The organism is Exiguobacterium sp. 9-2 (assembly GCF_036287235.1).
In the GTDB taxonomy this organism is placed as follows: Bacteria; Bacillota; Bacilli; order Exiguobacteriales; family Exiguobacteriaceae; genus Exiguobacterium_A.
On sequence record NZ_CP142850.1, the window covers coordinates 1,185,436 to 1,243,106 of the forward strand.

Genomic DNA, 57,671 nt, shown 5'->3' on the forward strand with positions numbered 1-57,671 from the left:
ACATATGTGAGCCCGTTCGGTGAAAAAGCGCTCGTCATCGCGGACGATGTCGTCTGGAAAATCGTAAAGGAACGTGTCGAGCAGTCGCTGTCCGGAGAAAACGTCAGCATCGAGAAGGCAGACTTTAGTGGTGAAGCCTCACGGCATGAAGTAAAACGAATCGCTGAGCAAGCAAAAGCAGCGGATGTTCGTTTCGTCATGGGAGTTGGGGGTGGAAAGACGCTCGACACAGCAAAAGCCGTCTCGGATGAGCTGAACGTGTCCGTCGTCATCGTACCGACCCTTGCTTCGACCGATGCACCGACGAGTGCTCTGTCCGTCATCTATTCCGACGAAGGGATTTTCGAAAGCTATCGTTTCTATAAGAAGAATCCCGATCTTGTTCTCGTCGATACGAAACTGATTGCCCAAGCGCCAGCACGTTTCTTCGCGTCCGGAATTGCCGATGCACTCGCGACGTGGGTCGAAGTTCGAAGTGTCGTCGCCTTTGGTGGACAGACGATGGCGGGAGGACGACCGACAATTGCGGCACAAGCGATTGCCAAACGTTGTGAGGAAGTCTTGTTCGAGCACGGGCGTCTGGCGTACGAATCCGTTCAGGCACAAGTCGTAACACCAGCACTCGAAGCCGTCGTCGAAGCGAATACCCTCTTAAGTGGGCTCGGCTTTGAAAGTGGGGGACTAGCAGCGGCGCATGCGATTCATAATGGCTTTACGGCACTTGACGGTGAGATTCACCACCTGACGCATGGAGAAAAGGTCGCCTTTGGTACACTCGTCCAGTTGGCGCTCGAAGAACATCCACAAGAAGAAATCGAGCGCTATATCGCGCTTTACACGGATCTTGGTTTACCGGTGACACTCGAGGACGTCAAGCTAAAGGATGCGTCACGTGAAGATATCGTCAAAGTCGGAGAGGCAGCAACTGCTGAAGGTGAGACGATCCACAGCGGATTCAACGTTACGGCGGACGAAGTCGCGGATGCGATCATCGCAGCCGATCGCTATTCAAAAGCGTATCAAGCAAAACGAAAACAATAAGAAAAAATAACCCTTGCCGAGACGGCGAGGGTTATTGTCATTTTACAGATAATCGAGTGGATTGACACTGCTACCAGCAGAAGTTGCGCTGTAGACGTACGATCCTTTATGGAGTTCAAAATGTAAATGTGTTCCGAAAGCGTTACCTGTCTCGCCAACTGTTCCGATCTTTTGACCTTGCGTGACGGTTTGACCGACCGAGACCGAGCGGCTATTCATATGTGCATACAGACTGATGAACGGCGATCCGTTGATCGTATGTGAAACCATGACATAGTTGCCGTACGCGCCTTTGAGCTGAGACGTAATGACTTTACCACTTGCTGTCGCATAGACTGGTGTACCTTTTGCTGCACCATAATCGATCCCGTTATGGAATGTGTAACCATAAGCACCACTAGAAGGTCCATAACCTTGCGTGATCGGACCGCTCGTTGGCGTCGCGAAGTTCTTTGATGTCGACGTTGACGCTTTTGATGCGCCACTGCTATTCGTCAGTGTCAAAACAGCGTATTTCGAGACATAGTCCGCATGGACGAATCGTTTATCTCCACCGTATAAGAACTTGATCCAATCGCCTGTACGACCGAGGTAGCGGAACGTTTCGCCCTTATCGACACTTCCGACGACTGTACTGCTCGTTGAACTGCTGCTACGAACACGAAGGTTGTCGACATTGACTTTAATCTTATAGATACGTGTTACAGAATATTTTTTAACATATGTAGAAGAAACATAGACTTTTTTTGAACCGTACAGAATTTTCGTCCAGTTGCCTGTCCGTCCGAGATACTTATATGTATCACCTTTTTCAAAGCTCGTGACCGTACCGTATGATGTCGAAGGACCCGTTCGAGCACGCAAACCGTCCTCCATGACTTTCACCTTATAGAACGTCGTTGCTGCATCCGCACGTGGTATGGCAAACGAAGCAAAACTTGCCACAGCGATGGCTGTCGCTGAAACACCTTTCCAAAAACCATGCATGATTCATTCCTCCTGAATATGTAATCTGTGTGACTAAACCGTTATGTAAATTTCATAGATGAGTATAACATTTACGAAAATGTTTAAATGTTACATTCACATTTCGATATTATTTCAATAAATTATATTTAAAGACATTAATTTTGTTTGTTTTCCATTTATCCATAAATTCCTTTGACAAGATTGGATGGAATTGGATATGATGAAATGCCCATTAAAAATAAGAAAGGTACCCCGGTTGAGGTACCTTAAATGCTTATAAAAAGGCGAGTGGATTGACGCTGTTTGCTGCAGAAGTACCGCTATAGACATAGTTACCGCGATGGATTTCGAAGTGAAGATGAGCACCTGTCGAGTTTCCTGTACTGCCGACTGCACCGATCGTTGCGCCTTTCGGGATCGTTTGACCGACGAAGACAGAGCGTTTGCTTAAGTGAGCGTATACCGTTGTGTACGAAATACCGTGCACTTTATGTTTGACCATGACATGGTTTCCATATGCTCCTTGGTAAGACGATGTGACAACTTTACCTGCCGCTGCTGCATGAACGGGCGTTCCGATTGGTGCACCAAAGTCGACGCCGTTATGGAACGTGTAGCCGAAGATGCCGCTAGTTTTTCCATAACCTTGTGTTACTGGACCGCTTGTCGGACGCGAGAAGCCATTTGATGAAGTCGAGAATGAGGCTTTCTTCGCTGTATGACCAGAAACGCGATATTTTTTCACATAACCTGAGTAGACGTAACGCTTATGTCCTTTATGAAGAATTTTTGTCCAGTTTCCGCGATGACCCAAGTATTTGAAAGTCTGTCCCGAATTGACGCCGTCGACGATCCGGTATTTAAGAGATGGGCCAGTGCGAACGCGGAGTCCGTCTGCTTTGATTTTTACTTTGTACGTAGATTTCGTAGCTGCGTCAACCTTACCTGTACCCGTAGCTGCAAAACCTGAAACAACGAGCGCGCTCATTGCAAGTGTCGTGATTGTTCTTTTCATGAATGTTCCTCCTTGATGTAAATCGAGATCTTGTCGGAAATGACATGTATATAGAATGTGTGTGGTGTAAAGTGTGGTGAATTGAAGTAGATGATGCTGTCGTCATTTGACTAACGAGAGTATAGCATTGAAAAGTCAGACGTTTGTATTTCAATTCGATTGCTTAGATATATTTTAATAACAATTCTTGTAATGTTGAATATATATTCAATCTCAGAATCCCTTAAAATCAAGATGAATCCGTGTTACAACGAGATGAATTTGATGACAAAACGCAATCGTGGGAAATGATGAGAAAGTATGGGAATCTAATAAAAAGAGAGTAGGTAATGAGATGGATTTGACGTTTGCAGTAAATCAAAAAAAGCTTAACATTCGCGCAGTGGCGCTGTTGATTCAAGATGAACATCTCTTGATTCATCGGCAAGGAGAAGATGATTTTTGGTCATTACCGGGAGGACGGGTACAATTTGGTGAAAGTGGTGCCAAAGCGATTGAACGTGAATTATTAGAAGAATTAGGACAGTCAATCGAGCCACCGGTCTTCCGTTTCCTGCATGAAAATTTCTTTAATTACGCAGACCATCAGTTTCATGAACTGGGGATGTTTTATGAAGTGACATGTCGAGAACCACTACCACTTTCAACGGAAGACTTTTACGGTCCCGAAGGTGAAGAATTGACGTACCGGTTCGTTCCATTCGATAAACTGGATCAATATACATTGTATCCAAGCGGATTATCAAAAATGCTTCAAACCAATGTTTTTCCAACGCTATTGACGAATGACATCTGACTTTTCCGGAAAAACGTTTATAGATGTATCGCAAGGGAATGGTTAATCATGTAGTTCATTCCACAATGATAAGGGAGCTGATCGTTCATGAGAGAAGAGCAGTTCGAAGCGATGCATCAAGAAGCACGAGGGCAGACGCAGGAACAACAACCCGGTGTCGAGTACGCCATGAAACCGGAACCGATCTACGATGATCCGGATTATGTCGGTTCAGGAAAACTGACGGGGAAGGTTGCACTGATCACAGGTGGAGACAGTGGAATCGGTCGAGCCGTTGCTGTCGCTTATGCGAAAGAAGGGGCAAATGTCGCAATCGTATACTTAAATGAGGGAAAAGACGCAGAAAAGACGAAATCGTTGATTGAAGGCTACGGGGTCAAAGCCTTAAAAATTGCTAAAGATGTCAGTCAACCGGAAAATGCGCAAGCGATCATCGATACCGTCATTGCAGAATTTGGTCAATTGAACATTCTCGTTAACAATGCCGGAAAACAATTCCCGCAAGATGATTTCCTTGCGATCACACCAGATCAATTGAAGGAAACGTTCGAAACGAATGTTTTTTCGATGTTCTACTTGATTCAGGCTGCGCTTCCACATTTGCATAAAGAAGATGCAATCATCAATACCTCATCGGTGACAGCGTATCGCGGAGCACCGTCGCTGATCGACTACTCGGCGACGAAAGGCGCTATTACGACATTGACACGCTCGCTTGCTTCAAGCTTGATTGAGAAAGGAATCCGCGTTAATGCTGTCGCACCGGGACCGATTTGGACGCCTCTCATTCCAGCGACGTTCTCGAAGGAGAAAGTCGAGTCGCATGGGGAAGACACATTAATGAAGCGTCGGGGACAACCGTCAGAAAATGCACCGGCTTATGTCTATTTGGCTTCTCGTGATTCGAGTTACATCACGGGTCAGACGATTCATATCAACGGCGGCGATTACATCACGTCTTAAGGGGGAAAACATGATGAAGAAAAATCCGAATGAAGTGCCTGAACGTGAACCGGATCATCAACCTGACGAAGTTCCGCAAGCACCACCGAGCGAGGTGCCAGATACACCACAGGAAGATCCTGTCCGTCAACCGGAACCGGATACGTTCCCGGAACCAACTGAGATTCCTGATACACCGCAGGAAGATCCAAATCCCTATTAATAGGTTGACCGTAGTCACCATCCAAGAATCGGATGGTGACTTTTTCGTGATTAAGAAGACAAACCAGCTTGACAGACAAACTGTATGGTGAGTATGATACAGAAGAGAAGTGTATTAATGTTTTAATACATTACACAGAAAAGGGAGGTCTACCGATGCAGTTCGACCAAAGAAGCCCGGTGTACCTGCAGGTCGTCCGTTGGTTCAAACAACGAATCGCGACCGAGGAATTGCAAAGCGGGCAAGAAATCCCGTCCCGCCGCGAAATTGCCGCACAGCTCGGAATCAATCCGAATACCGCACAAAAAGCATATAAAGAGATGGAGGAGCAGCAATTGATTACGACAGAACGGAATGTCCCGAGTAAGATTACACGCGATCCACAAGTCGTCCAAAAAGTACGGACCGAGATGCTTGAAGAAGCAGTCTCTGAATTCATCGATGCCGTCAAGGCGATTCAAATTCCACTTGATGAGGTCGTCTCGAAAGTTGAGACCGTCTATCAGGAAACGGAACGGAGGAAGATCGATGCTTGAAGTTCATGGCTTACAAAAGAAGTACGGAAAAAAACCAGTCCTTCAAGGCGTTTCGTTCTCCGTTCCGATGGATCAATTGACATGTCTGATCGGTTTGAACGGTGAGGGGAAATCGACGATCCTGAAAGCAATCGCAGGACTTGTTCCAGTCAACGCAGGAACGATTCTCGTCGATGGCGAGATCAACCGAAATAAGATCGCCTTCGTTCCAGATATTCAGACGATGCCCGGCTACATGACGGTCGGTGACGCGCTGACGTATATGGCGGATTATTATTCTGATTGGAATCAAGAGACTGCGAATGAATTGATGCGAATTTTCCAGCTACTTTCAACAGATAAGATTACCGACTTATCAAAAGGAAACCAGGCGAAGGTCAGCTTAATTCTCGGATTTGCTCTCGATCGTCCGTACTTATTACTCGACGAACCGTTCGCAGGAATTGATTTGTTTACGAAAGAACAGATTGCAGGATTATTCTCAAGCCACTTCATGGAAGGGCGCGGTATCCTGATGACGACACACGAAATTCAGGAAATCGAGCATTTGATCGACCGGGTCGTCTTCTTACAGGACGGTCGAATCATCGATGAACATGAGACAGAAGAGATGCGAGAACTGTACGGGAAGTCGGTTCAGGACCGGATGCGGGAGGTCTATCAGCGATGAAACAATACATACAATTGACGAATGAAGAGATTAAACGGAGTTTTAAGTTATATGTAATTGCCGTGCTTGTGATGGCGGCGATTGAATTGATATCAGTCATTGCACAAGTGATGCTTCATGAGCAAAAAATCAAGAATTTCATGGAGAATAATCGTGCAAAATTATCAGACGCACTTCAGCAAATCGGAAAGCTAGATTACGCGGATACGACTTCTTTTTTCGTATTTATGACCTTAATAGGAATTGTATTTGTTGTGATTTACGCATTTCAAATTTGGTATCGTGATTGGCTTGGGGAAACAAAATACATCTATCGACTATTAATGCTTCCAGGGAGCAGATATAGCATCTTCTTTTCAAAATTAACTGCTGTATTTCTGGTTATGATTAGCTTTATTGGTTTGCAATGGTGTTTTCTTAAGGTTGGATCTTATTTATTTGATTGGTGGATCCAAGCGGAGTATCAAAAAAGTTCTAATACGAATATATTCAGTAGTTCATTGGAAGAATTTTATACGACGAATTTAACTAATATGATTCTCATCATCCTTATTTCTACAATGGTTATCTGTTTAATCTTTTTGCTCGTTTTGTTGGAACGATCGTATCGAAAAGTAAAAGGAATGATTCGAATCGCGATTGAAATTACAATTTTTATAGCGTATTCGTTCATTTGTATCTATTTTTTAGATCAGACACATTTATTACTAAGTTCTGAAAAAGATGCTTTATTCATAGGGTTTGTTTTTGTCTATATGATTTACGCCTTGTGGAGAAGTTTACGACTTTTGAAATGGAAAATCTCGGTCTAAGGAGGATAATATGCGATCATATAAATATTTTATAAGTTTTATACTAATCAGTGTCGCGTCACTAGCTTTTTATGTGGGATACGTCTTAACTTTAGAAAAACCTGAATTAGTAGTTGAAACCAAGAGCGGTAGCCCGAAGCAAAGCACTCTTCAAAATCTACAAATTAACTTAATCGATGTAGTTCGTCAACCTACAGACTACTCTGTTTCGATTAAAGATGGACAAGTCTCTGAATCAAAATCATCATATCTAAATAATATGTATCTCGATCGTGTTTATTTAAACGATGGAGCGCCACGGTCATTTAAACAGTTCATGCAAGAAGAAACGTATACTCTCATGCAAGATTCTGTGACTTACGGATTAAAAGGTCGAGAAGACGGTAGTTGGGAGTTGCAATATTGGGATCTTAAAACTAAAAAATTGACGACAAAACAATTGAGCACTCCCTCAGAAGTTAATAATAAAAAGTACGCCTACTCACCCTTTCAACGAACAGAAGATCTACTTTATGTGGAGCGCTATTCGATGGATGAGCAAATCCCCAAAAGCTTTATTTATATTATTAACTTAAAAAATAATCGCGTACGCAAACAACTACTACCAATAGAATTAAAGAAAAATGAATACATTGAGTCATTCTATAAAGGACAACTACTTTATTCTCAAACATATTTTCCTAAGAATAACCCCGATACTGAACAGCAGCGTCTGCTGATGACAGACGGAAAAAAGACGAAACGATTAAAACAACTGGAAGGAGAAGATTTTAACACTCGAATTTTAAATGAAGGCAAATTAATCGTGACGATAAATGAAAATGATGAGACACAGTTAAGTTGGAATACGTTCGATATGGAGTCGGAAAAATATACAGTACATCAAGTTCCACTTCCTGATCGTAAAAAATTCACAGATGGAGGTGGATTCCCGGTCTCTATTTTGGAAAATGGACGCATTTATTTTTCTTATCAGCTAAAAAATGATGATTACAGAGTATTGGTTTTCAATCCGACATCAGCAAATATTGAATATGAAGGAAACATTACGAATAAAAATCCAAAGATTAAGTTATCACTAAGTGATATGCGATTGAAGTAAGTTATAGAAATTTCATTCAATCACTTGAAACCTCCCGTTTTCTTCCAACGTATAAAGACTATACAAGGGGGGAACTCACATGCAATTCTTGATTTTTGTCATCTTCGCAGGTGCTATGTACTGGTTTTATTACAATTTCTTACTCGGATACCGTAAGAAAAACATCACGCTGACGTTTGACGATCGGTTTTATTCACTCGACGAACATGTCGCAGCCATCGAACAAAAGCTTGCAATGGATGGGCATTCGGCACGTTATCTCGGTGACCGTCGTTTTGAAGTTGATGGCAAACCTTATCTGTTCCTCGAGCGGACAGTCCCAGTCGGCGGGGTTCCGACACAGCAGACGATTCTCGAGCAACAAAAAAAATAACTCTCCCGCGTTTGGGAGAGTTTTTTCGTTAGACCGGAATCCGGTCGAGGGGATGTGGTTGTTGCGACGAACGATACCAGTGTATGATCCAATGATCAATACCGATTTGATACGCAAAGCGTCCTGCAGCAAGTAAGACGATTGAGGCAGCTAAGAACAACGGGTTTAACGCAATCGTTCCAGCAAGTAAGTAATTGAGATTCATGATGCTCCCGACGACCAGTGCAGGAACCGTCAATAGACTGAGAATCAACAAGATCCCGACGACGAGTTCTGCGAACGGAATCAAGACGTTGATCAGCCCGACGTTTGGTAAGGCGAGTTGCTCGATCCACGTCGCGTACCACGAACTGACGAGTGCGTCTTCGCCTATCGCTTTCGTTAGCGCCCCTTCAAGAAACGGTTTTGCATCAAAGCCATTGATGTACTTGCCGATCCCGGCGATGAACCACTGAATTCCGAGCCAGAGCCGGATGATCGTCACTAAACTGATGCCGATGATGTGTAATGCTTTCACTTTCAGACACTCCTCTACTACAACATAGTCCCCATCATACTGAAAAATCATCAGTAAGATAGGGACTATCATCATAACGTCATCGAACCGTCATCGACCTGTTACAAAAAAGGATAAGGTAGCCGTTCATGACCGCTGATCGAGACGATGACTGATTGCAGTTAATAAAGCAGCGACAAGCGCAACAAGCCCACCGACCAGTGCCGTGTTCATCATCGGACCGTTCGCATAAACGATGCCACCGAGTGCCGAACCGAAGGCAATCCCGACATTACTTGCAACCGGCATCAAGGAAGCGGCGAGTCCTTTTGCTTCCGGATTGAACTTTTCGGCGAGGTCAATCAAGTAGATTTGTGTCGAAGTCGTCAATAAAATCGACATCAATGACATCAAGGCGATGTTAAACAGACCAAGTGAAAGGGATACTGTCGTGAAGTATAATGCAGCAAGGACGATTGCTTGCACGACGAAGACGAACCGTAAGCGACCCATCGGATTTTTACTTGCAATCTTGCCGGCAAGGATGTTACTGAAGATCGAGACGACACCGTAAGCGAGCAGGATCGGACTAATCCATGTCTTCGCGATGCCGAGTTCCGTTTGCAGGATCGGCACGAGGTACGTGTAGACGACGTAAGTTGCTCCGAAGCCGAACGACGGAATGAAGAAGGCAATCAGGATCCGTGGATTAGCGAGCAATCCAAGCTGCTCCTTGATTGAACCGGAGCCCGTCGATTGCTGGACGGGAACGATCTTCCACACAGCGAGGAACGCAATCATTCCCATGACTGTCGTCAGCCAGAACGTGGCTGCGAAGCCAGCGTGTTGACCGATGAACGTACCGATCGGAACACCGAGGACGTTCGCGAGTGTAAAACCACCAAAAATGAACGAAACGGCGACACCGCGCTTCGCGACAGGTACGCCATCGCTTGCGACGACCATTGCGAGCGAGATCAAGACACCGGTCAGGATGGCAGTCAGGATGCGGGTTGCGAGCAATACTTCGTAACTTGGAGCAAAACTACTGGCAAGGTTCAGTAAGACCCAAGCGAGTAACAGACGTAGGATCAGGCGACGCCGTTCCAGGTGACCGGTCAGCGACATTACAATCGGTGTACCAATCGCAAAGGAGATGGCAAATGCCGAGACGAGCGTACCGGCTGTTGCGATCGTGATATTAAGAGCTGAGGAGATTTCAGCGAGGATCCCGACGATGACGAATTCGCTTGTTCCGAGAACGAACGTCAGGAGCGACAACGTGGCGATCAACAGCCAATCGCGTCGACTTAAACGAGTAGTAGGTGACATGGATGATTCCTCAATTCTGGCGCTTGCGCGCGAAACTATGAGTAACAGGATAGCATGAAACGATTTCGTCGGGTATCGCAAAGCGAGAATTCGGGAAAAGAACCATTATTCGAAATAGCGTGTGAATTTCCAGGCTTGCTGTTTTTTGCGTATACTACAGAAGAAGACTACTGACAAAGGAGTGGAAACGATGCAAGCGACAGTGACATGGAACAAACAGATGGGGTTTAGTGGACAGACGGAATCAGGGCATCATCTTGCGATGGATGCAGCACCGGAGAACGGTGGCGAAAATCAAGCACCACGACCGACTGAACTGCTGCTACATGCCGTTGCCGGCTGTACTGGAATCGACATCGTCTCGATTTTAGAGAAGATGCGCTTGACGATTACTCATTTCGAAATGGATATCGAAGGGGAACGGGCAGAGGATCATCCGCGGCGCTTTACGTCGATCTCGATTCATTACCGGCTTGAAGGTGATCTCCCGGAAGATAAGGTCCGTCGCGCCATCTCGTTATCAAAAGATAAATATTGTTCGGTCTCGCAATCCTTGAACGCTGAGATTTCCGTCTATTATTCCATCAATGGTGTCCGGAGCGAGGATCCTTTGTGAAGAAAGTAGCACTGATCGGTTGCCTGTTGCTTGCAGGGTGTGCGCAGGAGACGACGGAACCAACGAAACCATCACAACCAGCAAAGAAGCAACCGACGGAGGCGAAGAAATCAAAGCCTGAGCCGACAAAGGAAGAGCAGCAACAAGCACGATTAAAGCAGCAACTTGAAGCGATGTCGACGTCAGAAAAGATCGATCAATTGCTCTATATCGGAGTTGCCGGAACGGAACTTTCAGCAGCTGACCGGAAATTGTTGCAGACGCATGCGATCGGTGGGGTCTTACTGCTTGGTGGGAATATTACGTCAGAAGATCAACTCTTGACGTTCACGCGTGCCATTCAAGAAACGAACCAAAAACCGTATGTTTTCGTCGGGGTTGATGAAGAGGGCGGACGGGTCAGCCGGGTACCGGATCAACGATTACGTCTCCCGACGAGTCAACGGATGGCGCAAGGTGCAGATGCTGCAAAAATGGAAGATGTCGGACGTACGCTCGGTCACCTGTCACGATTTTATGGGTTCAACATGGACTTCGCACCGGTCCTTGACGTCAATAGCAATCCGAACAATCCAATCATCGGCGACCGTGCGTTAAGTGCTGATCCGAAGACCGTCGCGACTCTCGGTACGGCCCTGATGCATGGGATGCAAGAGACGGGAACGATTCCGGTCGTCAAACATTTTCCCGGTCACGGCAATACGAGTGTCGATTCCCATGTCGGTTTGCCGAGAGTGACAGCATCAAAGGAAGAACTGAAGCGAACGGAACTGTTACCGTTCCAAGAAGCGATTCAAGAGGGCGCCGAGATGGTGATGGTCGCCCATATTCTCTATCCCGCGTATGACGATCAAAATCCATCTTCGCTCTCGAAGCCGATCTTGACTGACCTCTTGCGTCAACAACTCGGATTCAAGGGTGTCATCATCACGGATGACCTTGTCATGGGGGCGATCACGAAACGATATGGTCTTGCGGAAGCGGCACGTCAGGCACTTGTCAATGGAGCTGATATGGCGATGTTTTCGGAAGCAGGTGCCTATCCGAAGGTCCACACCGAAGTGATGCAAGCGGTTAAAGAAAAAACGTTGTCGTCAGAGATGCTCGATGCTAAAGTGATGCGGATCTTAAAGCTGAAGCAGATCTATGCCGACAGCCAGAAGCAACAGCGACCGACGAAATCGGAGCTTGTTCAGCAAGTGGAAGCGCTCAACTAGGACTAGCGAAGCAAAGCGACTCATGCTAGACTAATGGGGCAAGCCAATTAAACACGAAAAGACACTAGGGGAGTCTCGCAGCAGACTGAGACGGAAGTATCCGGACCCTTTGAACCTGATCTAGTTCGTACTAGCGGAGGGAAGTGGCTCGAAACCTTAGATATCCTTAGCGCTTCAGCGCATTTTCGGACCACTCCCTTCAACATCGGGAGTGGTCCTTTTTCGTATGGAAAGGAAGAACATGATGCGTCTACATCTGATTTCGACGGGATCCATCAATCCACGCGATGGAGTGGAAACCTTTCAATCGCTTCAACCATATACGGATCAGCTTCATCTTCGAGAACCAAATTTGTCGGCAACAGAATTGTTAGATCTGATTGACGCGCTCCTTGCAAAAGGGTATTCGTCTGATCAATTAACCGTTCACGACCGGGTCGACGTCGCCCATGTCGCTGGCATCGGTGTGCAATTGACGCGACGTTCCTTACGTGTCTGCGATGTTCGGCGACACTTTCCGAATCTCATCATCGGGAAATCCGTCCACTCTCTGGCAGAAGCACTTGCAGCGGAAGCGGAAGGAGCCGACCGACTGCTGTACGGTCATATTTATCCGACAGCGTCGAAACCAAACGTGCCACCGCGAGGGATCGATGCCTTGAAGCAAGTTGTCACTTTCACGACGAAACCAGTCATCGCAATCGGCGGGATCACTCCTGATCGCATTCCTGAGATCGCAGCGACCGGTGCAAGCGGAATCGCCGTCTTATCCGGTATTCTCGGTCAAGCGGACCCGCATGCTGCCATTCAGCGTTATCAGGGGGTACGGGTATGACGGATCACATCATCATCGGTGGTGGAGTCATCGGTTTGACGCTTGCTTACAGTCTCGCTTGTCAGAACGTATCCGTTCTTGTCCTTGATCGCGGAACATGCGGACAAGGGACGAGTCGGGCGGCTGCCGGGATGCTTGCGACGGACATCGAGCTGAGAGAAGAATTGCATACGCTTGCCGCGCGAAGTCGCTGTCTGTATCCGTTACTTGCGCGACGCCTCACGCGCGAGACCGGGATCGATTGTGGCTACCGGGAACAACCATTTTTATTGAAACAAAATGGGCAAGAATACTTATTTCCATCGGTCGGTCAAATCGATCCGCGACGACTAACGACTGCATTGATGCATGTCTTACGAAATCGTGGGGTACCAATCGAAGAACAGGTGGACGTCACGCGAATCGAGGAGAGTAATGATTTCATTAGGGTTGAGTCGAACACGGGAACGTGGACGGGACGAACGGTGACGGTTGCTGCCGGACGCGGGTCCCAAGCCTTGCTCGATACAGCTGGCATTTCGATTGCGACATATGGGGTCAAAGGGGAGTGTCTCGCAGTCCGTCTCGCGGGTCAGCCGTTACGCTCGATCCTGTTTGATGACGCCGTCTACCTCGTACCGAAAGCGGACGGACGGATATTGATCGGTGCGACAGACCTACCGCACGACGAGACGATCGGTGTTAGTGTCGCAGGAGTCACGTCACTGCTTCAAGCAGCAGAGCGTCTCTATCCACCGATCCGTGATGCTGTCATCGAAGAAGTCTGGTCAGGCGTACGACCACAAACAGAGTTCGGCTTGCCATATATCGGAGTCGCCGATTCATCCCGTCGGATCTTTATAGCGACGGGGCATCATCGGCATGGCATATTACTCGCACCGGCGACAGCGGAAGTCTTGGCAAACACATTACGGTTGATCCTAAAGGAGGAAGTTCGATGAACATTACGATTAACGGCAACGACCACACCATTGAACAGATTGGGACGATTGAGGACATGCTCACGCAACTTGGCTTAGGGGAAAAACTCGTCATCGTCGAACAGAACCGACAGATCATCGACCGCGGAGCTTACGATCAAACGGTCGTTCGGAACAATGACATATTCGAAATCGTTCATTTCGTAGGAGGAGGATAAACATGCTACAAATTGGAGAAAAGACATTCGAATCACGATTATTACTCGGAACGGGGAAATATACGGATGCTACGGTACAGCAGGAGGCCATCGATGCGTCCGCTTCACAAATCTTGACGTTCGCTGTCCGGCGGCTCGATCTCTTCGACAAACAACAACCGAATTTCTTGGAGTCGCTTGATTTAACAAAGTATGATTTACTACCGAACACGGCTGGTGCGAAGACAGCGGAAGAAGCGGTTCGGCTAGCGAAACTTGCGCGGGCATCCGGTATGTGTGACATGGTCAAGGTCGAAGTGATTGGGTGCGATAAGACATTACTACCTGACCCAATCGAGACGTTACGGGCTTCTGAAGAGTTACTTAAAGAAGGATTCATCGTCTTACCGTATACATCGGACGACGTCGTCCTTGCACGACGACTCGAGGAACTCGGCTGTCATGCCATCATGCCGGCTGCGTCACCGATCGGTTCCGGGCAAGGCATCCTCAATCCGCTCCACCTAAAGTTCATCATCGAGCAGACGACGGTGCCTGTCATCGTCGACGCTGGAATCGGTTCTCCAACTGACGTTGCCTATGCAATGGAACTGGGAGCGGATGGTGTCTTATTGAACTCCGCTGTAGCCCATGCCCAGGATCCGGTCAAGATGGCGCGCGCGATGCGACTAGCCGTCGAAGCAGGGCGCTTCGGATACGAAGCGGGACGAATCGAGAAGAAACAGTATGCAGTCGCGAGTAGTCCAACGAGTGGATTGATTCGATGACACGTTATTCACGCCAAACTCGATTTCAACCGATCGGAGAAGCAGGACAAGCACGCTTCGCAGCAGCAAAGGTACTGATCATCGGGATGGGGGCACTCGGAACAGCATCGGCAGAACAACTCGTTCGCGCCGGTGTCGGTGTCGTCCGAATCGTCGACCGCGATTATGTCGAGTGGAGTAATCTACAACGGCAACAACTCTATACGGAGGACGATGCACGGCACATCGTACCGAAGGCGATTGCTGCAAAAGCGCGGCTTGAAGCGATTAATTCGACGGTGACGATCGAAGCACATGTATTAGATGTCGACCGGGCAGCGCTGACATGGCTTCTCGATGATATCGATCTCATCATCGATGCGACGGATCATTTCGATATTCGTTTACTGATGAACGATATGGCATTGTTGCGCTCGATTCCGTGGATTTACGGCGGCTGCGTCGGCAGTTACGGGATTACTTTCACTGTTCGTCCGGGAGAGACGCCGTGTCTGCAGTGCCTGCTCGATCAATTACCACGTGATCAGGAGACGTGTGATACGGCGGGAATCATCGGTCCAGCTGTTCAGATGGTCGCCTCTCTACAAGTGACGGAAGCGTTGAAGTGGTTGAGCGGGAAGACGGACGCGCTGCGGACACGTCTGCTTGCCTTTGACGTGTGGTCGAATACATTCCAACAAATCAACGTCCAGTCACTGAAGCAAACAGAGTGCCCCTCGTGCGGCATCGAGCCGTCTTATCCTTATTTATCGAATCAAACGGTGCGTTTCACGGCACTGTGCGGTCGCGATGCCGTTCAAATCCGTGGAGACGGGCAGCGGGATCTCGAACAATTAAAACAACGCCTCCAGCCGGTTGCGTCGATTTCCGCCCATAATCCATACTTGCTGGCGTTTACGACGGATGAGCATCGAATGGTCGCCTTTCGAGATGGTCGTGTCTTGATTCATGGCGAGGCGGATCTCGTTAAAGCAAAACGACTGTATCACGCCTATTTCGGATAAACGTTCATAAAACAGTAAAACTAATTTTAAAAATATATGTTTTAAATGTTTAAAAAACAGGTAAATAAGACTTCAGACATAAATCGGTCTACAGGTTTTGAACGTGAAGAGGAGTGATTCAGATGAAACAAGAATTCGATCCAATGAAGGATCAAGCACAGACGGAAGAAACACAGGCGGTTGTCCAGCAAGCCAACTGGAATCCGGACCGGTACCGGACGAACTTGAACCCATTCTATCTGTCACCTTGTAGTGTCGAACGTAGAGAAGATGTGCATCAGGATGCATCGAAGATTCTCGAAGTCGAGACGTCGTCGCCCCTCCAACAACTTTTTGAACACAATCAAGCAACGCATACATCCGAACCAACGGGCAAAAAATTTAAGACAGGCATCGTCGTCGGTGTCGGTGCGATCATTGGCGGATCAGTTTCTGTGATTCGTTCCGTCCAACGTTTTAGAAAGCAACGGACGAAGTAATACGCTCGTTGTGAAAGCACAAAAAGCAGGAGGCATTCGCCTCCTGCTTTTTTTTTGCAACCTCTTCATTTCACAAAGAAAAGAAGGGATTTTCGTATGTATATTGTTTCTATTTTGATATTTCTAGATTTATCAGTTCGTTATGTTATCAAACGCGGTAGATTTACCGTTTACGTAAACATCGATGATTTCATGTTCAGGATCTAAAGTTAATTTATAGACATGCTGCTTTGTCTTCTTATGAGTTTTAGATTCATTCAATTTAATCTTCAGCGTATCTCCTTGTGCTTCAAGATCAGAAGCGACTGCTTTCTTTGTGCGATAGATAATATAGGCGATATCGTCTTTCGTGTTGATCATTTGCAAAGTAGTGGCAGGATTTATTTTCGATTGGAGAGCGTTAGGTACTATTTTTAGCTCACTAAAACTGAGTTTAGAATCGTTTGCGTTACAGGCTGATAAAGTAGTACATAATATAGTCAACATTAATAATTTCTTCATATTTTTGCTCCTTCGATTCGAGTGGAAATGTATACCTTATATCTTAGCAGTTTTTTGAAGTTCCAAGTCATCAAAAGGTATAAGGTCAACGGAAATTGACTTGATGTTAAAGATAAAGTAGCTTTTTGATCAAAAAAATTCTAATTTTTTTTGTTTAAATGTATGGTAGTGTCGCTGTGTGTTAGGATAACTCCTCCTTTTTGTGTTCCAAACAGATGTTCGTCGCAGAACGAACGCTCGCATGCTACACTTAAGCTACTATATTTAAAAAGTGAGTGTGATGAAGATGAAATGGATACATACTGCCGATTGGCATCTCGGTAAAATCGTTCATGGCGAGTCGATGCTCGGGAACCAACGGGCGGTCCTGAGCGAGTTTTTGACACTCGTCGATCGCGAACAACCGGATGCAATCGTCATTGCGGGTGACTTATACGACCGTGCCGTCCCGCCGACAGAAGCCGTTGAACTACTCGATGAGACGCTCGCTGCTCTGATTCTTGACCGGGACATACCGGTCATTGCGATCAGCGGAAATCATGATTCAGCCGAACGGTTAAGTTTCGGAACGACGTTACTTCAACGGGCGGGTCTACACCTTGTTGGAAAATTGACGCCGGTCATCAAGCCGGTCGCGATCAAGGGAGTATCATTTTACCCGGTGCCGTTCGCTGATCCTGCGACCGTCCGGTATGTGCACAATGATGAAACGATCAAGACACATGATGACGCAATGCGGACGATCCTTGCCGGATGTGTCCCAGACGGACCGAGTGTTCTCGTCGGTCATGCCTTTGTCATCGGTGGACTCGAGACAGATTCGGAGCGGCAATTATCCGTCGGAACGGCAGGGCAAGTTAGTGCGAGCCAGTTTGCACCGTTTACCTATACAGCACTCGGTCATTTGCACAACCCGCTTGCAATTCAATCCGAGACGGTCCGATACAGCGGATCGCTCTTGAAATATTCGTTTTCAGAAGCACATCACGTCAAAGGCGTCGATGTGTTGACGTTGAACGATACTGGTACGTTCGATCGTCGATTCGAACCGCTTGCACCAAAACGTGATTTGCGAGAACTGACTGGTAGTCTCGATGAATTGACGGATCCTGCGTTCGTTGCGACGCAAGTCACGGATGATTATTTAAAAATCAACCTGACGGACGGCGAAGCCTTGATGGATCCGATGGGCAAGCTGAAAAAAATCTATCCGAACATCCTGCACCTCGAGCGAATCGGATTCGTCCGCGAGAGTACGCGGGCGGTCAAAGCATCGCGTGAGCAGGTCAAGGATGCTTCTGTTGCGGATCTGTTCAGTGAATTTTATGAAGCAGTTCGTGAGAAGAAGCCGACGGAAGCGATGCGAGCCGTCTTGAAGGAGGAAGCGACATGCGCCCAGAACGACTGACATTACGCGCCTTTGGTCCGTTTGCTGGTGAAGAGACGATTGATTTCACGGCACTTGCTGGACGGACGATGTTCGTCATTTCCGGGAATACAGGGGCTGGGAAAACGACGATTTTTGATGCATTGACGTTCGCCCTGTATGGTGAGACGTCCGGTGGTGAGCGGGAAATGAGTGAGTTGCGAAGTCATTTTGCCGTACCTGAACAAAAGACGGAAGTCGAACTGGAGTTTACGCTGAAAGGAGAACGGTACCGGATCATCCGGCAACCGAGTCAACCGCATCCGGTCAATAAAACCGGCTATTCGCATGAAGCAGAGTTCGCTCGGTTCGACGGCGTGGCGTGGAAACCACTTGCCATCAAGATTCCGGAAATCAAGCAGCGCGTTCAAGAATTGATCCAGCTCGACCATAAACAGTTTTCACAAATTCTCCTGTTGCCGCAAAATAAGTTCCGGGAACTGTTGATGGCAGAGTCAAAAGATAAATTGCAGATTCTCAAACAACTGTTCAAGACGGAACATTATGGTGAGTTCCAACAACGCTTGCACCGACAAGCGCTCGATCTTGCGGCACGCATCAAGGAAACGAAGACGAAACAATGGGCCAAGCTTGAGGAGTTACCCCTGCAAGCAAACTGGAGTGAATTAACTGAAGCGGACATCCGGTTACGAATGGAAGCGTTGACGACGGAACGGGATGAGTGGTTGACAGCGGCTCATGAAGCGGAGCAACAAACACGTACGATCGTCGAGAGCAAAACGACACGGTTGCAACAGGGCGAACAACTCGAAGCAGCTTTCCAAGAGCAAGAGCAACTTCAACGGACGGAGCAGTTGTTGCTTGAACGATCATCCGACATTAAGCGGATGCAAGAAGAAGCAACGGCTGCCGAACGTGCTCAAATCGTCGCACCATTTTTTGATCAATGGCAACAAGATCAAGAACAGCTAACACGACTTAAACGGCAACAGCAAGAAACCGAACAGCACGTCACGCGCTTGACAGAGCGGCAAGGCACCGTTCAAGACAAAGTAAATCGATTACTGGCGGAAGAACCGCAGATTGAACAACTGAGTCGTCGTCTTGAGAAAATTCAAGAAGAATGCGAACGGTTGGAAGCGGAGACCCTCTTACGGCAACAACAGCAACAACTGACAGAACGCTTAAAGCAACTTGATCCGGAACCGTTCAGGAGACAACTTGAACAAACGCGGACGGAGCGAAAGACCGTTCAGGAACAGCTACGACCATTGCAGAACGTCGGAGCAGAACGCTTACAGGCGCAAGAACGACGCTTCACCCTGCAACAGTTGGCGACGAAGTTCGCAGAGTATGACAAGTTGGAAGCAGAGCGACAACAGTTGATCGTCCGCGGTACAAGCGTCCGGAATCAAAAAGAGGCGGCAGCGCGAGCGTATGAAGTAGCTCGTAAAAGTGAACGGGAACAACTGGCTGCTGAACTTGCCAAGGGATTGACGGACGGGCTGGCTTGTCCTGTCTGTGGCAGTACGTCGCATCCGCAACATGCTGTCGCTGTCGCACAGGAACTATCGGTCGATGTAGCACAACAGCGGTTCTTAGAAGCACAACAAGCGCATCAAGAGTTACAAGCCTCTTACCGGACGGTTGCAGAGCGTCTGCAACAACTGACGATCGAGATTCAAAAAACTAGTGAAAACGAGTCAACTCATGCGGAAGTTTTAGCACAGCTTCGGGAAATCGAACAGACGGAAGTCCGATTAGCGTCAGCACAGACGGAAAAAGAACGTCTTGAAACATGTCTTCAACAACTCGAACAATCGCTAGAGCAACTACAGTTGAAGATTGATAGGGTGGTAAAAGACCAAACTGTCATCGAATCGGAATTGGCACACTTGACTGGTCGCCTGAGTCAATCTGGAGAATTCGTAAAATCGTTATCAGCACTTCGTGAAGAACAACAACAGGCAGAAACACGCATCGAGCAGTTCGAGCAAGATAAACAGCGCCAGTTACGCGAAAAGGAACAGCTCGATCGTGACTTAGCGGAACACCAAGGACGATTGCGTCAATTGATCGAAGCTCTTTCGGAACAGCGCGACCGTCTGACGAAGCGCGAAAACGAATTACAAGCAGTCTTGTCAGAAGAAGCGTTTCCGACGATCGAAGCCTTCCGCGATGCGAGACGGTCACGCGAAGACATTCGTCTACTCCATGAACGGCTGGAACAAGACCGCCTAGAGCGGCAGGAATTGAAGCTGAAACAGGAACAAGCTCGCTTGAAGACGGAAGGTCAAGTGCGTCCGGATCTTGAACTGTTGCGGATGGACTTGAAGACGGCGTCGCTCGAACTGACGGAGCGGACCGATCGACGTGTCGGGCTCGAGAAGGAAAGGGCACATATTGATCAGTTGATAACGGCGTGGGAAAACTTGCAACGCCAGATTGAGGACGAGGATGCGAGATACGGAGTCATCGGCGAACTCGCTCGCGTTGGTGTCGGGGAGAATGCGCAACGGATGACATTCGAGACGTACGTCCAGACGGCATACTTCGATGAAATCTTGTTCGCCGCAAACCGACACCTGCATGAGATGACATCGGGTCGTTTTCAGCTCGAGCGAAAAACGGAGGCAGGAAAAGGACTCAAAAAATACGGACTTGATTTAAATGTCTTTGACGCTTACACGTCGCAAACACGTCACGTCAAGACGTTGTCCGGTGGAGAAAGCTTCAAGGCGTCCCTTGCACTTGCGCTTGGACTATCGGAAGTCGTGCAAGAAGCAAGTGGAGGAGTGTCGCTTGAGACGATGTTTATCGATGAAGGATTTGGAACACTTGATCCGGAATCGCTCGAACAAGCGATCGAGACGTTGCTTTCAATTCAAGCGAGCGGCCGTATGGTCGGGATCATCAGTCATGTGCAGGAGCTGAAGTCACGTGTTGATGCGAAAATCGAAGTCAAGCAAGGAAAAACGGGGTCGACGATAGCATTAGTCGTCGAGTAAGGAGATCAGAACGATGGAAACACGAAACATGGTCACGAAATCACAAATCAAAGAAGCGTTACGCGAATTAGGTGTGACGTCCGGTATGAAGCTGTTCGTCCATACGTCACTCAAACAAATTGGCTGGATTCCTGGTGGGGTACAAGCATTGATTGAGGCACTACAGGAAGTGGTCACAACTGAAGGGTTGATCATGATGCCGGCGCAAAGTACGGATAATTCAGATCCGAAGAACTGGAGCCAACCGGCTGTACCTGAAGAATGGTGGGAAACGATCCGTCGGGAGATGCCGGCATATGACCTGGCAAAAACGGTCACACGTGGTATCGGTCGTGTACCGGAAGTCTTTCGAACGTATCCAGGTGTAGTCCGAAGCGAGCATCCGATGTGGTCGGTGACCGCATGGGGGAAGGATGCGGCGACATTCGTTGCCGATCATAAACTGGAAAACGGTTTCGGTCCTGGCTCACCGATTGAACGCTTCATCGAGGCCGACGGTCAAATCCTGCATATCGGTTCGCCTTGGGATACGACGACCGTCTGGCATTATGCCGAATACGGACTGAATCGCCCGGACGTCGAGGACGGTTGTAAAGTCAGAGAAGGAACGACGGAACGGTTCATCCATTACCGACACCGTCAAGTCGATAGTGATGCATTTGGTCCGATCGGGGAAGCGCTCGAAGGGTCGGACTTCGTGACGTCCGGTTTGATTGGGCAAGCGAAATCACACCGCATCGATGCCAAAGCCTCGATCCCAGTCGTCATGTTGCAATTAAAAGCACTCGATCAATGGTTATTTTGAAACTTTTTCGGGAAGCTTTCGTAATACAAAGCAGAATCATAAAAAGGAGTGAATGCAATGGCTTCACGTTTTAAAGTTAACCCGGCATTGCGTCGTGGCTTCGATACGGCACGTGTTGGAGAACGACCGATGACGAAAAGCGGGACGATGAGTAAGATTTTCTTACTGCTCGCTCTCGTCACGGCAGCAGCAGGTGGAAGTTGGTTCTTCCTCGCAGAAAACCAAGGATTGTTGTTCCCAGCCTTGATTGGTGGACTGGTCATCGGTCTAATTCTTGCCTTGGTCATCACATTCAAACCGGCGACGGCACCGGTTCTTTCACCGGTCTATGCGATCGTTGAAGGGGTGGCAGTCGGAGCGTTATCGCTCATGTTCGAAAGCATGTATCCAGGAATCGTCGGGAAGGCAGTCGTTGCGACATTCGTCGTTGCATTTGCGATGTGGTTCGTCTACTCGACAGGCATGATAAAAGTGACGCAACGTTTCCGTTCTGCGGTAACAGCAGCGATTCTCTCGATCTTCGTCTTGTATGCAGTCAACTTGATTCTCTCGTTATTTGGTGTCGACCTCCCATTCATGACAGGTAGCTCACCGCTTGCGATTGGTATTCAGTTCGTCATCGTCATCGTGGCATCCCTGTCACTCGTGATGGACTTCGATTTTATCTCGCAACAAGTTCGTGCGGGTGCTCCGAAATCGATGGAGTGGGTTGCAGCATTCGGATTGATCGTGACGATCATCTGGCTCTATATCGAATTACTCGATCTCTTGTATCGCCTTGCAGCACGAGATTAACAGCAACAGACGACGGATTCTCCGTCGTCTGTTTTTTGTCGCAAGCAGGGACAAATGTGTGAAATGAGAATTAATAGAATGGTGAAATAAGAAGGAGGATCTCGTATGAAAGAACGTATCGTTATTGGAGCCGGACCGTACTACAACAATCCCGGCTGGTATCATACACAGGAAGATGAGTTGAATCTGCTCAATCGGTCCGATTGGGAACGGTTGTGTTCGAACGACACGTTGCAAGCAATTCTTGCCGAACACGTCTGGGAGCACTTGACGTTTGAAGAAGGGATTGACGCGGCACGTCATTGTTATACATATCTTGCGCCAGGGGGATACGTCCGTTGTGCAGTGCCGGACGGTAATTTTCGAGATGAGGCATACCAAGCAATCGTTCAAGTCGGTGGCCCCGGTCCTGCTGACCATCCGGCGGCGAGTCATAAAATCGTCTATACATATGAAACGTTACAGCAAGTATTTAAAGAAGCTGGATTTCAAGTGTGCCTTCTAGAATATTTCGATCAGAACGGATCGTTTCATCAAGCAGATTGGAACGGAGATGACGGCATCATTTTCCGCTCGAAACGATACGATCCCCGAAATGCAGAACAGATGAAATTTCCTTCGTTGATACTTGATGCACATAAATGAATACATAGTTGGAAAAGACCATCTGAACTTCACTGTCAGATGGTCTTTTTAATCATAATCCGTGCTCGCTTTTTAGTTGATCGACATACTGTTTCGCTTCAAGTAAGGAGAAACCGAGTGATTCCCGAACCCGTTTGACAGCTTCAACCGTCTTTCCTTCATGAAGCAACTGAACCAGTTCGACTTGTAACGCTGCTTCTTCTAGTGACACCTCATTCAGACCGAGGTGCTCTTCGATCCGTTGTAGCTTCTTCAGAATCGTTTGTTGACGGCGTTTCGCTTCGTCTGCTTTTTGAGATAAGGACATCCAGATGAAGAATAAGACGATTAGTGGTGCGAACGTGACGACAGAATCCATGGAGAACACCTTCCTTTGTTTTACCGTACCATAGGATAGTCACCATAACAAATAGTGGAAAATGAGGTGGAAATTGATTATGCTGATATAGTGGAAAATAAAGGTTAATATGGAAGGGAGATTAATCTAGTGGACAATGTGTTAGTGACATTTTTGCCATTCTTGATTCAAGTTGGACTGCTCATGGTGCTGTTCTTCTTCGGAACGTTCGGTTTGTTCTTCTTCGTCAAACGAAGTTCATATCACAATAGCCGGTATTACCGACTGACACGCGAGCCGTTTTTACGGATTGTTCGTGATAAAGGAAAATGGGGCGAGTACTTGACGACACGTCAACTCGATCAAGTGTCCGGATACGGCACGTATGTCTTTAATACATACTTACCACGTGCGCGTGGAGAAGGAACGACGGAAATCGATGTGACGTTCATTCATGAAAGTGGCATCTATGTACTCGAATCGAAAAACTACAGCGGGTGGATTTTCGGACGCGAGCAGGACCGTCAGTGGACGCAGCAGTTCCAGAATCGCTTCAAACAACGGTTTTATAATCCGATCAAACAAAATGAAGGGCATCTCAAAAGCATGCAACGCTTCTTAGAAGGAACGGATCCTGCGCTCTTTCACTCCTTGATCGTTTTCAGCGAACGCTGTGAACTGAAAAAAATCACGGTCGATTCAGCGCATGTCCGTGTCTTGAAACGAAACGTCTTACGTAAGACGATCGAGCAACTCGCGACAGAAAAGCCGTTGACACCGAGTCAAGTCGATACGATTGCAGGAAAACTCGGTGTTCATTCACAAGTCGATCGTGCCACCCAACAAGCGCATATCGATGGGATTCGTCAACGACAGGCAAAATGAGACCGTTGACGAGCTCATTCTCCTTCAGGTATAGTGAATAAATAATAAGTAGTGCAACTATATGGAGATGATGGGATGAAAGAATCGGAATGGTCGCTTGGAATGCAATTATCCCGTAGTTATTATGCGTTCAAACGTGCTGCTGCTAAACGGATGGAAGCGTTCGGTCTGACACCAGAGCAGTTTTCTGTCCTGAGCGAACTCGCTAAACAAGATGGTGTTTCGCAAAAGCAGCTGGCACTCGTGACAGAACGTGATCAAACGACGATCGGTAAGATTCTCGATAAGCTCGGTAAAAAAGAACTAATCGTTCGGACGCCGGACCCCCGGGACCGACGAGCGGTTCTGCTCTTGATGACACGAGAAGGACGCGACATCGTCGATCGCCTCGGGCCAGAGCTCGATCAGCTACAACTCGAAGCGTTCCGTGGACTATCGCGAGAGCAAATCGAGCAATTAAAAGTAACACTTGAGACCATTCACCGGAATGTGACGTGAATGGTTTTCCTTCGGACATATAGTTGCACGTGATATTATAAGTAATGCATGTAAAAGGAGATTGTAATATGAAAGCATGGAAAGATGTCTGGTCAATGACACAAACGAAAGTGGGGCTCGTCTTCGCAATCGTCGTACCGCTCTTGTTCCTCGTTGTCTGGATGACGGGTTACCAAGGAACGACAGAACGTCTTGATCAATTAAATGTTGGGGTCGTCGCAGAAGCGAATGATCCGTTCATCCAGTCGTTGCAACAAGCACCGTTCACGGTTCAGACGGTTGCAACAGAAACAAAAGGGTTGCAAGCACTTGATGCGAATGAAGTCGATCTCGTCTTACAAAAAGATGATGCAACGCATCAACTAACGGCACACGTCAGTCAGACGAATGCGGAATTCGCAAATGCAATCCTTGAGAGAGCAACGGAAACGATCAGCAAACAGTTGAATGGTGAGCCGACGTTCACGACGTCAATCGTTACGGAACATGCCGTCTCGGATTTTGCTTTATCAATGCTTCCGCTCGTTCTCGGTTTTGTCATTTACATCGCGATGATGACGATGGGGATACAATTCAATCTCGTCAGTACGATTTTAAAGAGTCGTCACACAAAATGGGATCTTTTCTGGAGTCGACAACTATTGCACGGCATCGTCTTACTTGTCGTACCATTGCTCCTCGTCTCGATGGCGCATCTACTGACAGACATCGATACACCATTCATCAAACTATGGGCGTTCGAGCTCCTCGTCGTTGCGACCTGTATCGCAGTCACACAGATGAACTTTGCCTTGTTTGGTCCGATTGCTCCACTCGTTAATGTCGCATTGATCCCGTTCCAGTTAATGACCGCAGGGAACATTGTTCCAGCGAAGATGCTGGCACCATTTTATCAATCGCTCGGAACGTTCCTGCCTGTTCCAAATGCCGTCTCTGGTTTCGGTCGATTATTATTCATGGATGGATCAGTCGGGACGCAAGTCCTTCATCTATCCTTACTTTTTGTTGGTAGTTTCTTGGTGACGTGTCTCATTACAGTCTGGAAAAGAGAGGGCGTTAGGCAGCAAGCCATGGCTTGAGAAAAAGTATAGTTTCAAAAAAAGCTCACGTCTCAATTTCCGAGACGTGAGCTTTTGTATTAGAACAACTCGTTGATCGGTGTGTCACCTTCGAGTAGTGTGACGACTTGTTTCGATGCTTTATCATGACCGATCGCAGCTAAAATGACACGGGCGACATCCTCGCGTGGAATTTTTTTAGTCGCTTGCTCGGACGGATCCGTCGTGACGTTTCCTGTGCCGGCTTCATCGGATAGTCCGCCTGGGCGAAGAATGGTGTAGTTGAGTGACGATTCCTTCAGGACACGATCCGCGTAGCGTTTCGCGATGTAATACGGCTTCATGCTGTCAGACCATGTTTCCGGCGAATCGGCGTTCAAGGCACTGACCATGATGAACTGTTTCGCCTTGATTGCTTCTGCTGCTTCAATCGATTTGACGGCACCATCGAAGTCGATCAGCATCGTCTTGTCGGCTCCTGTATGACCACCTGATCCTGCCGTAAAGATGACGACATCTGATCCTTGTAATGCTTCCGTGATTGTTGCGACGTCGGCTTCAAGATCAAGATGGACCGGGGTATGACCGAGTTTCTCAAAATCACTGAATTGGTCCTTGGAACGTAATCCTACTTTGACATCATGCTCCGAATCCTGCAGTAAACGAGCAGCGTGACGACCTACTTTACCATTTGCACCAATGATAAAAATCTGACTCATGTTCCATTCCTCCATTTCACGATTTGATGATTCTGTTTCAGTATGGAAAAGACGAGGGGATTCTGTAAAGAGAGACGACTTATGGAACTGTAACCGTCATCAAAACATCTTTTTAACGCTTTTATGCATAAAATCGTCAAATTATCTTGAAATCACGTGTAAGTGTGGTAGGATAATGACTATTACCCACACCGAAAATCGTTTAGGTTAAATTGTGGAAATATTCGGTGAATGGGCAACGACGAAACAGAAAGGAGAGATACGATGAGAAAGAAACCATGGCTATTAGCTGGACTTGTCCTGACAGGCGTTGCCGCTTGGATGATCTGGAATCAACAGACGAATGTCGAAGCACATGACATCTTCGAAGACCAAAAACTGGTTGTCGGAACGACGGGGGATTATAAACCCTTTACATACTGGAACGAGGAACGGAATCGTTATCAAGGCTTTGATATTGAAGTCATCCAAGCGTTTGCTAAAGCAGCGGATCTTGACGTGACGTTCGTCAAGACAACATGGCCGACGTTATCGGAAGATACGAAGTCAGGTAAGTTTGATATCGCTGTCGGTGGGATTACAAAGAAAGTCGAACGCGAGGTCGTCGGAGACTTTACGTCGTCGTATTTCTCCTTTCAAAAAGCACCGCTCGTAAAGAAGGAAGATGTCAAACGCTTGAATTCGCTTGATGCAATCAATGATCCATCCGTCAAAATCGGTGTCAATCCGGGTGGGACGAATGAGGCGTTCGTGAAGAAGCATTTTCCGAAGGCGAATGTGACCGTCTTTGAGAATAATTTAGACATTCCAAAAGCCGTCCAAAGCGGTCAAGTCGACGTCATGGTAACAGACGACATCGAAGCGTTGCATTACGCGACAGAACTCAATCTTGCGGTGCCGAAACTGACAGAGGCGTGGGAACCAGCCGAGATGGCGTATTTGATGAAATCGGATCAAAAACAGCTTGGAGATGTCTTCCGGGTCTGGATTGAAAGTGCAGAGGGGCAAGAACAAGTTCAAAAATTGAAGAAAAAATGGAACATCGTCTCGACGCGTGAGACGGTCGGAGCGAAAGGAGCGGGAGCACATGAGTAAATGGGGATGGATCGTCGTCGGAGGTGGCGTCCTGTTTGCGAGCTTACTGACGCTATGGCAATCGGAGCAACCACGACGTGTACAAGCAAAGAACGTCTTTGCGACGAAAAAAATCGTCGTCGGAACGACCGGCGATTACAAACCATTCACCTACTTGAACCGGAAGACGAACGAGTACGAAGGATTCGATATCGAAGTGATCCGTTCTTTCGCGAAGACGACCGGTATCGATGTCGAATTCGTCCCGACGACATGGCCCACGCTATCTGCTGATCTTGCTAGCGGGAAATTCGATATGGTCGTCGGGGGCGTGACGAAGAACATCGAGCGCGAGATCATTGGCGACTTCACGTCAAGTTACCTGTCGTTCCAAAAGACACCGCTCGTCCGTAAAGAAGATGCCGGACGCCTTGCTTCGATCGAACAAATCAATCGACCGGACGTGACGATTGGTCTAAATCCAGGGGGGACGAATGAACAGTTCGTCCGTAAGACGTTCACGAAGGCGAATATCGTCATGTATGAACAAAACCTCGACATCCCGCATGCTGTTGCCTCAGGTGAAGTCGATGTCATGATCACTGATACGGTCGAGGCGATTCATTATGAAGCACTCGATCAACGACTCGCGGCACCAAGAATTCAAGAAAAGTGGATTCCGGCGGAGAAAAGCTACCTCGTCCGGGAGTCAGAAGGGGACGTCGTCGATGTCTTTAACCTCTGGATGCAGTCGTACGAAGGACAGGAAGAGATGGAGCAATTAAAAGAGAAATGGCAAGTGGCGTCATAAGTGGATCGTGTTTCCTGATAGCAGGAGGCACGATTTTTTAGTGAAAGGAGTTTGACAGGAAAAGACGAACAAGTATGTAGAAGCAAACCAGGAGGAAACCGATATGTTGAAAAAGAGAACATCGAAACAATGGCTCATCATGACCGCTCTTTTAGCCTGTGTCACTTACACATGGCTCGTCATCGGAGATGTTTGGATTAATCCTACGTTATTGTTCGCAGGAGCGCTTGTATTTACGAGTGGCACGGTACTATCGTTTAGTCTCGCGTTAGCGCGAGCCGTTCGCTTAAAAGGAGTTGAGTTTAAGATGATGCTGGTGTCGGTAGTCGTAACGCTCGCCTTGTCTGCAGGTGCCGTATATGGTGTATACCAGATTGTAGAGTAATCGTTAGAGATTGAATCAAGGCACCGATTCAGGTGTCTTTTTTGATTTTCGAACAGAAAAAATAGGAAAATATTGGACATGACTTTGAATTCATGGAAAGAAGGAATGAAGATGATTCATGTCGTGAACTTGACGAAGACGTACGATGGAAAGGATGTCGTCAAAGGGATTTCGTTTGACGTGCAAGCAGGGGAAATCTTCGCCTTTCTTGGACCGAACGGTGTCGGGAAATCGACGACTGTTCAGATGCTGACGACGCTGATTAAACTGAGAATACCGATTAGGACGAGCAGGAAACGATTGAATCCGTTCATATTTCATCTCTCTTTTCTGTCGTTAAATTGTTTAGACGTTCGGGAAATCACGAATACCATGAATAATATGTGACGTCAAAATAAAAATACAGTGAATGAAAAAAACTCCCCTCATTGTGTCATGAGAGGAGTACAAACCGTTTTATTTTTCGATTTTCGGTACTTTTACGATGTAGTAGATCGTACTTAAAATCAAAAAGGCGATTCCGATTAAGATTGAGACGCGTGTCTCGTCATTGAACAGCATGCCGACGAGTACTGTGATCAGCGCGACGATCGATAGATAGTTCGTCACCGGTGCACCTGGCATCTTGAACGGATGCGAGGCTGTCCGTTCACTTTCGAGTTTTCGGTAACGGATATGACTGATTAATATCGCGAACCACGGCACCATCCCTGGTAGTACCGAAGCGCTGTAGACATAAACGAAGATGTTCGTATCCTTTCCGAGAACGTGCGGGAGAATGATATCGAGAATGACACCAAAGAAAATCCCGATTGAAATGGCTAGAACTGTATAGAGCGGAATCCCACGTTTATTGACCTTTAAGAAGAAAGACGGCATTTGCCCTTTTTCCGCTAATGCATAGATCATCCGACTGGCGCTGAAGATTCCTGAGTTACAACCGGATAAAGCGGCCGTGATGACGACGAAGTTAATGATGCCGGCAGCAATCGTCACACCGACCTTGGCGAATGTCGCAACGAACGGACTTCCAAGATCGGATAATTCGTTCCACGGATACACCGTGACGATGATGAAAATCGCTCCAACGTAGAAAATCAGAATCCGCCAGACGACACCATTGATCGCCTTCGTGATGTTTTTCTCTGGATCTTTTGTTTCCCCAGCCGTGACTCCGATCAACTCGACACCGATGTAAGAGGCGAAAACAATCGAGAGGGCAAAGAAGAACCCGGTGAAACCGTTTGTGAAGAATCCACCGTTTGTCCAAAGATTCGAAAGACCGACTGGATTTCCTCCATTCCCTAGTCCAAAGAAAATAATGCCGAATCCAGCGACGATCATCAGAAGAATCGTCAGTATCTTGATCGAAGCAAACCAAAACTCGAGTTCACCGAACATCTTGACGGAAGCAAGGTTTGCGAGCGTCAAGAGAATGATGACGACGATCCCTGGAATCCATGTTGGTAGTTCAGGCCACCAGAAGCGTAAGTACGTTCCAACGGCGATGACTTCACTCATTCCGACGACGACCCAGTTGAAGATGTTGCTACTTGCTGTTAAAAAACCAGCAGCTGGATGGATATAATCGTTTGCGAACTTTGCGTATGATCCACTGTGCGGATGGGTGTAGACCATCTCGCCGAGTGCCCGCATGATGAAAAAGATAAAAACTCCGGCTAGCATGTACGCAAGTAAGACTGATGGTCCTGTCCAAGCGATCGTACTTGATGCCCCGAGGAAGAGACCAACACCAATCGTTCCTCCGAGCGCAATCATTTGTACCTGTCGTGCTGTTAAATCTCGTTTCAAATTCGAACTCATCGTTTCCCCCAAAAAAATCTGTGACGTCATAATGTTCAGACAACTTGTCGTAAGAACTATAAAGCTGAGTATACTATCCTCGGATAGGGCTCGGCTAGTCTTTTTGAAAATTTGAAATAGAGTTTTCAATAATCAGATATTCATGAAACAAATATGTAACAGCTTTCATTCGCCCATTAGTAGAGTGTCAAGTTGTTGACCTAGTCTACCAAAATACAGATGCTCAGCAGTTGCTAAGACGATCAAATCATCACGCATTGTAAGGTCACCTGACAGAGAATTTCCTTGTTCGGTCATGAAACGAATCGAACGAATGCTCTTAAAACGTGTTCCATTTCGTTCAAGTAAGTGTACGTCATCAGAGTATGAAGCAAGTAGATGATCATCGTACCGAGCGAACTGAGAAAAGGCGATCGTAGGAGCCTCACAAACGAGATCGTCCTCTTGATTAATACGGACGAAACGATAATCAGAGTAGTAGAAGAACCAGACTTCTGTTGATGAACAGACATTCAGAGCATAACAATCATCAATCGGATATTGCCGATTCTTATACTGCACTTCACCTGTATCGTCAAAAGCGACCAGACCGAAAGCACCATTTGAACTCGTGACGGCATCGGCATAGACACCTTCATCAAAATAACTGACCCAAATCCAACCTTGTTCGTCGATTTGCATATTTTGAATCCCGTCGTCTAAACAAAAGCTATTCAGTAACTGACCTTGAGGATCGTAGATAAAGGCGTTCGGCAACCATGTGCCGTCGATATCATCATCACAACGAGAAGCGACGAGTAACAGCCGTCCGTCTGGAAAACGATCAACGAGGGAAAAGTCGATGTCGTTTCTTTCGACGATTGTCGTCTTTCGCCAATCATCCTTCAGTTGATGAATGGAGAGGATCTGTGTTTCACGAAATTCATCAATCGATTCTTCAACGATTAAAATATGTCCGTCGACAGTGATGCCAGTCGCGACCGGGCTTCCAGAACGATAGGATGCGGTCAAACGACGTAGCGGGAAATGGGCGAGCGGGTATGTGAGCATGGCAGGACCTCCTGTGTGTTGTAAAAAGCAGTCCGTCGACAGACAGACTGCTTGATGAGTTAAACCGACCGTTGACGGCGTTTATAGAAGAAATAGACGATAATTAAGGCGACGGCAGCAATCAAAACACCATTCGTATATGGTGCAGCGACTTCCTTGATCGAGCGCCAGTTCGTTCCGAGTGTTTCTCCAAGATAGAGGAACAAGATTGACCATGGAATGATGGCAAGAACCGTGTAGAGTGAAAACTTCGTTTGATCCATTTTCGCAAGACCAGCTGGAATCGAGATGGCATGGCGGACGACAGGAATGAAGCGAGCTCCGAAGATGACACCTTGACCGTACTTCAAGAACCAGCGTTCAGCTAAATCCAGATGATGTTCAGAGATCAGGACATACTTTCCGTACTTCAAGATCAATGGACGACCGCCATAGCGAGCAAACCAATATAAGAACAATTGCGACAACAATCCGCCAATGACGGCGGCGACGACAGCGAGCGGCCAGCTAATCGTTCCTTGAGAAATCATGAATCCGCCGTATGAGAGAACGATCTCGCTCGGTATGATTTCAATCATCAACCCGAGGGCGATACCGAAATATCCGAGATCGGCAAGTGAAAGCAAAATCTGGTTGACGATTTGAGATAACACGTAAGACAACTCCTTTGTAATCAGTACATTCCTTTATTTTAGAGAACCGAAGATCAAATGAAAAGGAAAAAAACGGAGACAATTAAAAAGACGGATCCACCATGATAGCGAATCCGTCTTGTTTTTATAATACGACCGCAGCAATCGTACCGAAAATGAGCAACGGAATATTGTAGTGCAAGAACGTCGGAATGACGGTTTCTCGCATGTGATCGTGCTGACCATCGGCATTCAAACCACTCGTAGGTCCAAGCGTCGAGTCTGACGCGGGGCTACCAGCGTCACCAAGAGCACCAGCTGTCCCGATGATCGCAACCGTCGCTTCTAAGCTGAAGCCGTACTGGATACAAAGTGGAACGAAGATCGCAGCGATGATTGGAACAGTTGAGAAACTTGATCCAATGCCCATCGTGACGAGAAGACCAATCAAGAGCATGACGAACGCGGCAACGAGTTGGGAGTCGCCCATCAATGCTTTTGAGTTCTCAACGAGCGGTTCGATATCACCCGTCTTACGCAAGACATTCGAGAATCCGTTCGCTGAGATCATGACAAAACCGATGAATGACATCATCCGCATACCACGCGTGATGACGTCATCTGCTTCACTGAATCGAACGAGACGAAGCAACAAGAAGAGGATGAGTCCCGTCGTTGCAGCAAGAATCATTGATTCCGTCTGCAGTTGAACGATCAATGTCGCAATGACGACGACACCACTTAAGATCAGTTTCGTTTTCGTGATGACCGGGATTTCATAGTCGTCTGGGGCGATATCACGAATTTCATACGTCCGCTCTTTCCGGTACGTATAAAGACCAATCAAGAGACCGACGACCATTCCGAGTGCTGGAATCGCCATCGCTTCGATGACAGAAACTCCCGTCGTATCAAGACCATTAGCTTTAAGGTTTTTCAGTAAAATCTGATTCAGATAGATGTCTCCGAATCCGATCGGTAAGAACATGTACGGTGTGACGAGACCGAATGTCATGATGATCGCAATTCGACGTCGGTCCATCTTCAACTGAGAAAAGAGACCAAGAAGCGGCGGAATGATGATCGGAATGAAGGCAATGTGGATCGGTAAAGCATTTTGTGAACTGATTGCGAGTAACAGAATCGCAAACAAAACGAATCCTTTTAATTTTTTGACCGATGCGGCACTTGCGTTACCACGTGAACGTGCAATCAATGCGTGAGCGAGAGCATCCGGTAAGCCCGTTTTCGAGAGGGCAACAGCAAACGCACCAAGCATCGCGTAGCTAAGAGCGATTTCTGCCCCATCGCCAAGACCACCAGCAAATGCTTCGGTTGTTTTCGTTAAATCGAGACCGCCGACGAGACCGCCGGCGAACGCACTGATGACCATCGCGAGCACGATGTGGACGCGGAAGATCGCTAAGATGAATAGTAAAAAGACGGCAAACAATACGGCGTTAATCATTCGGTAAAACCACACTTTCTTTTGTTATCACTGCACTATACTAAAGTATCTTACAGCCATGGTGGAACACTGTCAAGGATAAAAGTCTGACCTCGTATTAAATGCCTTCACGATAGACTTTCTAGATTTGCATAAAAAGTCACGTTTTTTAATACCTAAAAGCATGAGGGGAAAGGCGTTTTGATCACTAAAAATGGCTCACACAAAAAAATGTGCCATTCTTCTCCATTACGAGAAAATGGCACATTATCTTTAATTTAAGACGGAGTAGAATATCCCGAGTCTATTTGAGTTTCTTCTATAAGAGAGCAATCAGCAATCGACGACGTCGAGTTTACCGGTCCCTGGATCGATGACGAGTCCGTGGACATTCGTACCAGGTGGCAGTAAGGGGTGGTTCTTCACGAGACTGACGGAGTGGGCGACACTCTCCTGAACTGACGTAAAGCCACGCAACCATTGATTTAAATCAACACCTGATACTTCAAGCGTGTGAAGAATCTGTTGGTCGATACCTCGATCCTTCATTTCGCTGATCATATGTTTAGGATCAATCGTGCTCATGCCGCAGTCGTGGTGACCGATGACGACGACTTCTTCAGCACCCAGTGCATACAATGCGACGAGAATCGAACGCATGACAGAACCGAATGGGTGCGATAGGATAGCACCGGCATTTTTGATGATCTTCGCATCCCCGTTCTTAAGGCCGAGTGCATGTGGAAGAAGTTCCGTTAGGCGGGCATCCATACACGTCAGGATGACGACCTTTTTGTCCGGGAACTTATCCGAGACGAACTGCTCATACTGTTTTTCGGCGACGAATCGCTCGTTGAAAGCTAACATTTCCTGTACAACTGACATTCAAGTGTCCTCCTTTAGTGGTAGCTCTTAATATGTACCCCATAATCAGAATACAAGATGATGAAATGGCTATCAAGTCACGAAAATGCGAGTGTGATAAATCGCACACGTCTTCGTACATAGAGCAAAACGATGAAAAAGGAGAATCCGCAATAGATGTAAACGTTACCAAGGATGTGAGGGAATTCACAGGATGGTCATGCACAAAACAGGAAAAAGGAGTTATGATTGATTTGTGAAGGAAAGCACAAACTATTGAAAAACAGCTTGGCATTCCTGACATAATGGTTGGCAAATCAAACTCAGATTCGTTCCACGACAGGGAGGAAACCACTCATGGCTGTGAAAGAAAAAACAAAATCGACAGTAACGCCGGTCGAACAAGCAATTGGACAAATTGTTGAAAAAGGACAATGTGCATTACAGGAGTTATTGACATTCGATCAAGAAAAAATTGATACGATCGTCCGTGATATGGCACTTGCCGGACTTGAACGGCACGTCGAACTCGCTCGTCTCGCAACAGAAGAGACAGGGCGCGGTGTCTTTGAAGATAAGATGATTAAAAATATATTTGCGACAGAATACATCTACAACAGTCTACGTCATGAAAAAACGGTCGGGATTCTGGAAGAAGATGTCCAAAACGGCATCACATATATCGCTGAACCGGTCGGTGTCGTCTGTGGTGTCACACCAGTCACCAACCCAACGTCAACGACGATGTTCAAAGCATTGATTGCGATCAAGACACGTAACCCGATCATCTTCGCGTTCCACCCGTCGGCACAACGGTGTTCCGTCGAAGCGGCGAAAACACTTCGCGATGCAGCCATCAAAGCTGGGGCGCCGAAAGACTGCATTCAATGGGTCGAAGAACCATCACTTGAAGCAACGAAAGTCTTGATGAACCATGAAAACATCGCCATGGTCCTGGCAACAGGTGGTGCAGGAATGGTCAAATCAGCGTATTCAACAGGTAAACCGGCACTCGGTGTTGGACCAGGGAACGTTCCTTGCTACATTGAACAATCAGCAAAAGTCAAACGGGCAGTCAGCGATCTCGTTCTCTCAAAAACGTTTGATAATGGGATGATTTGTGCGTCTGAGCAAGCCGTCATCGTTGACCAAGAAATATATGCAACGGTCCGTGCAGAAATGGAAGCACTCGGTTGTTACTTCTGTACACCGGAAGAAAAACAACGCCTCGAATCACTCGTCATCAAAACCGATACATGTGCCGTCAACGCGGACATCGTCGGGAAACCTGCGACATGGATTGCAGAAAAAGCTGGGATCGATGTTCCGGAAACGACGGTCATGCTCGTCGCGGAACTCGAGCACGTCGGGGCAGCAGAACCACTGTCTCATGAAAAACTCAGTCCCGTACTCGGTGCGTACCGCGTTGCATCAACCGAAGAAGCTTTTTCGATTGCTGAACAGATGCTTGAAATCGGGGGTCTCGGTCATACCGCCGTCATTCATACGACAAACGATGATTTGATGACAGCGTTCGGACTCCGCATGAAAGCCTGCCGGATTCTCGTCAACAGTCCATCTGCTCATGGCGGAATCGGTGATCTTTATAACGAGTTGACACCATCACTGACACTCGGTTGCGGATCATACGGGAAAAACTCTGTTTCTGAAAACGTGACAGCGAAACATTTACTCAACGTCAAGAAGGTGGCGAGACGACGCGTGAACATGCAATGGTTCAAGGTACCAGAAAAAATCTACTTCGAAAAGAACTCCGTTCAGTACTTGCGGTCGATGACAGACGTCTCACGCGTCATGATTGTCACCGATCCAACGATGGTGCAATTCGGATATGCCGATAAAGTGATTCAAAACTTGCCACAGTCCGTCAGTTACCGAATCTTCGACCAAGTCGAACCAGATCCATCGGTGACGACTGTTCAGACGGGTGCCCAAGCCATGCGTGACTTCAAACCCGACTTGATCATCGCTCTTGGTGGTGGGTCAGCGATGGATGCTGCAAAAGGAATGTGGCTCTTCTATGAACAGCCAAACGAAACGTTTTCGAACTTACGTCAAAAATTTCTCGATATCCGCAAACGGGCGTATCAATTCCCAGCACTCGGTCGTCAAGCGAAGTTCGTCGCGATCCCGACGACATCGGGTACGGGTTCAGAAGTGACACCGTTCACCGTCATCACGGATAAAGAGAAAAACGTCAAATACCCGATTGCTGACTATGCCTTGACACCCGACGTCGCGATCGTTGATCCGGAATTCGTCATGACTGTACCGGCTTCGATTACTGCTGATACCGGAATGGACGTCTTGACTCATGCAACAGAAGCATACGTATCGGTTCTTGCGAACGACTACACGGATGGACTGGCACTCAAAGCAATCAAGATGATCTTTGACTACTTGCCACGAGCGTACGAGAACGGATCTGACGCAGAAGCTCGGGAAAAAGTGCACAATGCGTCAACGATGGCAGGGATGGCTTTCGCGAACGCCTTCCTCGGAATCAACCACTCGATCGCGCACAAAATCGGTGGGGAATTCCACACGCCACACGGACGGACGAACGCGATCCTGATGCCACACGTCATTCGTTATAATGCGTCACGCCCAACGAAACTGGCAGCATTCCCAAAATACGAATCATTCGTCGCCGATGAACGGTATGCCGACATCGCACGTTACCTCGGTCTTCCGGCAGCAACGACAGAACAAGGGGTCGAATCACTTATTCAAGCAGTTGCCGATCTTGGACAACGTCTCAACATCAAGATGTCATTCAAGGCGCAAGGTATTCAAAAAGCAGACTTTGAGGCAAAACTCGATAAGATGGCAGTCGATGCTTTCGAAGATCAATGTACGACAGCGAATCCAAAGATGCCGCTTGTCGCTGAATTACGGACGATCATGGAACAAGCATACGAAGGCATCTAATAGAGAAAAAAATACTATGGCAAAAGATCGTTCAACCGGCTTCTCACTCTGAGAAGTCGGTTTTTGTTTTGGAAATCGATGGAGACAGTCAGAGAAAAGGTGGGATATAATGGCTGTTGAATGAATTTGATGTTTTTGGTTTCGTTGTAGCAGGAATATTCAAACATCAGACATAAAAAGGAGGAAATGGGATGGAGTCAAGGCAAGAAAGGAAACAACGACGGTTTTCCGTCTGGGACGTCCTGTATGGCGTCCTCATCGGTCTCATCTTTTTCGGTGTCATCTACGGTGTGATGGCATTTTTGACTTCACAAATCACCTCATCCTCAGACTATCAGGATCTCGTGAAGCAGATGCAACAGGCGAATATCACATGGAAAGAAACAGACATCACTGTTTCGTTGATGCTTTTGTTCGTCGGTGGGCTGTCGATCACGATGCCGAGCGCAGTCCGAGAAGGGATCATCAATCAGGTGCTGGATGCAAGTTCTGCCGGCGACGTCTTATCGTTGTTTGGGATTGACTTAAAACAAGTCCTCGCGCCATTGACGTTCGATGTCTCTTACGGCACGTTGCTTTATTCTGTTTTTGGTATCGGATTGATCGTCCTGTTATTTTTAGTGTTACGGATTAAGGCAAGTCGGCTTGGGTGGACGATTCGATCGGTCAGTTTCTTTTTAACGGTCGGCATCATCTGGTTCGTCCTTGCCGGACGCGGAAACGATGTCCCGTTCCTTGCGTTACAAGACGGCTATGCGATGAGCGGGATCTTACCACTTCTCGTCGTCAGTCTGCTTGGTTGGATGGCGTTTTTCCCGCAAAAGTTATCCGGTCTGACAGCTGCCGGACGTGCCAGCTTGCTGATTTTGATGTTCGCGAGTACGCTCCAACTTGTCTTTACGGTGCAGGACGAAGCGGAGTATGACGGTGATTCCTCACTACGAACGGCATTGACCGTTGCGAGTCTGAACGCCGGAAGTGGAGGGATGTATGACTGGATTCATGGTGGACAAGTCGTGTATCAAGCAGACGTCCTTGGAGCGAATGCGGAAATCCCGGTCTCGATGCTAAACGGGGAGACTTCAACGGAACAGCTCAATGACTCGATTCAGAAAGTTGTCGATGGGATTGATACGAATCGGGTGACGGAACAATTGCTGACGTTAGTCGGTGGAGAACGTCCTGATTTATCAGCGACACAATTGAAGCTTGATCCTGTTGATTACGGTGTCGCACGACAGACGATCCAAGCAATTGATGCTGAATCGGCCGGAACGACGGCACCAAACATCTCAAGTGAGAGTGCGTATTGGGTGTTGTTACTCGTGACATTTGTGATTTACTTCGTCTGTAGTATCCGGAGTTTCAAGTCGATCATCGACCCATTCATTTTTGCGATCGCGATCGGTGTCATCAGCTTCATCGTCAGTCAAGCTTCATATGTTCAGTTCGCGATGAAGTGGCGGAGTGACGTCTTATTCGAGTTCGCTCAACAGACGGCAGGTTGGACGGTTCTTTTCGCAACAGGACTTGCGTTACTTGGTGGAATTCTTGGTTATGTCGTCCGGCGGAAACCAGAGAAAACGGTGTAAGGGACGTGGAGTGGTGAAAATCTTATGCCATGAATCTGATCGAAGAACGTTTCTGTCATTTTCGTTTTCCACAGTCGGGTAAGCCGCGGTATCCTAAACTACGTTTCGTCTACCGGGTCTCACCTGACCCTGACGAAAGCGAAAAACGTGCTTTCTTTTCCTGTAGGAGTTGAAAATGAACAATTACGTTCTACATCAATTATAAACGATACGTTTTCAGGTTCATGTCCTGAAATGTATCGTTTTTTTATGTGGTTCATCTCATTTGTATCATCTCCTTTTTTTACCATGTGAACCTGATTTGTAAAGGTAAAATCAACAATGTAAAGCCAGTATTTGGAATTGATTAAGTAGGTTAAATAAGACGGATGTCCGACCTATTTGAAAGGACTATTAGCTATAATCGAACCATGCTAAATTAATGAAGCAGTTAAAACTTCCTGGGGGGAAATCCATATGAAAAAAGCTACAAAACTTGTCATCGCATCGACATTGATCGCACCGATGCTCGTACCAGTCGTTCAAGTCAAGACACTTGCTGCCGACAACAGTGTCGTCAAGTTACGCTTCTTAGAAACAACGGATTTACATACGAACTCAATGAACTACGATTATTTCAAGGATGCACAGGACGAGACGATCGGTCTTGTCAAAGCCGCTACAGTCATCAAACAGCAACAAACGGAAGTGGGCGTAACGAATAGCTTCTTGTTTGATAACGGGGATACTCTTCAAGGAACGCCGTTTGGTGATTACGTGAAAAATCAGTACGACAAAGGAAACAAAGGCAAACATCCGATGTACGAATTGATGGAATACCTTGGTTATGATGCAGTCACGCTCGGAAACCATGAGTTCAACTTCGGTCTTGATTTCCTTAAGTCAGCGATGAGTGCTTCGAGCGGTTCAATCAAGTTCGTCAACTCGAACGTATTGGATGCCGTTACGAAAAAGCCAATCGTCGCGGACTACAACAAAGATGGAAAAGACTATCAAATCATCGAACGTCAGGTCAAAGACCAGAACGGTGACATGAAAACAGTCAAGGTGGGTGTGTTCGGAGTCGTCACGCCACAAATCATGGCATGGGATGCGGGGAACCTGACGGGGAAAGTCACAGCAGAGGATATCGTCCCAACTGCTAAAGCAACAGCGAAGAAATTAAAAGATGCAGGCGCAGACGTCGTCGTCGCGCTCGCACATACAGGTATTGGGGATACTGTGGATCAAAAAGATGGCGATGAGAATGTCGGTTACGCGTTGACGAAAGTCGCAGACATCGATGTTTTGATGACAGGTCACCAGCACGGCAAATTCCCGGCAGCCGATTCGGCGTTTAATAAACTACCAAACGTTGATGCAACGAACGGCTTGATCAATGGCAAGCCGGTCGTCATGGCGAACACGCAAGGGAAAAACGTCGGTGTCATCGATCTTCAATTGAAGCAAGTTGACGGGAAATGGGTCGTTGATACATCTGGCGCTAAATTAGCGGACGTGACGAAAGACACGACAGCAGATGCAGGTGCAGTCAAATTGATTGAAAAAGCGCATGAAGGAACACTCGCTTATATTCGTCAAGAAGTCGGAACGATCAATGATGATATCCAGAGCTTCTTCGCTCTTGCACAAGATGATGATTCAGTTCAGTTCGTGACGAACGCTCAAAAATGGTATGTCGAGAAACAACTCAAAGAAAATGCGGATCTTGCGAAATATAAAGATCTCCCGTTGTTATCAGCAGGTGCACCATTCAAAACAGGTGGTCGTAACCAAGTCAACGCATCCGATTACACATTGATCAAAAAGGGACCGATCGCACTGAAGAACGTTGCCGATCTCTATGTTTATCCGAATACACTCGAAGTCGTCAAAGTAACAGGTGCTGACGTTAAAGATTGGCTCGAGATGTCTGCCGGTCAATTCAACCAAGTCGGCGGTGAGCAGACAGAGTTGTTGAACAAAGAATTCCGGAGCTACAACTTCGATATCCTCGATGGACTGACATATGAAATCGACATCACGAAACCGGCGAAATTCGATTATAACGGTGGTGTCGCCAATAAAGATGCAAGTCGTGTTCAAAACATCAAATATCAAGGAAAAGCCATCACAGACGATCAAGAATTCCTCGTTGCGACGAACAACTATCGCGCTGGTAGTGCGACGTTCCCAGGTCTTGGCGGCGGAAAGAACATCGTCTACAAATCGGCTTACGAAACACGTAACGTCATCTCGGACTTCATCAAAGCGAAACAACCGGTCGATTATAAAGCGGACGACAACTGGTCACTCGTCGCAAGCAAACCGATGACGGTCAGCTTTGATTCAGCGGCTGCAGCTGCACCGTACGTCAAGCGGTATGAAGGCATCACGAATACAGGTGTAACACGTCCGGGCGAGACAGGTACGTTCCTTAAATTCAACATGAATGTGCCGATGAAAGACTTCACGGTCTCGGCAAAAGCAGTTAAACCAGGTGCGAAAGTCGTTACTGGTCAAGCCGTTCCGGGCGCAACAGTCACGGTCAAACTCGGTGATAAAGTCCTTGGAACAGCAACAGCAAACGAAGCGGGTCAATATGAAGTCGTGACACGTCCGCTTAAATTGCGTGATCAGTTGACGATTGTCTCAGAACTCAGCTTCATGAAGACAGAAACGAACGTCACGGTCGGAACAGGTGTCGTTGCGACACCGGCGATCGATAAAAAATCAGCAGTTTACGGATCAACTATCCTCCGCGGTAAAGCAACGGAAGGTCTTGACGTGACGCTCTATAAAGGATCAACGAAAATCGCGAAAGCGAAAACGACGGCAAGCGGCTTCAAGATTGCGGTCAAAAATGGTCTAACGACAGGTACGTACACGGTCAAGTCGACAGACATCTCGAACAAGATCACGAAAAAGGCGTCGTTCACGATCAAGAACACGTATCCGGTCAAAAAATGGTCAGGCAAAAAGACGTTGACAGGTAAAGTCGAAAAACGACAAATCGTCCGCCTCTACCAAAAAACAGAGTCTGGTTATCAATTGATCGCTCAAGACGTGGCGGATCAGCACGGGAACTATGTCTTGAAGATGCGTAAGGCATTGACGAACGGCTCGTACAAACTCAACATCTATACAGCGAAAGATCATCTCGATCAGTCACGCTACTTCATCACGAAGTAATATCTCACACGGATGTCTGCATATGCAGGCATCCGTTTTTATTTGATTAGATATGCGCGTTGCGAAAGTAGAAACAGTTTAATGCGTTCGTACATGATTGCTTGTTCGACCGTCAATTGATCCGTCGCATGCGACATGTAGAGTCGTGACTTTACTGTAAATACATCGTCCGTAATGAAGGGAAGTCCCATCTCCCGACAAACGGAAACAGGAACGAAGCTGAAATACCGTTGCTGGCGTAAGGCGAGCTGAAGTGAGACATCATCGATGTAGTGCGTGGTATCGGCATAGATGTTCAGTTCCGCCATCTTCAATTGGATGAAGCGGTTGTAGTCCTTATTGTGAGAGGGAAACAAAAAGGCAGTCTCCGTTGCATCCGTATAGAGTGCTGTAATCGCTTCTTTCTCTGAATAGGAAGCAGGGTAGGTGATGACGATCTCCTCTTCCACGATTGGTTCACTCGTAATGAGCGGATGTTTGAGTTCCATGAAGCTGATTGAGAAATGGAATTCTTGATGAAGGAGACCGCTCAGGATTTCACGGTTCGAGAGGATGTCCGAGTTGAACAAGGGAGCAGTTTGTGGAAGAAGAAACTCCCGTAGAATCAATTGGATGAAACGACCATGTGAACTGGCAAGACTGAGTGGTGTTTTCGTTGATGCATCGTTTCGTACCATTCGTTCCTGAACACGTGTCAACTCGTGTTCGATTTTTTCGACAGACTGAAGTAACAGTCGACCATTGTCAGTCAAACTGATCGTTCTGCCTTTTCGATGAAATAATATCGTGTTCAATTCACGCTCGAGTTTCTTGATCGTCGCACTAAGGGCAGGTTGGCTGATGAATAATCGTTCGGCAGCACGCGTCACGTTCAATTCCTCCGCGACGTGACGGAAATAATTTAAATGTAAGAGTTCCATGATATCCTCCTGACATAACCTATGGGTTATCAAAACATATAATTATATATATTTCTGTTTATGATGAAACTAGTATACCGTATATACCAGAGGTGATAGAAATGAAAATCGGAATTTACGGAGCAGGATCCCTTGGAACCATCATGGGAGCTTATTTGAGTCAACAGTATGCGGGTGTCGATTTGATTGATACGAACCGTGCACATATTGAGGCACTGAACACAACAGGGGCACACGTCATTGGTCCGGATTTAACGCAAGCTGTTCATGCAATTCATCCGGATGACATCACAGAGACGTACGATATCATATTATTGCTGACGAAGCAGGTCTACAATGAACCGGTCCTCGCGAAAGTGCGGACGATCTTGAAGGAAGACGGCATTCTCGTCTCCTTGCAAAACGGTGTACCGGAAGAGTTCATTCAACAACAGATTCCAAGCGAACGTATCATTGCGGGATCCGTCGAGTTCGGAGCGACATACGTCGGACCAGGTGAGTCACGCCTGACATCAGATTACGAACATTTCAAGACGTATGCGATGCAAATCGGTGAACTGGACGGGAAGAAGACGGATCGGATCATCCAACTGAAGGAAATCCTTGATCACATCGGTGGGACAGAAATCTCTGATAATCTACCGGGAACGAAATGGTCAAAACTCGTCATCAATAGTACGTTCAGCGGGTTATCCGCTGCGTGTAACGGTACGTACGGCGATGTTCTCGATCATCCTGTCTTGTTACGGGCAGCAATCCATACGATGCAGGAAGTCGTTGAGGTCGGTCACGCTCACGGCATCACATTCGCGCCGATGAGTACGTTTGAGCCGGCAGCTTACGCAACACTAGACGATATCGATGAAAAACTGATCACCGTACCACAATTGATGCACGGGTCGCGTGACTTAGAAGCAAGCATGTTGCAGGACTTACAAAAAGGTCAACCGACCGAAATTCGTTTCATCAATGGGATCGTCACGATGTACGGCAACACGTACGATATCAAAACGCCGTTCAACTCGCTCATTCAAGAAATCGTCGAAGAAGCGCAAGCAGCGAAGACAGTTCCTGATTTTGAAACAAGTGTCACACGCTTTGCCGCATTGTTAAACGCATAAAGGAGGGATTCAAATGAAACAGAGCGATGTAAAGAACGTCGTCGCGACGCCGATCAATGCGCCGGTTTTTCCGGCAGTCGATATCTTCTTTCGGAATCGGGAATACTTGAACATCATCTATGAGACGGACATCGAAGCGTTACAAGCAGTCGTTCCGGAACCTCTTGAGGTGCTGAGCAATCAAATCAAGTTTGAGATCATCAATATGCCAGATAGCACCGGTCTTGGGAGTTATCTTGAGTGCGGGCAAGTCATTCCGGTTCGGTATCAAGGGGAAATCGGTGAGTTCTACCTATCGATGTATGTCAACAATCAGCCGGCGATCACCTCTGGTCGAGAAGTAGCTGCTTTTCCGAAGAAGTATGGTTCACCCCGATTGTATCTCGACAATGATGTACTCGTTGGAACGCTTGACTATCATTCGCTCCGCGTTGCACAAGCGACAATGGGATATAAATACGTTCCGATGGCAGTCGAAGAGGCACAGTCAATTGTCGGTGCGCCGCAGTTCATGCTCAAACAACATCGCGGTTATCAAGGCGAGTTGATCATCTCTGAACTGACACGCAGTCAAATCACGGATCTTGAGATTAAAGAAGCATACCGTGGACCGGCTCGGCTTCAATTGTTTGAACATGTCATGGCACCACTCGCTGACTTCCCTGTTCGAAAGGTCGTCGATGCTCAGCATATCATCGCTGATCTCCGACTCGGTGGACCTGCGAAACTGTTTGATTATCTAAAGGATTAACGAACATCGGACACCATGCGTAACGAAACGACCTCCAAAGCGGATGGTCGTTTTGTTTTACCCCAAAAACTGGCATACTGAATTTAGAGGGGGAAACGACCATGCGACAAGTCATTGTGTTACCGTATCAATCAGAATGGGAGAGTGCATATACACGAGAAGCGGACCGGTTACGAGAGGTGTTTGGAGCACGTCTTAAGCAGATCCATCATATGGGAAGTACATCAGTTCCGGGACTCGCAGCAAAACCGATCATCGATATACTGCCCGTCGTCGATGCGCTCGAGGGGATCGAGCAGTTCGACGCACGGATGGAAGCAATCGGCTACGAGGCGAAGGGTGAATTCGGGATGCCGGGACGTCGCTATTACCGAAAAGGTGGAGACGAACGGACGCATCATATTCATCTCTATGCGACGGGAGATCCTGATATCAAGCGCCATCTCGTCTTCCGGGATTACTTACGCAAACATCCAGAAGAAGCCGCTGCTTACGGGGCATTAAAGGAACAGTTAGCGACAACATATCCGCTTGATATCGAAGCCTATATCGCCGGTAAGGATGCGTTCGTCAAGGAACTCGAACAACGTGCGATCGCTTGGGGGAAAGAGTATGACTGACTGGGAATATGCCCTTATTCGCCATGTCAGTGTTGGTGTGAAGACGTCGAAAGTCTTGTTTAAGAAGATCGAAGCAAAGGACTGGAACACGCAACCGATCCCCGGGAAGCGGACCGTCGGTGAAGTCGCCGTCCATCTCGCTGTATTGCTTGAAGCCGATTTGATGCTCGCAGAAGGGGCGACGGCTGAAGCGATGCAGGCACTTTATGCGGAACCGGTCACGTGCAATCAGTTATCTGAGCGAATCGATCAAGCGTTTCGGGTCTATCAAGAAAAAGTCACGGCCGGATTTTCGACGCGTCCGACGTACTGGGGAGTTACCGATTCGATGCATGGTTGGGCGATTGAAGCAGTCGTGCATCTCTATCATCATCGATCCCAGTTATTTGATTACTTGAACATCCTTGGGTACGAATTAGAGATCTCGTTATTTGAATGAATGGAAGTAGGGATAGTGTATGGAATATATCGTCGAAACATCAGCCGGTCGCTTCGATACCCGACTGACAGGAAGCGGGGACGTCACCTTCGTCCTCGATCACGGGATGATGTCGAATCGGCATCAGTGGGGTTGGCTCCGAACTGAATTATTGAAACGGGGGCGGGTCTTTGAATATTCGCGTCTCGGTTATGGGCTGTCGAGTCGTGGCAAAAACAAACGACTCTTTACACATCAAGCGGATGAGTTGGCAGATGTTTTACGGATACTTCGAGTCGAAGGACCGTATGTATTCATCGGTCACTCGCTCGGAGCTTATATCTCGCTTGCAAGTGGACGCCTGTTTGCAGACGAGACACGCGGCATCGTCTTGCTTGATCCGTCGCACCCAGATGTCGATGCGGCATTGCCGAACTGGTACGAACGAACACAAGAAGAGTGGAATCGATTCCTCTATTTTCTTAGTCACATTCGACCGATTGCTTGGATGATCCCTGACCGTTTGGGAAAAAAGATGTTCAGTGTCTTACCGGAAGCCGACCAATTACCGATGTGGCGACATTTTGCGGCACCTGGGCATTGGCGGGGAACGCTCGATGAATGGCAATCGGTAGAGGAGAACAATCAGATGATTCTTTCGTTGATCGAAGACGTGACGCAGCCGGTCCTCGTCCTGTCCGCTTCGAACTGGGCGGGTGGTATGCCAGAAAGTTGGTTGAACCCGGCATTGACCGAACAAATCAATGCGGCTCACGCTGCGTTCGCCGACAGTTTACCGAACGGAATGTATCATGTGATTGCAGATACGAATCATTACACGATCGCCGGATTTTCTCACGAGGCAGCGGAGCGGATCACGGATTTGATTGGCTTGACATGGGATTTACCGATTCAAAGTCAGTAGTAAGGTTACGCTTTTTCGTTTAGCTCGAATCGTTTTCCTGGGACAAGCATCGCGCCGGTACACTTCGTTGCAGGGTCGCTCCTGCTTGTATTTCCCTAGGAAGCGATTCCGAGCTTACAAAACGTTTCTTTTCTCGTTCTTCTGAATTGCATCCTTTTTTATAGAAAAAATAAATCGAAATCATTACGATTGACGTCAGTTAAAAAGTCGGTTACTCTATAAAACGTAACGATTACGTTTTAGGAGATGAATGATGATGCAACCGATATCGATCACCGTTTTATCCGGTTATTTAGGATCCGGTAAAACGACACTATTGAACCATTTACTACATAATCGCAAAGGGCGCCGCCTCGCGATCATCGTCAACGACATGAGTGAGGTCAACATTGACGCGGCATTGATTGAGCAAGGCGGATTCTCGCGAACGGAAGAGTCGTTCGTCACGCTTTCGAACGGCTGCATTTGCTGCACATTGCGTGATGATCTGTTGCTTGAAGTCAAACGCCTCGTCGACCAAGGCAATATTGACGGGATCGTCATTGAATCGAGTGGTATCTCGGAACCGATTCCGGTCGCCCAGACCTTCACGTATGAAGATCCGGACAGCGCAATCGATTTATCACATGTCACGAAAATCAATGCGATGGTCACGGTCATCGATGGGTACCGTTTCCTGAAGGACTTCGAATCCGGTGAGTCGTTGATCGAGCGCAGACAGGCAGTCGATGAGACAGACGTGCGCGAAGTCGTCGATCTACTCGTCGACCAAGTCGAGTTTGCGGACATCATCGTCTTAAATAAAGTCGATCGCCTGACACCGGAAGAACGCCATACCGTCATCGGCTATCTGAAGGCATTGAATCCAGTTGCCCGCTTGATCGAGACGACATATGGTCAAGTCGATCCGGCAGACATCTTAGACGTTGATCTATTTGATTTTGAACAAGCGGCAGCGAGTGCTGGCTGGATCCGTGAGTTGAATGCGGAAGAACATATTCCGGAAACGGAAGAGTACGGGATCAGTTCATTCGTCTACAAGCGCAACGTGCCGTTCCACCCTGAGCGCTTGCTAGCTTTGATTGAAGACTGGCCGCAAGAAGTCGTCCGGGCGAAAGGATTCTTGTTCCTCGCGACACGTCCTGAGATGGCACTGTTGTTCCATCAGGCAGGATATGCGTCGAACATGGAATACGCTGGTCGCTTTGCATCAGACGAGGATCGACGGACGGAACTAGTCTTGATTGGGATCGGACTAGAACAAGAGAAGCTCGAAGCGTTGTTTGATGCGAGTCTCGTCCAGGAAGACGAAACAGACTGGGCATCTCTGAACGATCCGATACCCGGTCGTGAGATGTACGAAGAAAACTTTTTATAAAAGGTCAATCTTTAGAGAAACCGTATCTGCGGTTTCTCTTTTTTGTTATATTTTCATAGTGAATGGGGAAAGAATACTAGTGAAGGTATGTTAATTGAAGGAGGAAGGTCTGTGCGCAACCGGATTTTACAATTCGCGCTTGTATTTTTAGTCGCCGGCGGAATTATTTGGGGACTATATCAACTCGGCTATTTATTTTATGTCTTAACGATTTCAGCGACGGTTGTGCCGCTCGCCGTCATCATGATCATCTTCATCGAGAACCGGACAGCGGAATCAACGATCGCTTGGTTTCTCGTCCTGATTTTCTTACCGATTCTCGGTGTCATCATCTGGTTGATGTTCGGTCGGAATCCACGGCGTCGCCGCCGGAATCGTCGTTCGCATGACGAACGAAAATTGCTGAAACAAGCGATTCGTCCAGTCCGGTCGCTTGCCGTCAGTGAATTGCCACCGAATCACTTGAAGCTTGCGAACACGATTCGCAACTTCGGTGGTGGCGGGGTGGACGTTCATACAGCAAGTGAGATTCTGACGAACGGGGAAGAGACGTTCCCGGCGATTCTTGACGCAATTCGTCAAGCGAAACATCACGTCCACATCCAGTACTACATCTATCGAAACGATGAGACAGGCAAGGCAATCCGGGAAGCATTGATCGAGCGACTCGAAGCGGGAGTCGAAGTGCGGTTCATGTATGACGGACTTGGAAGCTATATGCTTGGTGAGAATTTCCTACGTCCGTTACGCGACGCTGGGGCACATATCGCAGCCTATGATCCAATCTCGAGTCCCTTATTCATCTTCACGGCGAACTTCCGCAATCACCGGAAAATCGTCGTCGTTGATGGGAAGGTTGGCTTCACCGGTGGACTGAACGTCGGTGATGAGTACGACAGCAAGAGTAAGAAGTTCGGGTTTTGGCGCGATACGCATTTACGGCTCGAAGGACGTGCCGTTAAGGAATTACAAGCGACGTTCCTCGACGACTGGATTTATGCCCAAATCGAATCGGACGACACATGGGAGACGTTTGCGGGGGAAGAGACCATCCACCAGTACTTCCCGAAACATGATGTGGCGTCCGACGGAGCGATTCAAATCGTCACGAGCGGACCGACCTCAAAGGATCCCGCAATTCGCAATGCCTTGATTGCGGCCATCATCTCGGCGCAACGCTCGATCTGGATTGCGACACCGTATTTGATTCCGGACAATGAGACAATGACGCTACTTCGACTTGCGGCACGTGCCGGGCTTGACGTCCGCATCCTGACACCGGGGAAAGGCGATAGTTTTACGTCTTACTACGGCACCCGTTCCTACTTTGGACCACTCCTGAAAGATGGGGTCAAGATTTACACGTACAACCGTCACTTCATCCATGCCAAACTGTTTCTCGTCGACGGCAAGATCGGTGCCGTCGGAACGGCAAACATGGACATTCGCAGTTTTGTTCTCAACTATGAACTAATGGCGTTCCTGTATGATACGGAAAGTGCCGAGCAGCTCGAGCGTGACTTCATTGCTGATTTCGACGTCTCGATTCAGTTATCGTCGAATGATTACGTCAAACGCCCGCTCCGCTTCCGGATTTTCGAGTCACTTTCGCGCTTGATTTCACCCTTATTATGACGTAACGTCCCGCATCTATTTTCAGGTGCGGGACATTTTTAGGTTGATTCTTCCTTGAAGTGGGAACATGAACTCTTATACACTAGATGTGTAATCGGTTGCACACTACTTAGCCTGGAAGGAAGTGAAAGGGACGGAAGTCCCGAACCCGTATGCGAACAATTGATGAATCCCATTTCTACACGCGCGACATGAAACCACAAGCACGACCAGACGCTATCATCCAAGGAGATGTCTACCGTTTCACGGTCTTGACGAGTCGGATGATCCGACTCGAATACGCGGCGGATGGACAATTCGAGGATCGACCGACCCAAACGGTCTTCAATCGTGATTTCCCGGTACCTGCTTACCGCATCGTCGAAAACGAGGAAGAATTGCAAATCATCACCGAGCACGTCCATCTGCATTATACAAAGGGACCGTTCGCTGCAAACACACTTTATATCGATGTCTTAGGGAACTTCAGTACCTATTACAGCCGTTATACGTTCGGCGGACCACTCCGGACGTTAAAAGGAACGGCACGGACTCTTGATCACGCGGACGGTGTCATTCCTCTCGAGGAAGGAATTGTCTCACGGCAAGGATACGCGGCGATCGACGATTCGAACGCCTTCGTACTGACGGAAGACCACTTCGTCGAACCGCGTCGCTCTGGTACGCATGACATCTATTATTTCGGATACGGTCACGACTACAAACAGGCACTGCGTGACTTCTACCACCTGACAGGACCGACACCGATGTTACCGCGTCAGGTACTTGGCAACTGGTGGAGTCGCTACTGGCGATATAGTGAGAAAGAATATAAGGACTTGATGACACGCTTCAAGACGGAAGATATTCCGTTCTCAGTCAGCGTCATTGATATGGACTGGCACGTTACCGATATTCCGGAACGATACGGAAGCGGTTGGACGGGTTATACGTGGAACCGTGATTTGTTCCCGGATCCACGCGGATTCTTGCAATGGTTGAAGGACGACGACCGGATGGTCACGCTTAACTTGCATCCGGCGGACGGTGTGCGTGGGTTTGAGGAAGCATACGAGGCGATGGCGGTCGCGATGGGTGTTGATCCCGAATCGGATGTCCGGATTCCGTTTGATTTTTCGGACCGGACGTTTATCGAGAACTACTTCACGAAGTTGCATCATCCGCATGAGGCGGATGGCGTCGACTTCTGGTGGATCGACTGGCAACAGGGTGCGAACTCGAAGATGAAAGGGCTTGATCCGCTCTGGATGCTCAATCATTACCACGCACTCGATATCGCCCGCGATGGTAATCGACCGTTGATCTTCTCACGTTACGCGGGACCCGGAAGTCACCGTTATCCGGTCGGTTTCTCGGGTGATACGATCATCTCGTGGGCATCACTCCAATTCCAGCCGTATTTCACGGCGACGGCGTCGAACATCGGTTACGGCTGGTGGAGTCATGATATCGGGGGGCACCAGCGCGGGGAAAAAGATGACGAGTTATCGACACGTTGGCTCCAGTACGGTGTCTTCAGTCCGATTATGCGTCTGCATAGTACGATGAGCATCTTCAATGGGAAGGAACCATGGCGCTATTCGACCGATGCGGCGAACGTCATGAAGAAATATTTACGACTTCGGCATCAGCTCGTGCCGTACATCTACACGATGAATGCCCGCAATCACTTTGACGGTTTGCCCCTCGTCTCACCAATGTATTATGAGCATCCAGAAGACGATCAAGCATACAATGTCCCGAATCAGTTTTACTTCGGAACGGAATTGATCGTCGCGCCGATGGTCACGCCGATGCACCGGAAACTGCACATGACGGCTGCGACTGCATGGTTGCCAGAAGGGGAATGGTTCGATTTCTTCAATGGGCACCGGTATCGAGGTGGCAAACAGATCCGTCTGTTCCGCTATCTCGAAGACCAAGGCGTACTTGCGAAAGCCGGTGCGATCGTCCCACTCGGTCGTCATCTCGAACATTCGAATGCATTGCATAATCCGGACGATCTCGAAGTTGTCGTCTTCCCAGGAGCCTCGAACCGGTTTACGTTGTTTGAAGACGACAGCACAGGGATCGCACACCGCGATGGCGTCAATGTTGAGACGACATTCGCGCTCGACTGGGAAGCGCGTGAACTGACGATCGCTGCACCCACTGGACATCGTGACTTGCTACCGGAAAATCGGTCAATCACATTGATTTTACGCGGGGTCCGCGAAGGTTACGTCCAGAGCGACGGGGAAAGTGTCACCGGCGTCTATGATCATGCGACGCAGTCACTTCGTGTCGAACTCGGTGAAGTGACGGAGACGATCACGTTGTCGCTTCAAGTCGAGATGTCGACGAACGAGAACAAGATGGACCGGTTGTATGCGTTCCTCGATCAAGCGGAAATCAGCTATGACCTGAAGGACCGTTTGTATCGTCTATTGTCACAAAAGCTCGATCCGGTCAATATGATGCACCAGTTGCAAGCACTTGAACTCGAGAAGGATCTCGTCGACTGTTTGCTTGAGTTGATGTTGTCTTAAATGATTTAATAGGCATATAAAAAAGCCAGTATTCGTCATCCGTTTGGACGAAGAATACTGGCTTTATGGTTTAGGTCATAACTCTAAGTCTTTCTCTTCGTCCATCCAAGACAACAGATCCTCTGCATCAAGATCGTCACCTTTGCTGAGGATCAAGGCAGTGACGACATCTCGTTTCTGGTCTAATAAATCCGGGTTGTTCGTCAAGACTTCCATGAGGTAATACGCATAAGAGCCAAGGAAATCAGGCTGGTCGTTTCGTTCGATCAGTGTCATGAACGCTTCGATGAGTTCTTCTTGTTCTTCATCGAGAATCATCCAGTGGGAGTAGGCGAGGAGTTTTTCGTTTTCATCATCTCCACGGAGAATGTCCTTGATTTCAGGTAACGTCAGAAATACGACATCCGGCATGACGACTTCCGGAACATCGCTACTCAGCTTCGTTAACCACTCGTCGTAGGTTGACGCAACGAAATGGGGCGTCTCGTCCGAAATGTCGAGACACCAGACAGTCGGCTCAGTATCTTCCGTAAAGTGGAAGTACCAAAAATAGCTACCTTCTCCTTCAGCGAACATCATGACGTTCCCTTCGACGTCCCATTCCCGGAGGACCGACAATTCGTCCAGATACCGCTCGAATGTCAATGATGTCATCGAGCAGAGCGGAAGATGTAGACCCGTTTCTTCGTCCGACCATGTATTCTCGAACTCGACCATCACGACCTTCGCTTCTGGAACACCACCGTTTTGCTTTCGCATCTGTTTAAGGTAGCGAGCGGGGAGTCGACCGCTGACGGCTTGCTCGATTCGTGTGATGTCTGTTTCGTTGACTGAAATGATCGTTTCTTCTTGTAGATCTTCATCCCAAAATGGCATCATATGACCTTCCTTACTATGTAATGATTGATGTAGACCTTGATTATACGCAATATGTTTGGAAAATGTTTCAAAAAAAGACCCTATCCATTAAGGAAGGGTCTATTGTGTCATTTACGACGCAATTTTTTTGCTTTTTGTTTCATGTCGTTATACGTGATCATCGGGCTATCGTCCATCGTCAAGCGCAGATGGTTCGGTTCACCTTTGTTCGTGATGCCGGAGCAATAGAGAATGTCTGCATACTGATCAAACAGTTCCTCATATGCCGGCAGGTGGTGCATCAGGCGACCAGGCGATCCCCAGCCACAGAGGACGACGCCATTTTTTGCTTTGACTTCAGCAAGTGTCTTCGCGACGAACTCGTAGTTCGTCTCATCGAAGCTCGCTTGCGCGAACGGCAGATCCTCGCTGACGAGCAGATCCGGCATCAAACTGATGATGTCATATTGTTTGACGGGGTCACTGACATACTTCTTCATCAAATTGTATGCACGTTGTGTCGTCGTTCCAGAGAGAAAGGCATCCGTCGTCCGTGGTGTGTAGATTAAAGCGGCGACGTGCGTCCCTTCTGCGATGTCGTCAAAGATGTAGCTGCGTAAATAGCGTTTCGTCTTGTCTCGATCAAACGTCGTCTGGACGCGGATCGACGATTCCTCAATCAAGAGTTCGGAAGAATCGGCTGGTGTCATGGGTGGTGCCTCCTTTTAATTGGTCAAACGTGAGCTGATGCGAAGGAAGAATGCGAGTGTCTTCTTCTTGATGTCGAGGTCGTTCGCATCGATCGCCTCGACGTGTTGCTGGTAACGATCATATTGGGCGAGCACGTCAGAAACATATTGTTCACTGCGATTGTATTCAAACAGTGCTGTCGCGAGCGTGTCTCGGTCTGATGTCTTCGTAACATCGTGTTGCTTCAGGTATTTCGCTGCCGTGTGGGCGCTGTCGACGAGACTCGTCGGATCGGCTTTCCCGTCGCCGTCCGCGTCCACTCCGAGACCCCCATACTTCTTGATGGCTTCCGGATCCGTCACGTCGATGCCGTCATGCTCGATGTCACCGAGCGACGTGCCACCTTCGTATCCCCAACCGACCCATGTTTTCGGCATGAATTGGAACGGACCGATGGCGCCAACGGACGATTGCATCGCTGACGAGTTCGAGAAGATTGTCTCGACGCGATGAATGGAGGCGAGTAGCTTCCAGTCGATGCCGTAACGTGCCGCGGCTTGTTCGTAGATGTCGATGTTCTCGGCAGGTACGCCATGCTGTCCATAATACGTACGATACATTTCATTTTGAACACGTTCCCGATTTTGCCAGTAGATGAAGCTACTGACGATGAGGGCGAACAGTACGAACAAGATGCTGATTCGAAAAACTTTTCGCATATTGTTCTCTCCTCTGTTTAGGATTCCACTGAATGGTATCATATTTTAGTAGGGTCTAATAGCACTTTCTGTGACGGGAGTGTGGAATCAAAAAAGGAGTCGAAGTCATGTATCTCTTCGTAAATGGGTTTTTACTCGGATTACTCGTCGTCCTTTCGATCATCGCGGCGGTCCGTCCGGTCGATTTGACGATCGTTCCTCGCAAGGAATTCTACCCCTCGATGGTCCAGTCGAGCGGGATCTTATGTTTGTTGCTCGTCGGTGGAACGCTGGTCAGCGGTACGCTGTTACCGGAAATCGGCTTGACGTTTTTTGTCCCAAGTGGACCAGTCTGGTACGCGACGATAGGACTGATCGTCTTTCTCTGTATCGTCTTGCTTTTGACAGCGACCGTTCCAGCGTTTCGCAAACGTTTATTGCCGCTCTATCAAAGTGAGGCGGAGCGACTGATTCTGCCGCGAACGAAAGAGGAGCGGACCGGATTCCAAATGGTCGCGCTGATGGCAGGAGTGACGGAAGAGTTGATTTATCGCGGGTTTCTCTTCCATACGCTCGGATTATTTTTACCGTTCTCTGAAGTCAGCTTCGTCTGGATCGGTGCCATCCTGTTCGGGATTGCCCATCGCTATCAAGGGTGGTTCGCGATTCTCGTGACAGGACTGATCGGAGCGGGATTCGGCTACTTGTATCTAGCGCTCGAGACGCTCTGGCCGCTGATCATCATCCATGTCTTGATTGACCTTGTTGCCGTCTACATCTACAAGGACGATGTTAATTCTTGACATCGTCAAAAAGCGTTGAATTTGGTAGACTGAATGTCAAGCGAAGTTATCGTTTAAATTGGTCAAGTTGACGGTTGCAGAACAGGTCAAATGACAGGTAGAATGAGAAGGTAAACGCTTACACATCAAAAGGAGATGGATGAAACCATGCGAACGATCACTTCCACTGGCGAGCGAAAGAAGACGAGTTGGACATTGAATATCGGCAATCAGCCACATTTGATGATGGATGGTGTGACAGAACAAACGCTTGATGCCGAACAACGTGTCGTCTATAACGAATTTTTAATTCCGACGACGGACACTTTGATTCATCGGTTCAAAGCCCGCTTCCCGAACCATCTCTGCGAGAACGGGTATGATGTGTATGGCGCTGCCGCTTTTGACGAACAGGTCGTCGAACTGATCTCGAATTGGTTCATCGAGCTGGTCACCGTCTTAACAGCGATGCAGCGGACGAAAGGCATTCAGCATGTCCAGATTGAAGGCGGTGTCGCAAAACGGACCGACTTCTTACCGACCGTGCGTCGGACATGCCGGGCACTGGAGTCAACGATTGATATTTATTGAAGCACCAGTCACGTGTTCAGAGGGGGCGTCCATTAGGGCGTCCTCTCTTTTTTTAATCAACGAATCGAGAGAATTCGACGTCGTGAAAACAGCGTGCACTTTTTTGTTCATCTCGAATCGTTTTCCTGGGACAAGCATCGCGCCGCTTCACTTCGTTGCAGGGTCGCTCCTGCTTGTTTTTCCTTAGGAAGCGATTTCGAGTGAACAAAACGTCTCACTTCTTTCATAAATTAAAAAGCAAAAACGAAGTCGAATACTCGCGGAGTCGGACGGGATTGTCCGGCTCTTTTTTCATTTTCTGGATAACATGAGGAAAAAAACAAGTTGACGCTAGACTGTATGGCATGTACCATACAGTTAACAGATGTACTATTGTCTTAATACAATGGTGATAATCAAGGAGGGTGAATCCGATGCTTGAGGTAAAAGGGTTACAGAAGCGATATGGACGAAAAAAACAGGTCTTACGTGACGTGACGTTCTCCGTCGGTCTAAACGAAGTGACATGTTTGATCGGCTTGAACGGGGAAGGGAAGTCGACGATCCTAAAAGCAATTCTCGGTCTGATTCCGGTGGATGCCGGTACGGTGACGGTCGACGGTAAAACATCGCGCGACAAAATTGCGTTCGTGCCTGATCTTCAGACGATGCCGAGCTACATGACGATCGGACAAGCGCTCGCATATATGGCAGATCATTATCCGGACTGGAATCAAGAGACAGCGGAACGGTTACTGCAGACGTTCCAGCTGTTTACGACGGATAAAATGGCGAACTTATCAAAAGGGAACAAAGCGAAGTTCAATCTCGTCTTAGGATTCGCCCTCGATCGTCCATACATATTACTCGACGAACCGCTCGCGGGAATCGATTTGTTCATGAAGGAACAGATTGCCTGGATTTTCTCAAGTGAGTTCATGGAAGGACGGAGTATCCTGATGACGACTCACGAA

General features: G+C 47.8%; 59 protein-coding genes and 1 riboswitch (2 of these 60 only partly in view). Of the genes, 43 read left to right on the forward strand and 16 right to left on the reverse strand.

Translation table 11 applies throughout. The features are described 5' to 3' along the window. Positions 1-1,041, forward strand: the 3' portion of a protein-coding gene (locus VJ374_RS06090) for a glycerol dehydrogenase (RefSeq protein ID WP_214855490.1). It extends 69 nt beyond the left edge of the window; the window shows 1,041 of its 1,110 coding nt (coding positions 70-1,110); its start codon lies off the left edge, out of view; its stop codon occupies positions 1,039-1,041. A 42-nt stretch (positions 1,042-1,083) separates the two neighbouring features. On the opposite strand, the gene VJ374_RS06095 is transcribed toward VJ374_RS06090, so the two are convergent. Both VJ374_RS06095 and VJ374_RS06100 read right to left on the reverse strand, forming a co-directional pair. Then, positions 1,084-2,028: a peptidoglycan DD-metalloendopeptidase family protein gene (locus VJ374_RS06095; protein ID WP_308101283.1), complete on the reverse strand. Its 945-nt coding sequence runs from the start codon at positions 2,026-2,028 to the stop codon at positions 1,084-1,086. A gap of 256 nt (positions 2,029-2,284) precedes the next feature. Next, positions 2,285-3,025, reverse strand: coding sequence for a peptidoglycan DD-metalloendopeptidase family protein (locus VJ374_RS06100; RefSeq protein ID WP_035408577.1), 741 nt, complete (start codon positions 3,023-3,025; stop codon positions 2,285-2,287). 334 nt (positions 3,026-3,359) lie between these two features. Between VJ374_RS06100 and VJ374_RS06105 the strand changes: the two genes are divergently transcribed. The 8 genes from VJ374_RS06105 (at position 3,360) to VJ374_RS06140 (ending at position 8,479) form a co-directional block, all read left to right on the forward strand. Then, positions 3,360-3,821 carry an NUDIX hydrolase gene (locus VJ374_RS06105; protein WP_329470558.1) on the forward strand — a complete coding sequence of 154 codons (462 nt, stop codon included), beginning with the start codon at positions 3,360-3,362 and terminating at the stop codon, positions 3,819-3,821. A gap of 87 nt (positions 3,822-3,908) precedes the next feature. Further along, a complete protein-coding gene (locus VJ374_RS06110; RefSeq protein ID WP_035408573.1) occupies positions 3,909-4,784 on the forward strand; it encodes an SDR family oxidoreductase in 876 nt (291 codons plus the stop codon). Between the two features lie 13 nt (positions 4,785-4,797). Continuing rightward, a complete protein-coding gene (locus VJ374_RS06115; RefSeq protein ID WP_035408570.1) occupies positions 4,798-4,986 on the forward strand; it encodes a hypothetical protein in 189 nt (62 codons plus the stop codon). A 155-nt stretch (positions 4,987-5,141) separates the two neighbouring features. Beyond that, positions 5,142-5,522 (forward strand): GntR family transcriptional regulator, encoded by a 381-nt coding sequence (locus tag VJ374_RS06120; protein ID WP_056060644.1) that lies wholly within the window; start codon positions 5,142-5,144, stop codon positions 5,520-5,522. Next, entirely contained in the window at positions 5,515-6,192 is a 678-nt protein-coding gene (locus VJ374_RS06125; protein WP_056060648.1) for an ATP-binding cassette domain-containing protein, read from the forward strand. Before VJ374_RS06120 ends, VJ374_RS06125 begins: the two co-directional genes overlap by 8 nt. Beyond that, a complete protein-coding gene (locus tag VJ374_RS06130) occupies positions 6,189-7,004 on the forward strand; it encodes a hypothetical protein (RefSeq protein WP_329470562.1) in 816 nt (271 codons plus the stop codon). Before VJ374_RS06125 ends, VJ374_RS06130 begins: the two co-directional genes overlap by 4 nt. Positions 7,005-7,014: 10 nt before the next feature. Beyond that, a complete protein-coding gene (locus tag VJ374_RS06135) occupies positions 7,015-8,106 on the forward strand; it encodes a hypothetical protein (protein ID WP_329470564.1) in 1,092 nt (363 codons plus the stop codon). 79 nt (positions 8,107-8,185) lie between these two features. After that, complete coding sequence (locus VJ374_RS06140) at positions 8,186-8,479, forward strand: hypothetical protein (protein ID WP_329470566.1); 294 nt, start codon at positions 8,186-8,188, stop codon at positions 8,477-8,479. A gap of 28 nt (positions 8,480-8,507) precedes the next feature. Here the strand turns inward: VJ374_RS06140 and VJ374_RS06145 are convergent, their stop codons facing one another. Both VJ374_RS06145 and VJ374_RS06150 read right to left on the reverse strand, forming a co-directional pair. Beyond that, a complete protein-coding gene (locus VJ374_RS06145; RefSeq protein WP_329470568.1) occupies positions 8,508-8,996 on the reverse strand; it encodes a DoxX family membrane protein in 489 nt (162 codons plus the stop codon). A 126-nt stretch (positions 8,997-9,122) separates the two neighbouring features. After that, positions 9,123-10,307, reverse strand: a complete 1,185-nt coding sequence (locus tag VJ374_RS06150) for an MFS transporter (RefSeq protein WP_290749450.1) — start codon at positions 10,305-10,307, stop codon at positions 9,123-9,125. A gap of 190 nt (positions 10,308-10,497) precedes the next feature. On the opposite strand from VJ374_RS06150, the gene VJ374_RS06155 reads away from it, so the two are divergent. From VJ374_RS06155 to VJ374_RS06190, 8 genes are all read left to right on the forward strand, one after another. Next, positions 10,498-10,923 carry an OsmC family protein gene (locus tag VJ374_RS06155; protein ID WP_023467853.1) on the forward strand — a complete coding sequence of 142 codons (426 nt, stop codon included), beginning with the start codon at positions 10,498-10,500 and terminating at the stop codon, positions 10,921-10,923. Further along, the gene (gene nagZ, locus VJ374_RS06160) at positions 10,920-12,140 is read left to right on the forward strand and encodes a beta-N-acetylhexosaminidase (protein WP_329470571.1); all 1,221 of its coding nucleotides are present in this window, start codon (positions 10,920-10,922) and stop codon (positions 12,138-12,140) included. The genes VJ374_RS06155 and nagZ overlap by 4 nt, the downstream gene beginning before the upstream one ends. Positions 12,141-12,196: 56 nt before the next feature. Further along, a riboswitch (TPP riboswitch) is annotated at positions 12,197-12,299 on the forward strand. Positions 12,300-12,381: 82 nt separating this feature from the next. After that, positions 12,382-12,975 carry a thiamine phosphate synthase gene (locus VJ374_RS06165; protein ID WP_329470574.1) on the forward strand — a complete coding sequence of 198 codons (594 nt, stop codon included), beginning with the start codon at positions 12,382-12,384 and terminating at the stop codon, positions 12,973-12,975. After that, on the forward strand, positions 12,972-13,916 hold the full coding sequence (locus VJ374_RS06170; protein ID WP_329470576.1) for an FAD-dependent oxidoreductase: 945 nt from the start codon (positions 12,972-12,974) through the stop codon (positions 13,914-13,916). Before VJ374_RS06165 ends, VJ374_RS06170 begins: the two co-directional genes overlap by 4 nt. Further along, positions 13,913-14,113 carry a sulfur carrier protein ThiS gene (thiS, locus tag VJ374_RS06175; RefSeq protein ID WP_329470579.1) on the forward strand — a complete coding sequence of 67 codons (201 nt, stop codon included), beginning with the start codon at positions 13,913-13,915 and terminating at the stop codon, positions 14,111-14,113. Before VJ374_RS06170 ends, thiS begins: the two co-directional genes overlap by 4 nt. Before the next feature lie 2 nt (positions 14,114-14,115). Next, a complete protein-coding gene (locus VJ374_RS06180) occupies positions 14,116-14,880 on the forward strand; it encodes a thiazole synthase (protein WP_290772315.1) in 765 nt (254 codons plus the stop codon). After that, the gene (locus VJ374_RS06185; RefSeq protein WP_290749472.1) at positions 14,877-15,884 is read left to right on the forward strand and encodes a ThiF family adenylyltransferase; all 1,008 of its coding nucleotides are present in this window, start codon (positions 14,877-14,879) and stop codon (positions 15,882-15,884) included. The genes VJ374_RS06180 and VJ374_RS06185 overlap by 4 nt, the downstream gene beginning before the upstream one ends. A 122-nt stretch (positions 15,885-16,006) precedes the next feature. Then, on the forward strand, positions 16,007-16,363 hold the full coding sequence (locus VJ374_RS06190) for a hypothetical protein (RefSeq protein WP_035408542.1): 357 nt from the start codon (positions 16,007-16,009) through the stop codon (positions 16,361-16,363). A 132-nt stretch (positions 16,364-16,495) separates the two neighbouring features. Here the strand turns inward: VJ374_RS06190 and VJ374_RS06195 are convergent, their stop codons facing one another. Next, entirely contained in the window at positions 16,496-16,864 is a 369-nt protein-coding gene (locus tag VJ374_RS06195) for a hypothetical protein (protein ID WP_329470584.1), read from the reverse strand. A gap of 286 nt (positions 16,865-17,150) precedes the next feature. Here VJ374_RS06195 and VJ374_RS06200 point away from each other — a divergent pair, with 286 nt between their 5' ends. The 5 genes from VJ374_RS06200 to VJ374_RS06220 all read left to right on the forward strand — a co-directional run bounded on the left by VJ374_RS06200 (position 17,151) and on the right by VJ374_RS06220 (position 23,504). Next, complete coding sequence (locus VJ374_RS06200) at positions 17,151-18,272, forward strand: exonuclease SbcCD subunit D (RefSeq protein WP_035409684.1); 1,122 nt, start codon at positions 17,151-17,153, stop codon at positions 18,270-18,272. Continuing rightward, positions 18,254-21,259, forward strand: coding sequence for an SMC family ATPase (locus tag VJ374_RS06205; protein ID WP_329470586.1), 3,006 nt, complete (start codon positions 18,254-18,256; stop codon positions 21,257-21,259). Before VJ374_RS06200 ends, VJ374_RS06205 begins: the two co-directional genes overlap by 19 nt. Before the next feature lie 13 nt (positions 21,260-21,272). Further along, positions 21,273-22,064 (forward strand): AAC(3) family N-acetyltransferase, encoded by a 792-nt coding sequence (locus VJ374_RS06210; RefSeq protein ID WP_329470588.1) that lies wholly within the window; start codon positions 21,273-21,275, stop codon positions 22,062-22,064. Between the two features lie 57 nt (positions 22,065-22,121). Beyond that, the gene (locus VJ374_RS06215) at positions 22,122-22,859 is read left to right on the forward strand and encodes a Bax inhibitor-1/YccA family protein (protein ID WP_290755621.1); all 738 of its coding nucleotides are present in this window, start codon (positions 22,122-22,124) and stop codon (positions 22,857-22,859) included. A gap of 105 nt (positions 22,860-22,964) precedes the next feature. Then, a complete protein-coding gene (locus VJ374_RS06220; protein WP_329470590.1) occupies positions 22,965-23,504 on the forward strand; it encodes a class I SAM-dependent methyltransferase in 540 nt (179 codons plus the stop codon). A 52-nt stretch (positions 23,505-23,556) separates the two neighbouring features. Here the strand turns inward: VJ374_RS06220 and VJ374_RS06225 are convergent, their stop codons facing one another. Further along, on the reverse strand, positions 23,557-23,862 hold the full coding sequence (locus VJ374_RS06225; RefSeq protein WP_329470592.1) for a hypothetical protein: 306 nt from the start codon (positions 23,860-23,862) through the stop codon (positions 23,557-23,559). A 138-nt stretch (positions 23,863-24,000) separates the two neighbouring features. Between VJ374_RS06225 and VJ374_RS06230 the strand changes: the two genes are divergently transcribed. From VJ374_RS06230 to VJ374_RS06240, 3 genes are all read left to right on the forward strand, one after another. Further along, on the forward strand, positions 24,001-24,726 hold the full coding sequence (locus VJ374_RS06230; protein ID WP_290782169.1) for a nuclease-related domain-containing protein: 726 nt from the start codon (positions 24,001-24,003) through the stop codon (positions 24,724-24,726). A 75-nt stretch (positions 24,727-24,801) separates the two neighbouring features. Further along, positions 24,802-25,224, forward strand: coding sequence for a MarR family winged helix-turn-helix transcriptional regulator (locus tag VJ374_RS06235; protein WP_035408512.1), 423 nt, complete (start codon positions 24,802-24,804; stop codon positions 25,222-25,224). A gap of 68 nt (positions 25,225-25,292) precedes the next feature. Further along, positions 25,293-26,303: an ABC transporter permease gene (locus VJ374_RS06240; protein WP_329470595.1), complete on the forward strand. Its 1,011-nt coding sequence runs from the start codon at positions 25,293-25,295 to the stop codon at positions 26,301-26,303. Positions 26,304-26,362: 59 nt separating this feature from the next. On the opposite strand, the gene VJ374_RS06245 is transcribed toward VJ374_RS06240, so the two are convergent. Next, complete coding sequence (locus VJ374_RS06245; protein ID WP_056060704.1) at positions 26,363-27,001, reverse strand: SDR family oxidoreductase; 639 nt, start codon at positions 26,999-27,001, stop codon at positions 26,363-26,365. Positions 27,002-27,265: 264 nt separating this feature from the next. Here VJ374_RS06245 and VJ374_RS06250 point away from each other — a divergent pair, with 264 nt between their 5' ends. From VJ374_RS06250 to VJ374_RS06265, 4 genes are all read left to right on the forward strand, one after another. Beyond that, positions 27,266-28,096 carry a transporter substrate-binding domain-containing protein gene (locus VJ374_RS06250; RefSeq protein WP_329470599.1) on the forward strand — a complete coding sequence of 277 codons (831 nt, stop codon included), beginning with the start codon at positions 27,266-27,268 and terminating at the stop codon, positions 28,094-28,096. After that, positions 28,089-28,886, forward strand: coding sequence for a transporter substrate-binding domain-containing protein (locus VJ374_RS06255; protein ID WP_313491239.1), 798 nt, complete (start codon positions 28,089-28,091; stop codon positions 28,884-28,886). Before VJ374_RS06250 ends, VJ374_RS06255 begins: the two co-directional genes overlap by 8 nt. Positions 28,887-28,989: 103 nt before the next feature. After that, positions 28,990-29,271 (forward strand): hypothetical protein, encoded by a 282-nt coding sequence (locus tag VJ374_RS06260; RefSeq protein WP_329470601.1) that lies wholly within the window; start codon positions 28,990-28,992, stop codon positions 29,269-29,271. Positions 29,272-29,382: 111 nt separating this feature from the next. Continuing rightward, positions 29,383-29,658 carry an ATP-binding cassette domain-containing protein gene (locus VJ374_RS06265; RefSeq protein ID WP_313492210.1) on the forward strand — a complete coding sequence of 92 codons (276 nt, stop codon included), beginning with the start codon at positions 29,383-29,385 and terminating at the stop codon, positions 29,656-29,658. Positions 29,659-29,727: 69 nt separating this feature from the next. Here the strand turns inward: VJ374_RS06265 and VJ374_RS06270 are convergent, their stop codons facing one another. The 5 genes from VJ374_RS06270 to VJ374_RS06290 all read right to left on the reverse strand — a co-directional run bounded on the left by VJ374_RS06270 (position 29,728) and on the right by VJ374_RS06290 (position 35,109). Further along, positions 29,728-31,095, reverse strand: a complete 1,368-nt coding sequence (locus tag VJ374_RS06270) for an amino acid permease (protein ID WP_290749534.1) — start codon at positions 31,093-31,095, stop codon at positions 29,728-29,730. 165 nt (positions 31,096-31,260) lie between these two features. Next, the gene (locus VJ374_RS06275) at positions 31,261-32,145 is read right to left on the reverse strand and encodes a hypothetical protein (RefSeq protein ID WP_329470607.1); all 885 of its coding nucleotides are present in this window, start codon (positions 32,143-32,145) and stop codon (positions 31,261-31,263) included. 59 nt (positions 32,146-32,204) lie between these two features. Next, complete coding sequence (locus tag VJ374_RS06280; RefSeq protein ID WP_035408496.1) at positions 32,205-32,798, reverse strand: undecaprenyl phosphate transporter UptA; 594 nt, start codon at positions 32,796-32,798, stop codon at positions 32,205-32,207. 124 nt (positions 32,799-32,922) lie between these two features. Continuing rightward, positions 32,923-34,242, reverse strand: a complete 1,320-nt coding sequence (locus tag VJ374_RS06285; protein ID WP_035409669.1) for a Na+/H+ antiporter family protein — start codon at positions 34,240-34,242, stop codon at positions 32,923-32,925. Positions 34,243-34,557: 315 nt separating this feature from the next. Then, the gene (locus tag VJ374_RS06290) at positions 34,558-35,109 is read right to left on the reverse strand and encodes a beta-class carbonic anhydrase (RefSeq protein ID WP_023467896.1); all 552 of its coding nucleotides are present in this window, start codon (positions 35,107-35,109) and stop codon (positions 34,558-34,560) included. A 336-nt stretch (positions 35,110-35,445) separates the two neighbouring features. On the opposite strand from VJ374_RS06290, the gene adhE reads away from it, so the two are divergent. From adhE to VJ374_RS06305, 3 genes are all read left to right on the forward strand, one after another. Then, a complete protein-coding gene (gene adhE / locus VJ374_RS06295) occupies positions 35,446-38,040 on the forward strand; it encodes a bifunctional acetaldehyde-CoA/alcohol dehydrogenase (protein ID WP_329470608.1) in 2,595 nt (864 codons plus the stop codon). A gap of 191 nt (positions 38,041-38,231) precedes the next feature. Continuing rightward, the gene (locus VJ374_RS06300; protein ID WP_290787490.1) at positions 38,232-39,632 is read left to right on the forward strand and encodes a hypothetical protein; all 1,401 of its coding nucleotides are present in this window, start codon (positions 38,232-38,234) and stop codon (positions 39,630-39,632) included. A gap of 456 nt (positions 39,633-40,088) precedes the next feature. After that, positions 40,089-42,803, forward strand: a complete 2,715-nt coding sequence (locus tag VJ374_RS06305) for a bifunctional 2',3'-cyclic-nucleotide 2'-phosphodiesterase/3'-nucleotidase (RefSeq protein ID WP_329470609.1) — start codon at positions 40,089-40,091, stop codon at positions 42,801-42,803. 38 nt (positions 42,804-42,841) lie between these two features. On the opposite strand, the gene VJ374_RS06310 is transcribed toward VJ374_RS06305, so the two are convergent. Beyond that, a complete protein-coding gene (locus VJ374_RS06310; protein ID WP_329470610.1) occupies positions 42,842-43,723 on the reverse strand; it encodes a LysR family transcriptional regulator in 882 nt (293 codons plus the stop codon). Between the two features lie 101 nt (positions 43,724-43,824). Here VJ374_RS06310 and VJ374_RS06315 point away from each other — a divergent pair, with 101 nt between their 5' ends. From VJ374_RS06315 to VJ374_RS06350, 8 genes are all read left to right on the forward strand, one after another. After that, a complete protein-coding gene (locus VJ374_RS06315; RefSeq protein ID WP_329470611.1) occupies positions 43,825-44,844 on the forward strand; it encodes a ketopantoate reductase family protein in 1,020 nt (339 codons plus the stop codon). Between the two features lie 13 nt (positions 44,845-44,857). Further along, the gene (locus tag VJ374_RS06320; RefSeq protein WP_329470612.1) at positions 44,858-45,595 is read left to right on the forward strand and encodes an acetoacetate decarboxylase; all 738 of its coding nucleotides are present in this window, start codon (positions 44,858-44,860) and stop codon (positions 45,593-45,595) included. A 101-nt stretch (positions 45,596-45,696) separates the two neighbouring features. Next, positions 45,697-46,215 carry a GrpB family protein gene (locus VJ374_RS06325; protein WP_329470613.1) on the forward strand — a complete coding sequence of 173 codons (519 nt, stop codon included), beginning with the start codon at positions 45,697-45,699 and terminating at the stop codon, positions 46,213-46,215. After that, the gene (locus tag VJ374_RS06330) at positions 46,208-46,654 is read left to right on the forward strand and encodes a DinB family protein (RefSeq protein WP_329470614.1); all 447 of its coding nucleotides are present in this window, start codon (positions 46,208-46,210) and stop codon (positions 46,652-46,654) included. Before VJ374_RS06325 ends, VJ374_RS06330 begins: the two co-directional genes overlap by 8 nt. Positions 46,655-46,673: 19 nt before the next feature. Next, entirely contained in the window at positions 46,674-47,558 is an 885-nt protein-coding gene (locus tag VJ374_RS06335; protein WP_329470615.1) for an alpha/beta fold hydrolase, read from the forward strand. Between the two features lie 256 nt (positions 47,559-47,814). Further along, positions 47,815-48,936, forward strand: coding sequence for a GTP-binding protein (locus tag VJ374_RS06340; protein WP_329471032.1), 1,122 nt, complete (start codon positions 47,815-47,817; stop codon positions 48,934-48,936). Between the two features lie 111 nt (positions 48,937-49,047). Continuing rightward, positions 49,048-50,571 (forward strand): cardiolipin synthase, encoded by a 1,524-nt coding sequence (locus VJ374_RS06345; RefSeq protein WP_035408477.1) that lies wholly within the window; start codon positions 49,048-49,050, stop codon positions 50,569-50,571. Positions 50,572-50,723: 152 nt separating this feature from the next. Continuing rightward, positions 50,724-53,099 (forward strand): glycoside hydrolase family 31 protein, encoded by a 2,376-nt coding sequence (locus tag VJ374_RS06350; protein ID WP_329470617.1) that lies wholly within the window; start codon positions 50,724-50,726, stop codon positions 53,097-53,099. Between the two features lie 75 nt (positions 53,100-53,174). Here VJ374_RS06350 and VJ374_RS06355 read toward each other — a convergent pair whose 3' ends face one another. From VJ374_RS06355 to VJ374_RS06365, 3 genes are all read right to left on the reverse strand, one after another. Next, positions 53,175-53,975, reverse strand: a complete 801-nt coding sequence (locus tag VJ374_RS06355; RefSeq protein WP_329470619.1) for an SMI1/KNR4 family protein — start codon at positions 53,973-53,975, stop codon at positions 53,175-53,177. A 110-nt stretch (positions 53,976-54,085) separates the two neighbouring features. Continuing rightward, on the reverse strand, positions 54,086-54,667 hold the full coding sequence (locus VJ374_RS06360; protein ID WP_047395966.1) for a DUF1643 domain-containing protein: 582 nt from the start codon (positions 54,665-54,667) through the stop codon (positions 54,086-54,088). Between the two features lie 15 nt (positions 54,668-54,682). Further along, complete coding sequence (locus VJ374_RS06365) at positions 54,683-55,366, reverse strand: lytic transglycosylase domain-containing protein (RefSeq protein ID WP_329470621.1); 684 nt, start codon at positions 55,364-55,366, stop codon at positions 54,683-54,685. A 107-nt stretch (positions 55,367-55,473) separates the two neighbouring features. Between VJ374_RS06365 and VJ374_RS06370 the strand changes: the two genes are divergently transcribed. The 3 genes from VJ374_RS06370 to VJ374_RS06380 form a co-directional block, all read left to right on the forward strand. After that, positions 55,474-56,148 carry a CPBP family intramembrane glutamic endopeptidase gene (locus VJ374_RS06370; protein WP_326188115.1) on the forward strand — a complete coding sequence of 225 codons (675 nt, stop codon included), beginning with the start codon at positions 55,474-55,476 and terminating at the stop codon, positions 56,146-56,148. A 147-nt stretch (positions 56,149-56,295) separates the two neighbouring features. Continuing rightward, positions 56,296-56,718, forward strand: a complete 423-nt coding sequence (locus tag VJ374_RS06375) for a hypothetical protein (protein ID WP_035408466.1) — start codon at positions 56,296-56,298, stop codon at positions 56,716-56,718. Positions 56,719-57,131: 413 nt separating this feature from the next. Further along, positions 57,132-57,671, forward strand: the 5' portion of a protein-coding gene (locus VJ374_RS06380; protein WP_056060756.1) for an ABC transporter ATP-binding protein. 141 nt of this gene lie beyond the right edge of the window; 540 of the gene's 681 nt are visible here — the first part of the coding sequence; it begins with the start codon at positions 57,132-57,134; the stop codon falls past the right edge of the window.

Coding starts and splice junctions, on each gene's coding strand:
- VJ374_RS06095 (WP_308101283.1), bottom strand. CDS start 2,028: ATGCATGGTTTTTGGAAAGGTGTTTCAGCGACAGCCATCGCTGTGGCA.
- VJ374_RS06100 (WP_035408577.1), bottom strand. CDS start 3,025: ATGAAAAGAACAATCACGACACTTGCAATGAGCGCGCTCGTTGTTTCA.
- VJ374_RS06105 (WP_329470558.1), top strand. CDS start 3,360: ATGGATTTGACGTTTGCAGTAAATCAAAAAAAGCTTAACATTCGCGCA.
- VJ374_RS06110 (WP_035408573.1), top strand. CDS start 3,909: ATGAGAGAAGAGCAGTTCGAAGCGATGCATCAAGAAGCACGAGGGCAG.
- VJ374_RS06115 (WP_035408570.1), top strand. CDS start 4,798: ATGAAGAAAAATCCGAATGAAGTGCCTGAACGTGAACCGGATCATCAA.
- VJ374_RS06120 (WP_056060644.1), top strand. CDS start 5,142: ATGCAGTTCGACCAAAGAAGCCCGGTGTACCTGCAGGTCGTCCGTTGG.
- VJ374_RS06125 (WP_056060648.1), top strand. CDS start 5,515: ATGCTTGAAGTTCATGGCTTACAAAAGAAGTACGGAAAAAAACCAGTC.
- VJ374_RS06130 (WP_329470562.1), top strand. CDS start 6,189: ATGAAACAATACATACAATTGACGAATGAAGAGATTAAACGGAGTTTT.
- VJ374_RS06135 (WP_329470564.1), top strand. CDS start 7,015: ATGCGATCATATAAATATTTTATAAGTTTTATACTAATCAGTGTCGCG.
- VJ374_RS06140 (WP_329470566.1), top strand. CDS start 8,186: ATGCAATTCTTGATTTTTGTCATCTTCGCAGGTGCTATGTACTGGTTT.
- VJ374_RS06150 (WP_290749450.1), bottom strand. CDS start 10,307: ATGTCACCTACTACTCGTTTAAGTCGACGCGATTGGCTGTTGATCGCC.
- VJ374_RS06155 (WP_023467853.1), top strand. CDS start 10,498: ATGCAAGCGACAGTGACATGGAACAAACAGATGGGGTTTAGTGGACAG.
- VJ374_RS06165 (WP_329470574.1), top strand. CDS start 12,382: ATGATGCGTCTACATCTGATTTCGACGGGATCCATCAATCCACGCGAT.
- VJ374_RS06170 (WP_329470576.1), top strand. CDS start 12,972: ATGACGGATCACATCATCATCGGTGGTGGAGTCATCGGTTTGACGCTT.
- thiS (WP_329470579.1), top strand. CDS start 13,913: ATGAACATTACGATTAACGGCAACGACCACACCATTGAACAGATTGGG.
- VJ374_RS06180 (WP_290772315.1), top strand. CDS start 14,116: ATGCTACAAATTGGAGAAAAGACATTCGAATCACGATTATTACTCGGA.
- VJ374_RS06185 (WP_290749472.1), top strand. CDS start 14,877: ATGACACGTTATTCACGCCAAACTCGATTTCAACCGATCGGAGAAGCA.
- VJ374_RS06190 (WP_035408542.1), top strand. CDS start 16,007: ATGAAACAAGAATTCGATCCAATGAAGGATCAAGCACAGACGGAAGAA.
- VJ374_RS06195 (WP_329470584.1), bottom strand. CDS start 16,864: ATGAAGAAATTATTAATGTTGACTATATTATGTACTACTTTATCAGCC.
- VJ374_RS06200 (WP_035409684.1), top strand. CDS start 17,151: ATGAAATGGATACATACTGCCGATTGGCATCTCGGTAAAATCGTTCAT.
- VJ374_RS06205 (WP_329470586.1), top strand. CDS start 18,254: ATGCGCCCAGAACGACTGACATTACGCGCCTTTGGTCCGTTTGCTGGT.
- VJ374_RS06210 (WP_329470588.1), top strand. CDS start 21,273: ATGGAAACACGAAACATGGTCACGAAATCACAAATCAAAGAAGCGTTA.
- VJ374_RS06215 (WP_290755621.1), top strand. CDS start 22,122: ATGGCTTCACGTTTTAAAGTTAACCCGGCATTGCGTCGTGGCTTCGAT.
- VJ374_RS06220 (WP_329470590.1), top strand. CDS start 22,965: ATGAAAGAACGTATCGTTATTGGAGCCGGACCGTACTACAACAATCCC.
- VJ374_RS06225 (WP_329470592.1), bottom strand. CDS start 23,862: ATGGATTCTGTCGTCACGTTCGCACCACTAATCGTCTTATTCTTCATC.
- VJ374_RS06235 (WP_035408512.1), top strand. CDS start 24,802: ATGAAAGAATCGGAATGGTCGCTTGGAATGCAATTATCCCGTAGTTAT.
- VJ374_RS06240 (WP_329470595.1), top strand. CDS start 25,293: ATGAAAGCATGGAAAGATGTCTGGTCAATGACACAAACGAAAGTGGGG.
- VJ374_RS06245 (WP_056060704.1), bottom strand. CDS start 27,001: ATGAGTCAGATTTTTATCATTGGTGCAAATGGTAAAGTAGGTCGTCAC.
- VJ374_RS06250 (WP_329470599.1), top strand. CDS start 27,266: ATGAGAAAGAAACCATGGCTATTAGCTGGACTTGTCCTGACAGGCGTT.
- VJ374_RS06255 (WP_313491239.1), top strand. CDS start 28,089: ATGAGTAAATGGGGATGGATCGTCGTCGGAGGTGGCGTCCTGTTTGCG.
- VJ374_RS06260 (WP_329470601.1), top strand. CDS start 28,990: ATGTTGAAAAAGAGAACATCGAAACAATGGCTCATCATGACCGCTCTT.
- VJ374_RS06265 (WP_313492210.1), top strand. CDS start 29,383: ATGATTCATGTCGTGAACTTGACGAAGACGTACGATGGAAAGGATGTC.
- VJ374_RS06270 (WP_290749534.1), bottom strand. CDS start 31,095: ATGAGTTCGAATTTGAAACGAGATTTAACAGCACGACAGGTACAAATG.
- VJ374_RS06275 (WP_329470607.1), bottom strand. CDS start 32,145: ATGCTCACATACCCGCTCGCCCATTTCCCGCTACGTCGTTTGACCGCA.
- VJ374_RS06290 (WP_023467896.1), bottom strand. CDS start 35,109: ATGTCAGTTGTACAGGAAATGTTAGCTTTCAACGAGCGATTCGTCGCC.
- adhE (WP_329470608.1), top strand. CDS start 35,446: ATGGCTGTGAAAGAAAAAACAAAATCGACAGTAACGCCGGTCGAACAA.
- VJ374_RS06300 (WP_290787490.1), top strand. CDS start 38,232: ATGGAGTCAAGGCAAGAAAGGAAACAACGACGGTTTTCCGTCTGGGAC.
- VJ374_RS06305 (WP_329470609.1), top strand. CDS start 40,089: ATGAAAAAAGCTACAAAACTTGTCATCGCATCGACATTGATCGCACCG.
- VJ374_RS06310 (WP_329470610.1), bottom strand. CDS start 43,723: ATGGAACTCTTACATTTAAATTATTTCCGTCACGTCGCGGAGGAATTG.
- VJ374_RS06315 (WP_329470611.1), top strand. CDS start 43,825: ATGAAAATCGGAATTTACGGAGCAGGATCCCTTGGAACCATCATGGGA.
- VJ374_RS06320 (WP_329470612.1), top strand. CDS start 44,858: ATGAAACAGAGCGATGTAAAGAACGTCGTCGCGACGCCGATCAATGCG.
- VJ374_RS06325 (WP_329470613.1), top strand. CDS start 45,697: ATGCGACAAGTCATTGTGTTACCGTATCAATCAGAATGGGAGAGTGCA.
- VJ374_RS06330 (WP_329470614.1), top strand. CDS start 46,208: ATGACTGACTGGGAATATGCCCTTATTCGCCATGTCAGTGTTGGTGTG.
- VJ374_RS06335 (WP_329470615.1), top strand. CDS start 46,674: ATGGAATATATCGTCGAAACATCAGCCGGTCGCTTCGATACCCGACTG.
- VJ374_RS06340 (WP_329471032.1), top strand. CDS start 47,815: ATGCAACCGATATCGATCACCGTTTTATCCGGTTATTTAGGATCCGGT.
- VJ374_RS06350 (WP_329470617.1), top strand. CDS start 50,724: ATGCGAACAATTGATGAATCCCATTTCTACACGCGCGACATGAAACCA.
- VJ374_RS06355 (WP_329470619.1), bottom strand. CDS start 53,975: ATGCCATTTTGGGATGAAGATCTACAAGAAGAAACGATCATTTCAGTC.
- VJ374_RS06360 (WP_047395966.1), bottom strand. CDS start 54,667: ATGACACCAGCCGATTCTTCCGAACTCTTGATTGAGGAATCGTCGATC.
- VJ374_RS06365 (WP_329470621.1), bottom strand. CDS start 55,366: ATGCGAAAAGTTTTTCGAATCAGCATCTTGTTCGTACTGTTCGCCCTC.
- VJ374_RS06370 (WP_326188115.1), top strand. CDS start 55,474: ATGTATCTCTTCGTAAATGGGTTTTTACTCGGATTACTCGTCGTCCTT.
- VJ374_RS06375 (WP_035408466.1), top strand. CDS start 56,296: ATGCGAACGATCACTTCCACTGGCGAGCGAAAGAAGACGAGTTGGACA.